This window comes from Micromonospora sp. NPDC049282 (genome assembly GCF_043197045.1).
GTDB lineage: Bacteria > Actinomycetota > Actinomycetes > Mycobacteriales > Micromonosporaceae > Micromonospora.
In genome coordinates, this window is sequence record NZ_JBICSL010000030.1 from 1 (window position 1) to 43,419 (window position 43,419).

The following is a 43,419-nucleotide window of genomic DNA, read 5'->3' on the forward strand; positions in this document are numbered from 1 at the left end:
GACGCCCTCATCGCCCTGGCCATGCTCAACCTCGGCGGTCACCGCCCCCAACTCCCCAACCGATGACCCACACATCCATCACAAGACCCATATTTATGACCGAGAGGTATACCGCTGGAAAGTGATGTCTGGTGTCCGAGCGCTACGGAGGGTGATGGCATGGGGTGGGAGGCGCTCATCGACAGGCGGCTAGGCTGGTTCACCGTGCTCGTACTGGTGGTGGACTCCTCGACGCCCGCGGTGACCGCGGCGCTGGTCGAGGTCTCGGCGGACGGCGTCGCGCTCCGCGCGTCCCGGTGCACGGTCGACGCCCGGGCTCACGGCGAGCTGCTCGCGCCGCAGGTCGACGCCGTGCTCGCCGACATCGGCGCGCGCCCCGCCGACCTGGCCGCGATCGTCGCCGGGCTCGGCCCCGGCCCGTTCACCGGGCTGCGGGTCGGCCTGGTCACCGCCGCGACCATGGGCCAGGTGCTCAACGTCCCCACGTACGGCGTCTGCTCGCTGGACGGCCTCGCCCAGCCGGCGGCCCCGGGCCGGCGGCCGGACGCGGACGCGGGCGGGCCGGCGGACCCGGGCCGGGCGGCGGGCGCCGGCGGGACGGTGCTGGTGGCGAGCGATGCGCGGCGCCGCGAGGTCTACTGGGCCGTCTACGACGGCGCCGGCCGGCGCCTCGCCGGGCCGGACGTGGCCGCCCCGGCGGTCGCCGCCGAGCGCGCCCGGGACCTGGCGGTCACCGTCGCGGTCGGCGACGGCGCACATCGGTACGCGGACGTGCTCGGGCTGCCGGTGCGGGACGAGCCGCGGTATCCGGACCCGCTGGCGCTGGCCGGTCTCGCCGCGGCGCGGATCCGCGCGGGCGGTCCGGGCGAGCCGCTCACCCCGCTCTACCTGCGCCGCCCGGACGCGGTGGCGGCCACCAGCCACAAGCCGGTCCTGCGATGAGGCTGGGTCGGTTCCGCTGGTGGCACGTCGACGAGGTGCTGCCCATCGAGGCGGACCTGTTCGGCGCCGAGCGGTGGTCCCCGGGGATGTTCTGGAACGAGCTCGCCAACGGGCACTTCTATCTGGTCGCCACCGACGACGACGGCAGCGTGGCCGGCTACGCCGGGCTGGCCGTGTCCCCGCCCGACGAGGCGTGGGTGCAGAACATCGCGGTCCGCCGGGACGCCCAGCGCCGGGGGGTCGGCCGCCTGCTGCTGGAGGCGCTGCTCGCCGAGGCGGCCCGGCGCGGTGTCCGCAGCACGCTGCTGGAGGTCGCCGCGGACAACGCGCCGGCGCAGCGCCTCTACGCCACCTACGGCTTCGAGCCGATCGGCGTGCGGCGCGGCTACTACCAACCGAGCAACACCGACGCGCTGGTCATGCAGCGCAACGAGGACTGACGGGCATGGCTGACGAACCACTGATCCTCGGCATCGAGACCTCCTGCGACGAGACCGGGGTGGGCATCGTGCGCGGGCACACGCTGCTCGCCGACGCGCTGGCCTCCAGCGTCGAGGAACACGCCCGGTTCGGCGGCGTGGTGCCCGAGGTGGCCAGCCGGGCCCACCTGGAGGCGATCGTGCCGACCATGGAGCGGGCGCTGCGGGAAGCCGGCGTCACCATCGCGGACGTCGACGCCATCGCGGTGACCTCCGGGCCCGGCCTGGCCGGCGCGCTGCTCGTCGGCGTCGCCGCCGCCAAGGGGTACGCGGTGGCCGCGGAGAAGCCGGTGTACGGGGTGAACCACCTGGCCGCACACGTGGCCGTGGACACGCTGGAACACGGGCCGCTGCCCGAGCCGGCGATCGCGCTGCTGGTCTCCGGCGGCCACTCCTCGCTGCTGCGCGTCGACGACCTGGCCCGGGGCGTCGTCCCGCTCGGCGCCACCATCGACGACGCGGCCGGGGAGGCGTTCGACAAGGTGGCCCGGCTGCTCGGGCTGCCGTTCCCCGGCGGGCCGTACATCGATCGGGAGGCCCGGGCCGGGGACCCGGCCTCGATCGCGTTCCCGCGCGGGCTGACCGCCGCGAAGGACCTGGCCGCGCACCGGTACGACTTCTCCTTCTCCGGCCTGAAGACGGCGGTGGCCCGCTGGGTGGAGGCGCGGCAGCGGGCCGGCGAGCCGGTGCCGGTGGCCGACGTGGCGGCGTCCTTCCAGGAGGCGGTCTGCGACGTGCTGGTCGGCAAGGCGCTGGACGCCTGCCGCGGCAGCGGGATCGACACGCTGGTGATCGGCGGCGGGGTGGCGGCCAACTCGCGACTGCGGGCGATGGCCGAGCAGCGGGCCGAGAAGCACGGCGTCCGGGTGCGTACGCCCCGGCCGAAGCTCTGCACGGACAACGGCGCGATGGTGGCGGCGCTCGGCTCGCATCTGGTCGCTGCGGGCGTCGCCCCGAGCCGACTGGACCTGCCGGCCGACTCCGCGATGCCGCTGACCGTGGTCAGCGTCTGACCGGGGAGGAGACCGACATGATCGTCCGGATGTGGGAGGCGAAGGCCGAGCCGTACGGCTTCGCCGACCTGATCACCTGGGTCTGCGAGACCGCGCTGCCCGAGTTCGAGCACGACCCGATGCACGTGGCCAGCGAGGTGTTCTCCTCCACCGACCACCGGCTGGTGGTCATCTCCAAGTGGCGGAACAACCCGCGGGACCTCCCCGAGCCACCCATGCGCCTGGTCGCCCGGCCGCCGCACAGCTGGGACTTCACCGAGGTCGACCGCTAGGGCCGTCGCCCCGGGACGGGCCGGCACGGGGGCCGGAATTGGTTGGCGTCCGCTCGGCTCCGCCACCTAGCGTCGGTGGGTCATGCGCTTCTCACCGGCCGGCGATCCCGGCACCCCCGACGCGCGGTCCGCCACCCGTTACCTGGTGTGGCTCGCCGGGCGACATCCCGTGTACTTCGGCGGCGGCCTCACCCTCGGCGTGATCTGGATGCTGGCCCAGGCGCTGGTGCCGGCCGCGATCGGGCGGGCGGTGGAGGCCGGGCTGGCCCGGCGCGACCCGGACGCGCTGCTGCTCTGGGCCCTGGTCCTGCTCGGGCTGGGCCTGGTCCAGGCCGGCGCCGGCATCCTGCGGCACCGCTGCGCGGTGCACAACTGGCTGGGCGCCGCGTACCGCACGGTGCAGGTCACCGTGGACGCCACCAACCGGCTCGGCGCCGCGCTGCCGCGTCGGGTCGCCGCCGGCGAGGTGGTGAGCATCGGCACGTCCGACATCGAGCACATCGGCAGCGCGGTCGACATCACCGCCCGGGGCGCCGGGGCCGTGGTCGGCATCGTCGCGGTCGCGGTGATCCTGCTCGACGCCTCCCTGCCGCTCGGCCTCGTGGTGGTGCTCGGGGTGCCGCTGCTGATGGCGCTGGTGGGGCTGTTGATCCGGCCGCTGCACCGGCAGCAGGCGGCCTACCGGGAGTCGACCGGCCGGCTCACCGCCCGGGCCGCGGACATCGTCTCCGGCCTGCGGGTGCTGCGCGGGGTGGGCGGGGAGCCGGTGCTGGCCGCCCGCTACCGGGAACGGTCGCAGGCGTTGCGCGCGGACGGCCTGCGGGTGGCCCGGGTGGAGTCGCTGCTCCAGGCCGCGCAGATCCTGCTGCCGGGCGTCTTCGTGGTGCTGGTGACCTGGCTCGGCGCCCGGTTCGCGTTGCGCGGCGAGATCACCGCCGGTCAGCTGGTTTCCTTCTACGGCTACACCGCGTTCCTGGTCAGCCCGCTGCGCAACCTCACCGAGGCGGCCGACAAGCTGACCCGGGGGCACGTCGCGGCCCGTCGGGTGGTCCGGCTGCTCCGGCTCGCGCCGGAGTTCACCGACCCGGCCCGCCCGGTGCCGGTGCCCGACGGGCCGGGGGAGCTGGTGGACGTGCGCTCCGGGCTGGTGCTGCGGCCGGGCCGGCTCACCGCGCTGGCCGCCACCGCGCCGCAGGACGCCGCCGAGATCGCCGACCGGCTCGGCCGGTACGTCGACGGGGACGTGACGCTGCACGGCGTACCGCTGCGGGACGTGGCGCTGGCGACGGTGCGGGAGCGGATCCTGGTGGCCGACAACGACGCGCAGCTGTTCAGCGGCGTGCTCCGCACGGAGCTGGACCCGCACGACCGGGCCGACCGGGCCGCGGTCGAGGCGGCGCTGGCCGCGGCGAGCGCGACGGACGTCGTCGAGGCACTGCCCGGCGGCCTGGACGGCGCGGTCGCCGAACGCGGCCGGGAGTTCTCCGGCGGGCAGCGGCAGCGGCTGCGGCTGGCCCGCGCCCTGGTCGCCGACCCGGAGACGCTGATCCTGGTCGAGCCGACCAGCGCCGTGGACGCGCACACCGAGGCGCACGTCGCCGACCGGCTGGGCGCGGCCCGACGCGGTCGCACCACGCTGGTCTGCACCACCAGCCCGCTGATGCTCGGCCGGGCCGAGCACGTGGTCTTCGTGGAGGACGGCAAGGTCGTCGCCGAGGGCCGGCACGAGGAACTGCTCGCCACCGAGCCCCGGTACGCGGCCACGGTGAGCCGGGAGGAGGACCGATGAGCAACGCGCTACCCGTCGCCGACGGCGCGCGGGTACGCCGGTACGTGCGGGAGCTGATCCGGCGGCACCCGCGCGGCCTGGCCGCCGTGCTCGGCCTGCACGCGTTGGCCGCGGCGGCCGGGCTGGTCACCCCGCGCCTCCTCGGCGACCTGGTCGAGGGCATCTCCCAACGCGTCGGCGCGACGACCGTGGACCGGGTGGTCGCGGCGATCGCCGCGTTCGTGGTGGTGCAGTCGGTGCTGGTCCGCTTCGCGCACCTGGCCTCGGCCCGGCTCGGCGAGCGGATCCTGGCCGAGCTGCGCGAGGAGTTCGTCGACCGGGTGCTCGCGCTGCCGCTGTCCACGGTGGAGCGGGCCGGCACCGGTGACCTGCTCACCCGCACCTCCCGGGACGTCTCCGCGCTGTCGAGGACGGTCCGCTTCGCCGGGCCGGAGACGCTGATCGCGGCCCTCACCGTGCTGCTGATCCTCGGCGCGCTGGCGCTGACCGGGCCGCTGCTGGCGCTGCCCAGCCTGCTCGCGGTGCCGGTGCTCTGGGCCGGCACCCGGTGGTACCTGCGCCGCGCGCCACAGGGCTACCTGCGGGAGAACGCCGCCTACTCGGACATCACCGACGGGATCAGCGAGACGGTCGACGGGGCGCGGACCACCGAGGCGCTGCGCCAGGCGGCCCGCCGCCGGGCCCGGGGCGACACCGACATCGAGCGGTCGTACGCGGCCGAGCGCTACACGCTCCACCTGCGGACCGTGTTCTGGCCGGTGGCCGAGTTCGGCTACCTGGTGCCGATGGTGGCCACCCTGCTGATCGGCGGCTGGTTCCACCTGAAGGGCTGGGCCAGCCTCGGCCAGGTCACCGCCGCCACGCTCTACGCCCAGCAGCTCACCGACCCGATCGAGCGGCTGCTCGGCTGGCTGGACGAGTTCCAGGTCGGCGGCGCCTCGCTGGCCCGGCTGCTCGGCGTGGCCGTGGCGAAGGACGAGCGGCCCCCGGCGCCCACCGGCGCGGGCCGGCGCGACGCCGACAGTCGACTGGCCGCGCACGACGTCCGGTACGCGTACCGGACGGGACACGACGTGCTGCACGGCGTGACGCTGGTGCCCCGGCCCGGGGAACGGCTGGCCATGGTCGGTCCGTCCGGTGCCGGCAAGTCCACGCTGGGCCGGCTGCTGGCCGGCGTGCACACCCCGACCGCCGGCGCGGTGACCGTGGACGGCCGGCCGCTCGACGGGCTGCCCCTGGACGAGCTGCGGACCCACGTCGCGCTGGTCAGCCAGGAGCACCACGTGTTCATCGGCACGCTCGCCGACAACGTGGCGATGGTCCGGCCGGCCGCCGGGCCGGCGGAGGTGCGCGCCGCGTTGGCCGCGGTCGACGCGTCGGACTGGGCGCAGGCGTTGCCGGATGGCCTGGACACAGTGGTCGGCGCGGGCGGGCACCCGCTGACCCCGGCGCAGGCGCAGCAGCTCGCGCTGGCCCGGCTGGTGCTGGCCGACCCGCACACGCTGGTGCTGGACGAGGCCACCTCGCTGATCGACCCGCGGGCCGCCCGGGCCCTGGAGCGCTCGCTGGCCGCGGTGCTGCACGGCCGGACCGTCATCGCCATCGCGCACCGGCTCTTCTCCGCGCACGACGCGGACCGGGTGGCGGTGGTGTCCGACGGCCGGATCGTGGAGCTGGGCTCGCACGACGAGCTGGTGGCGGCCGGCGGCTCGTACGCCGCGCTCTGGCGCTCCTGGCACGGCTGAGATGTAAGGAGGGGGCCCCGGTTAACGCCTGGCGTTGTACCGGGGCCCCCTGTTAACAACAGCTCAGCTCAGGAGCGGCGCATCAACCGCCAGGTCGCGTACCCGCCGGTGCCCAGCGCGAGCAGGAACACCGCCCACACCACGCCGGTGCCGACCTGGAGCCCGCTGGTGTTGCCCACGTTGGCCTGTGCGGCGGCGACCAGCGAGTCGCTCTGCGCGGCCGGCAGCGCGGCCGGCGGCAGCTGCTGCCAGCGGACCAGCCCGGTGCTCTCCAGCATGGTCATGTGGTCGTTGACGAACTTGTTCGCGTCCTCGGCGAGCTTGCGCACGATCGGGTCCCGGGTGCTGGCCCGTACCGCTCCGATCACCGGGAAGATCTTGCCGTGGGCGACCCGGAGCCGGGTCACGAAGATCTGGTCGAACCGGGCGCCGGTGGCGTTCTGCATCTCGGTCAGCCACCCCTTCTGCTCGGTCGTCGGATCCGTCGGCAGGACCGCGCCCAGCTTGTTGGCCGCCTCGACCACCAACTGGTCCAGCACGCCGTGCTGGCGGGCGATCTCCGCCCCGATCTCCCGTACCCGGGGGGACTGGCCCTTCTCGGCGGCCATCGTCCCGGCCGGCATCTCCCACAGCCCGGCCAGCCGTACGCCGTTGAGCAGCGTCATGTCGGCGGCGTTCATCTGCACGCCCGGGTTGGGTGCGGCCTGAGCCGCGCCGGGAAGAACGCCGATCCCCGCGCCGATCGCGACGAGCAGCAGGGTCACCCGGTGCGCCAGCCGGCGACGTGCGGATTCCAGCGATGCCATGGTTGGGTTGCCTCCTCGATCCGGACCGCTACGCGGGGTCATGGACGGCCGTGCCCACCGGCCGCCCGTCCGCACACTGGTACGGATCACCGGGCCGATCAGTTCAGCGGGTCGGCCAGGAGACGTTCGAAGGCCAGCTCGGCGGCGCCCACAAGCGCAGCGTCGTCGCCGAGTTCCGGGGTACGCAGCCGCACATGCTCCAGGCAGGCGGGCAGGCCGTTGCGGTTGAGCCGACTGCGCACCTGGGCGGCGGCGGCCAGGTAGAGGTCGCGCATGGTGCCGCCGAAGATGACCATCTCCGGGTTGAAGATGTTGACCAGATTGGCCACGCCGAAGCCGAGCCAGTCACCGGCCTGCCGTACCGCGCTCTGCGCGCGGGCGTCCCCACGGTCGGCGGCGTCGAAGACGGCGAGCAGCGCGTCCCGGCCGCGCTCCTCGGCGCGGCCGGCGGCGCGCAGCAGCCCGTGCTCGCCGATCTCGGTCTCCCAGCAGCCGCGCCGGCCGCAGTCGCAGCGCGCACCGTCGCGGACCACCACCATGTGGCCGACCTCGCCGCCGTAACCGCCGTGCCCGGTCAGCCGCCGCCCGCCGGCGATGATGCCGGCGCCCACGCCGACGTCGCCGTACAGGTAGATGACGTTGTCGCAGCCGTTGGCCGCGCCGCGGGCGTGCTCGGCGAAGGCGGCCACGTCGGCCACGTTGCCCACCGTGATCGGTACGTCGATGCCCAGCTCGGCGGCGAGCGCCGCGCCGATCGGCTCGTCCACCCAACCGGTGGTCGGGCTGAGCCGCACCAGCCCGTCGTCGCGGCGGACCATGCCGCACACCGCCACCCCCGCGCCCACGCACAGCGAGTCCGGCGGCACCGCGTGGTGCATCTCCTTGACCGCGCCGGCCAGCAGCGGGGCGGCCTCCCCGGCGACCAGGTTGCGCGGCCGGTCCAGCTCGCGGCGGTCGAGCACCTCGCCGCCGAGCCCGACCCTCGCGGCCCGCAGCCGGTCCACCTCCACGCTGTACGCGTACGCGTACACCCGTCCCGACTCGGGCCGGACGACAAGTGACGGTCGTCCGGCCCGGCCGGTCTCCTTCGGCGTCCCCTCGCTGACCAGACCGGCGCCGGCCAGGTCGGCGGTCAGCGCGCCGATGGTGCTGCGGTTGAGCCCGAGCGCGGTGGTCAGCTCCGCGCGCGTGGTGGCGCCGTGCACGTGCACGTAGCGGAGCAATGCGCCCAGGTTCTGCCGGCGGATCTCGTCCTGACTGGGTCCCGCGCGCATTGCCACTGCCATGGTGTGTCCGTGCCCGGGTCAGCGCACGCCGGTGGCGGCGGCGCGCCGTCGCGACAGCGCGTCGATGGTGGCGGCGGCGAGCAGCACCACGCCGGTGACCACGTACTTGACGCCCGAGCTGTATCCCATCAGTCCCATACCGTTGTCGATCACCGCGATCACCGCGCCACCGAGCACGGCGTCGAGGACCCGGCCCTTGCCGCCGAAGAGGCTGGTGCCGCCGATCACCGCCGCGCCGACGGCGTAGAGCAGCACGTTGCTGCCACCGGTGTTGGGGTCGACCGAGTTGGCCCGGCTGGCCGCCACGATGCCGCCGATGGCGGCCATCCCGGAGCAGATGACGAAGACGGAGATGCGGATCTTGTCCACGTTGATGCCGGCCCGGCGGGCCGCCTCGGCGTTGCCGCCGACCGCGTAGATGTGCCGGCCGTAGCTGGTGCGCTGGAGCACGAACGTCCAGACGACCAGCAGCAGCGCGATGATCGGCACCACGATCGGCACGCCCTTGAGTGAGACCACCAGGACGTTGCGGCTGCGCTCCAGGTTGAGCACGTAGACCGCGACACCGAGGATCACGGCGAGCCCGCCGATCCGCGCGGCGACCACCGCGATCGGGTCGGTGAGCAGGCCACGCGCGGACCGGTTGCGGTGCCGCAGCAGCTGCACGGCCGCGTATCCGGCGACGGCGAGCGCGGCCAGCGCCCAGCCCAGCACGGGGGAGATGTTGCGGTTGGCGATCGCGACCAGCACGTCGTCGCGGACAGCGATGTTGGCGCCCTCGTCCATGAGCGTCAGCACGACGCCCTGGAAGGCGAGGAAGCCGGCGAGCGTCACCACGAAGGAGGGGATACCGACCTTCGCGACCAGCATGCCGAGCACGACGCCGATGACCACGCCGGTGACGACGGCGGCGAGTGTCGCCACGTACCAGGGGTAGCCGAGCACGGTCACCACGTTGGCCAGGATCGCGGCGCAGACGCCGCTGGCGAAGCCGGCGGAGAGGTCGATCTCGCCGAGCAGCAGGACGAAGACCAGGCCCATCGCGATCAGCGTGACCGCCGCGCCCTGGGTGAAGAGGTTCGCCAGGTTGCCGGCGGTGAAGAACGACGGGCGGGCGATCGAGAAGCCCACCGCGAGCACGAGCAGCATGATCACGGCGGGCAGGGCGCCGATGTCGCCACCGCGTACCCGCCGCCAGTAGTTGCTCACGTGGCTGCCCACGGTCGGCGTCGGCGTGACGCTGGCCGGGCCTTCCTTCTTCACGGCGGTGGCGGTCATCGGACGGCTCCTGGGGTGGTGTCGGCGGGCGCGGCGCCGGTGCCGTTGCTGCCCGGCTCGCTGGTGAGGCCGAGGTCGCCGGAGCGACCGGCGGTGATCAGCTCGACCACCTGCGAGTGGGTGATGTCGGTGGTCTTCACCTGGGCGACCATCTGGCCGAGGTAGAGCGCGGCGATCCGGTCGGAGACGGCGAAGACGTCGTTCATGTTGTGCGAGATGAGCACCACGGCCAGGCCCTTGTCCGCCAGCCGACGGACCAGTTCCAGCACCTGGGCGGTCTGCGCGACGCCGAGCGCGGCGGTCGGCTCGTCCAGGATGACCAGCCGGCTGTTCCAGAGCACCGCCTTGGCGATGGCCACCGTCTGCCGTTGCCCGCCGGAGAGGCTGGAGACGTGCTGGCGCAGCGACTTGACGGTGCGGACGCTGAGGCCGGCAAGCGTCTCGGCGGCCATCTGCTCCATGGTCGGCTCGTCGAGCACGAGGCCGCTGCGCTTCTCCCGGCCGAGGAACATGTTCTGCACGATGTCGAGGTTGTCGCAGAGCGCCAGGTCCTGGTAGACGACCTCGATCCCGAGCGCGGCGGCGTCCCGGGGGCTGTTGATGCTCACCGGCCGGCCGTCGAAGAGGAACTCGCCGGCCTCGGTGGGGTAGATGCCGCTGATGCACTTGACCAGGGTCGACTTGCCGGCGCCGTTGTCGCCGACAAGCGCGGTCACCTCGCCGGGGTGCGCGGCGAAGGCGACGTCACGCAGCACCTGGACGGGACCGAAGCTCTTGTCGATCCCGCGTAGCTCCAGCAGGGGGTTTGCGGACACGGGGGTCTCCTTTGGGCGGAGGAAGGTCTCGGATCCCGTCCGGCGTGGGCGCCGCCCGGCACGGACTGGTCCCGTGCCGGGCGGCGCCGCCTGAGGCGGGGTGGGTCAGCTCACGCCGGCGTCGGTGCAGAGCTTCGCGAACGCACCGGTGCAGAGTTCTTCCTTGGTGACGTAGCCGTCGGCCACGACGTCCTTGACGCTGTCCTTGTAGATGGCCTTCGGCTCCAGCAGCACGGCCGGCACGTCCCGGTTGCCCTCCGGGTCCTTGACGGTCTGGCCGGTGTCCTTCTTCTCGCCCTTGGCGAGCGCGATGGCCAGCTCGGAGGCGGCGTCCGCCTCCTTCTTGACCGCCTTGTAGACGGTCATGCACTGGTCACCGGCGAGGATGTTCTGCAGGCCCTCCTTGGTGGCGTCCTGACCGGTCACCGGGACCTTGCCGTTGAGCTTGTTCTTCTTCAGCACCGAGATGGCCGCGTTGCCGAGGCCGTCGTTGGCGGCGAGCACGCCGTCGATCTTGCCGTTGGCCTTGGTCAGCTGCTGCTCGAAGATGGTGGCGGCCTGCGCGTTGTCCCACGCCGGCACCGGGTCGTCGGCGACCTTGGTGTATTCCTTCGAGTCGAACTTCGGCTTGAGCACCGAGTCGTACCCGTTCTTGAACAGGGTGGCGTTGTTGTCGGTCGGCGAGCCGTTCAGGTACGCGATCGACGGGTTCTTGGCGCCCTTGTCGGTCAGGCACTTGCTCAGGCCCTCGCCCTGGAGCTTGCCGACGGCCTCGTTGTCGAAGCTGACGTAGTACTGGGCGGAGCCGCCCAGGGTCAGCCGGTCGTAGTCGATGGTGGCGACGCCCTGCGACTTGGCCTTGTCGAGCACGGCCTTGCCGGTGCCGGAGTCCAGGTTGACGATCATCAGCACGTTCACGCCGTTGGTGATCATCTGGTCGGCGATGGTCTGGAACGCGGTCTTGTCGTTCTGCGCGTTCTGGATGTCGGACTCGACGCCGGCCTTGTCGAACGCCTCCTTGAGGTACTTGCGGTCCGCGCCCTCCCAGCGGGCGGAGGACTTGCTGTCCGGCAGGATCACGCCGATCTTCGGCTTCTTGTCGTTCGAACCGCCGGCCTTGTCGGAGGAATCGCCGTTGTCACCGCAGGCGGCCATGCTGCCGGTCGCGAGGAGACCGACGGCCGCGAAGGTGAGGAAGCCCTTGCGCATGTGCACGGGTCCTTTCGGGGGGTGGGGGAGTTGCTTTCGGTGTTTTGTTGTGTCCGGCAACGTATTCCGCGTTTCCCGCCCTCCGCAAGAGTGCCGAGGTCAGAAGTTTGTTGGCGGCGGTAACAATTCAGCAACGCGGTTGTCACCCGGCCGACACCGGCTGCGGAAACGCTCCCAGCGGCCGGAGTCAGCCGGCCGCGATCGGGGCGGTCACGGCCCCGGTCAGGGCTACCAGGTCGGCCGGCGCGAGCTGTACCTGGAGGCCCCGGCGACCGGCCGAGACGTACACCGTGGGGTGGGTCGGCGCGGACGCGTCGACCACGGTCGGCAGCGCCTTGCGCTGCCCGAGCGGGCTGATCCCGCCCCGCACGTATCCGGTCGCCCGCTCCGCCACCGCCCGGTCGGCCAGCGCGGCCCGCTTGCCGCCGACCGCCGCGGCCAGCGCCTTCAGGTCCAACTCCCCGGTCACCGGCACCACCGCCACGGTCAGCAGGCCATCGACCTCGGTGACCAGCGACTTGAACACCCGCTCCGGTGGCACCCCGAGGGCGTCGGCGACCAACGCGCCGTAGTTCGGCGCGTCCGGCGAGACGTCGTACGGGTGGATGGTGTGCGCGATCTTCCGCCTGGTCAGCAACGCGGTCGCCGGAGTGCCCTGTCCCGCCATGACCGTCAAGCTAACCCGGGCGCCGCCGTGCGGCGAGCCGGAACGGGCCGCGCGGCGCCCGACCGGCGACCGGCGGTCACCCGGCGGCCGGCACCGGGCGGCAGATCAGCACGGTGGGCGCGCCGGCCACCCGGGTCAGCACCAGGCTGGCCCCCTCGTCGCCGGTCAGCCGCAGGTCGCGGCGCAGTTTCTCCGGCTCCAGCGCCGACCCCCGCTTGAGGATCTCCACCCGGCCGACCCGGCGCTCCCGCAGCAGGGCGCGCAGCCGCTTCAGCGAGAACGGCAGCACGTCGGTGATCTCCAGGCAGCGGGCGAACGGGGTGGGACGCGCCGCGTCCGCGTAGAGGTAGGCGATCGACGGGTCGGCGAGCGTGGCGTCGAGGTCGGCGGCCAGCTCCGCGACCAGGTGCGCGCGCACCACGGCCGGGTCCGGGTCGTACAGGAACCGCCGGATCGCGCCCACCTCCGCCTCGTCCGCGCCGGTGCCGGTGAGGTGACAAGAAGGGGCCCCGCCTCTACCGGAGGCGTTAACCGGGGGCCCTTCCTTGCTCCGCAGCAGGGTGGCGCGGCGGGGAACGCCGGCCAGGTCGCCGCACCAGAGCGTGGCCTCCACCAGGTCGCCGTCGACGCTCACCCACTCCGCCTCGGCGCCGGCCGGGATCAGCGCGTGGTCCAGGCCGGGCGCCACCTTGACCACGGTGCGCGGCACCCGCGCCGCCAGCCCGGTGACGAAATCCCACGGCGGGGAGTAGGCGTTCGGGTCGAAGATGCGCCGGCCGGTGCCGGCCCGCCGCCGCGCCGGGTCGCAGAACGCGCCGTCGACCCGGCGCACGTCGAACGCGGTGGCGTCGCCGCACTCGATCGTGACCAGCTCGGCCAGCCCGGCCGCCTCGGCGTTCGCGGCGGCCATCGCGGCGGTCACCGGGTCGGCCTCCACCCCGTACACCCGGATGCCGGCGCGGGCCGCGGCGAGCGCGTCGGCGCCCAGCCCGCAGCCGAGGTCGGCGAGTCTGGTCACGCCCGCGGCGCGCAACCGGGCGGCCCGCCGGTCGGCGACCACCCGGCGGGTGGCCTGCTCCAGCCCGGCGCGGGTGAGGAACATCCCGGCCGCCGCCGCGCCGAACTTGCCGGCCGCGCGCCGGCGCAGCTCCGCCTGGGTCAGCGCCGCCGCGGCGAGCCCGCCCGGGATCCCGGCCGAGCGCAGCGCGGCCGCCGCCGCCAGCGGGTCGCCGCCGGCCACCCGCGCCGCCGCGGCGAGCGCGGCCGACCCCTCGGGGGTACGCAGCGCGTCGAGCTGGTCGAGATCCACCCGACCATTCTCCCGACCCGTCCCGAGGGCGACACGGTGGGCGGGGGCTGGCACTCTCCTTGACGGAGTGCTAGCCGAGGAATAACCTGCGATTAGCACTCTCACCCTGAGGGTGCCAACCTTCGGACCCTGGTGTCCGGGGGTTGAACGCCAGGCGGACCGGCACCCGCGACGACGGCCCCGCCCGGTGGCATGTGGCAGATTGACGCTGGTCGGCACGCCGACCGGTAACGACACCAAGTACCCCAGGAGGGTATGCCCGTGACTACCGCGACCAAGGTTGCGATCAAGCCGCTCGAGGACCGCATCGTGGTGCAGGCGAACGAGGCCGAGACCACCACCGCCTCGGGCATCGTGATCCCCGACACCGCCAAGGAGAAGCCGCAGGAGGGCACCGTCCTCGCTGTCGGCCCGGGCCGGATCGACGACAAGGGCAACCGCGTGCCGATCGACGTGAAGGTCGGCGACACCGTTCTCTACTCGAAGTACGGCGGCACCGAGGTCAAGTACGCCGGCGAGGAGTACCTGGTGCTCTCCGCCCGCGACGTCCTCGCGGTCATCGAGAAGTAAGCAACCGATCAGTGTCGTTGCCCCGGTCCGGCTCGCCGGGCCGGGGCAACGTCGCTTCGAAGGGATACTGATGGCAAAGATCCTGAGCTTCTCGGATGACGCCCGGCACCTGCTCGAGCACGGTGTCAACGCCCTCGCGGACGCGGTCAAGGTCACCCTCGGCCCCCGCGGGCGCAACGTCGTCCTGGACAAGAAGTTCGGTGTGCCCACGATCACCAACGACGGCGTGACCATCGCCAAGGAGATCGAGCTCACCAACCCGTACGAGAACCTCGGCGCGCAGCTGGTCAAGGAGGTGGCGACCAAGACCAACGACATCGCCGGCGACGGGACCACCACCGCGACCGTGCTGGCCCAGGCCATGGTCCGCGAGGGCCTGCGCAACGTGGCCGCGGGCACCAACCCGATCGGCCTGAAGCGGGGCATCGACGCGGCGGCCGCCAAGGTCTCCGAGGCGCTGCTCGGCAAGGCCGTCGAGGTCGCCAGCAAGGAGTCGATCGCGCACGTGGCGACCGTCTCCGCGCAGGACGCCGCGATCGGCGAGCTGATCGCCGAGGCGATGGAGCGGGTCGGCCGCGACGGTGTGATCACCGTCGAGGAGGGCTCCGCGCTCACCACCGAGCTGGAGGTGACCGAGGGTCTCCAGTTCGACAAGGGCTTCATCTCGCCGAACTTCGTCACCGACGTGGAGGGGCAGGAGTCGGTCCTGGAGGACCCGTACATCCTGATCACCACGCAGAAGATCTCGGCGATCGAGGAGCTGCTGCCGTTGCTGGAGAAGGTCCTCCAGAACAACAAGCCGCTGCTCATCATCGCCGAGGACGTCGAGGGCCAGGCCCTGTCCACGCTCGTGGTCAACGCCATCCGCAAGACCGTCAAGGTCTGCGCGGTGAAGGCCCCCGGTTTCGGCGACCGCCGCAAGGCGATGCTGCAGGACATGGCGGTCCTGACCGGCGCCGAGCTGGTCGCCCCGGAGCTGGGCTACAAGCTCGACCAGGTCGGCCTGGAGGTGCTCGGCACCGCCCGTCGCGTCGTGGTCGACAAGGAGAACACCACGGTCGTCGACGGTGGCGGCCAGTCCACCGAGGTCGCCGACCGGGTCGCCCAGATCCGCAAGGAGATCGAGGCCTCGGACTCCGAGTGGGACCGGGAGAAGCTGTCCGAGCGGCTGGCGAAGCTCTCCGGTGGCATCGCGGTGATCAAGGTCGGCGCGGCCACCGAGGTCGAGATGAAGGAGCGCAAGCACCGCATCGAGGACGCCATCGCCGCGACCAAGGCCGCGGTCGAGGAGGGCACGGTCCCGGGCGGCGGCGCCGCGCTGGCCCAGATCCTCCCGGTGCTCGACGACGACCTGGGCTTCACCGGCGAGGAGAAGGTCGGTGTCTCGATCGTGCGCAAGGCGCTGGTCGAGCCGCTGCGCTGGATCGCCCAGAACGCCGGCCACGACGGTTACGTGGTGGTGCAGAAGGTCGTCGGCAAGGAGTGGGGCACCGGCCTCGACGCCGCCACCGGCGAGTACGTCGACCTGGCCAAGGCCGGCATCCTCGACCCGGTGAAGGTGACCCGCAACGCGGTCTCCAACGCCGCCTCGATCGCCGGCCTGCTGCTCACCACCGAGAGCCTCGTGGTGGAGAAGCCGGCCGAGCCGGAGCCGGCCGCCGCCGGCGGGCACGGCCACTCGCACGGCCACGGCCACCAGCACGGCCCGGGCTTCTGACCCGAGGAGTACGGCCCGACGTCAGGGCACATCGCCGAGTCGGCGGTGTGCCCTGACGCGTATCCGCTTACGGAACGCTGACAAGATTGGCGGCCGGCCCGACCGGTCGACCACACTTGGCCGGGTGAGCACGATCTCCCGCCGCCACGCGGCACTGTCCGGTGTCGTCGCCGCCGTGGTGGCGCTCGGCGTCGCCGAACCGGTGGCCGTCCTGACCGGCCCCCGGTCCGCCCCGCTGATCGCCGTCGGCGGCCTCGTGGTCGACCTGGTGCCCGAGCCGCTCAAGCAGTTCGCCATCGACGTCTTCGGCAGGTACGACAAGATCGCCCTGCTGGTCGGCACGGCGCTGCTGCTGGCCGGTTTCGCGGCGCTGCTCGGCCTGGCCGCGGCCCGACGGCTGGCGCTCGGCCTGGCCGGCATCGCCGCGTTCGCCGCGCTCGGCGTGACCGCCGCGCTGACCCGGGCCGGCGCGGACGGGTTCGACGCGCTGCCCTCGCTGGTCGGCGCCGGCCTCGGCGGGCTGACGCTCTGGGCGTTCGTGGCCGGCCCGCTGCGCGCGGACCGCGACCCGGCCACCCCGTTCTCGGGCGGCACCGCCGGACCGGCCGCCGCGACGGAATCCCGGCCCGGGCCCACGCCGCCCCCGGCGGTCGCCGCGCTGGCGGGCGAGGAGGAGAACCCGGGTGGTTGGGAGCCGCCGGAGGGCGGTGACCAGGAGTCGCGGCGCCGGTTCCTGCGCGGCGCCGGCCTGCTGACCGGCGCGGCGGCGGTGGCCGGCCTCGGCGGGCACTGGCTGGCCGGGCGGCGCGGTGTCTCGGCGGCCCGGGAGGCGGTGACGTTGCCCGCCCCGGCGGCGTCCGCCCCGCCGGTGCCGGCCGGCGCGGACCTGTCCCTGCCCCGGCTCGCCCCCTACGTCACCCCGAACCGGGAGTTCTACCGGATCGACACCGCGCTTGTGGTGCCACAGGTGGACCCGGTCACCTGGACGCTGCGCATCCACGGCCGGGTCCGCAACCCGATCGAGCTGAGCTTCGACGACCTGCTGGCCCGGCCGTTGGTGGAGCGCTACGTGACGCTGGCCTGCGTCTCCAACGAGGTGGGCGGTGACCTGATCGGCAACGCCCGCTGGCTCGGCGTGCCGATCAAGGAACTGCTGGACGAGGCCGGCCCGGAGGAGGGCGCGGACCAGGTGGTCGGGCGCGCGGCCGACGGCTGGACCTGCGGCACCCCCACGTCGGTGCTGCGCGACGGGCGGGACGCGCTGCTCGCGGTGGGGATGAACGGCGAGCCGCTGCCGGTGGAGCACGGCTTCCCGGTGCGGATGGTGGTGCCCGGCCTCTACGGCTACGTCTCGGCGTGCAAGTGGCTGACCGAGCTGGAGCTGACCAGTTTCGCCGACTTCGACGCGTACTGGGTGCCGCGCGGCTGGTCCGCCCAGGGCCCGGTCAAGACGCAGTCCCGGATCGACACGCCTCGTGCCCGCAGCCGCCCGGCGGCCGGCCCGCTGACGGTCGCCGGTGTGGCGTGGGCGCAGCACCGCGGCGTCCGCCGCGTCGAGGTACGCGTCGACGACGGCCCCTGGCGGGAGGCGACGCTCGCCCCGGCCGTGTCGTCGGACACCTGGGTCCAGTGGTCCTGGCGCTGGGACGCCACCCCCGGCGAGCACACCCTCCAGGTACGCGCCACCGACGCGACAGGTGAGACGCAGCCGGAGCGGCGCAGCCCGGTGGCCCCGGACGGCGCGACCGGCTGGCACACCGTCAAGGTCACCGTGGCCTGACCCGCGCTGACCCGCCTGCCCGCCTGACGCCGGGGGCGGAAAGTGAGCTGGTCGAGCAGCTGGGCAAGCCTTCCGCGACTGCCTTCGATGACCGTGCCGGGAAGCGTGAATACACGACGCCGCGCCCCGGGGTTCGGGGCGCGGCGTCGGGAGGTGCGAAGGGTCAGGCGACCTTGCGCTGGTCCGGGACGGCGGTCTTGTGCGACCGGCCGAGGCGGGCCTCGAGCCGGGCGACGTCCACCCGGGACTGCCGGCGGTCGGCCGCGTCCTCCCAGCCGAGGGCGAGCAGCCGCAGCCGCTCGGACTCGCTGAACCCGCCCCAGACGCCGTACGGCTCGCGGACGGCGAGGGCGTGGGCGGCGCACTCGGCGCGCACCGGGCAGGCTCCGCAAACCGTCTTCGCGCCGGTCTCGCGGCGCAGCCGGGACGAGCCGCGCTCGCCGTCCGGGTGGAAGAACTGGGCGCTGTCGCGGCCCCGGCAAGCGCCGAGCCGCTGCCAGTCCCAGAGGTCGACGATGGGTCCAGGCAGCCTACGTACGTTCGACATCAGCACCCCTCCTCCCGCGCGGCACCGCGGAGAATGTTCGTGGCCAGCTACCGGGCGGCGGTCCGCGCGGGATGCCGGTTCCGGATGGACAACTCGGTACCCGAGCTGTCCCCGGCTCACACATCTGTGATCGAAAACCTTGGACAGCGAGCGGCATATGCCCCATCTGTCGGAAAAGTTCGGATGATTGCTCGGAACCCCCTCCCGAGCACACCCGCACGTGGTCTGCTCTGAGTCGGAGAGGAGACCACAGTGCGTAGCGTTCTTGTATGCGTACGGACACCATTGGCGGCCCAGCATCTGACCTCCGCGGCGGCGCGGCTCGGGCTGTCCGGCGTCGTCCGGACGGCCGTCTCCGATCCCGAGGTGATGCTGCGGCTCGCCGAGCGCCCGGTCGACGTGGTCCTTGCCGACACCGCCCTGACCCGACCGGACAGCGCCGGCTTCGTGCGGCGGGTGCTCGCCCGCGCGCCGCAGGCCGCGGTGCTGCTGCTCGGCGTCGAGGAGTCGGAGTCGGCGGCGGCCACCATCAGCGCCGGGGCCCGCGGTCTGATCCAGAACGCCGACCACGATCTGACCAGCGCGGTGGCGAAGGCGCTGCTGCTGCTCTCCGCCCCCGGGCGGGCCAACCGGCACCGGGTGGCCGACACCGCCCGGGACGCGGCGGCGGTCGGCGGGCCGACCCGGGCGACCGCGCCGGGGCGTACCCCGGGTGGGCCCGGCTGGCCGGCCGCGCCGGTGGATGCCGCGGGCCTGCCCACGGTGGTGCCGGTGCAGCGGGGCGAGGACGCCAACGACCCGGCGGCGGAGGGGGCGGAGACACCCCAACCGGGCCCCGGCCAGCGACCGGCGCGGACGCCGCGCAGCGCGATCGGCCTCACCGAGCGTGAGCTTCAGGTGCTGCTCGGCATGGCGGAGGGCAAGAGCAACGCGGAGATCGGGCGGGAGTTGTTCGTCTCCGAGGACACCGTCAAGACGCACGCCCGGCGGCTGTTCCGCAAGCTCGGCGCGCGCGACCGGGCGCACGCGGTGGCGGCCGGTTTCCGGGCCGGCCTGGTCGCCTGAGCGGCGGCCGGATCATTCCTGCGCGGCGTCGTCCGTGCCCTCGGTGAGCGTGTCGTGCACGCCGTCCGCGTAGCCGCGGGCGTAGTCCCAGCTCACGTAGTGGTCGGGATCGGGATCGTAGGCCGGCTCGTGCACCCGGGGACGCCCCGAGTTCAGCAGGTGGCGCAGGTTGCCCCGGAGCAGGTCCCAGTCGAAGTAGTGCGGCTCGCGGCAGTCCTCGCACTCGATGACCAGGCCGCGCACCCCGATCGGCTGGAGCAGGGCCTGGTAGATCTCGAGATCGGCGAGATCCTCCAGGACGTCCTGCCGCTCGACCTCGGTCAGCGGGTCGAGTGTCTCCTCCTCGCCGGAATCGTGCAGGCCGGCAGCCGGATCGGCCGGGTCGCCGTTGAACGGGTCGATGGGCTCGTCGTGCACCCTCTCACCGTAGACCCCGAGCCGCCGGAAAGCCCGCCCCCGGCCGCGCTGTGGCCCGGCCTACCCTGGGCCCGCCGCTGCCCGGGGCCGACCGGGTCAGTGGGTACGATGAGGCGACGCGCCGTCACCCCGGTGCGCGCCGGTGCCCGCGCGCGCCACCTCGCTGCAGCCCGTTCGACCAGCTCAGGGGAGCAATCGTGGAGAATTCGCCCAGCACCGAGACCTCGACCGGCTCCGACGGCGGCGAGCTGGGCGGCCATCTGCCCGAGCTGCCGGCCGGTTCCGCCCGGGTGGTGCCGCTCGGGCTGACCTTCGACGACGTGCTCCTGCAGCCGGGCGAGTCGGACGTCGTGCCCAGCCGGGTCAACACCCGCACCCGGCTCACCCGCAACATCGAGCTGACCGTGCCGCTGCTCTCCAGCGCGATGGACACCGTCACCGAGGGCCGGATGGCGATCGCCATGGCCCGCCAGGGCGGCATCGGCGTGCTGCACCGCAACCTCTCCGTGGAGGACCAGGCGCTCCAGGTCGACCTGGTGAAGCGCTCCGAGTCCGGCATGATCACCAACCCGGTGACCGCCAGCCCGGACGACACGCTCCGCGACGTCGACGCGCTCTGCGGCCGCTACCGCATCTCAGGCGTCCCGCTGGTCGACGGCCAGGGGCAGCTGGTCGGCATCGTCACCAACCGCGACATGCGCTTCGTCTCCGACCCGGCCACGCCGGTGCGCGACATCATGACCCGGACCCCGCTGATCACCGCGCCGGTCGGGGTGAGCAAGGACGACGCGCTCGCCCTGCTGCGCCGGCACAAGGTCGAGAAGCTGCCGATCGTCGACGAGTCCGGCAAGCTGCGCGGCCTGATCACGGTCAAGGACTTCACCAAGAGCGAGCAGTACCCGGACGCCACCAAGGACGAGGCGGGCCGGCTCCGGGTCGCCGCCGCGATCGGCGTGGGCGAGGACTCGTACAAGCGGGCGCGCACGCTCGTCGACGCCGGCGTCGACGTGCTGATCGTGGACACCGCGCACGGCCACCAGCGGGCCGTGCTGGAGATGGTCGCCCGGCTCAAGCGGGACGTGACCATCGACATCGTGGGCGGCAACATCGCCACGTACGCGGGCGCGAGGGCGCTGGTCGAGGCCGGCGCCGACGGCGTCAAGGTGGGCGTCGGCCCCGGTGCCATCTGCACCACCCGGATCGTGGCCGGGGTGGGCGTGCCGCAGATCACCGCGATCATGGAGGCGGCCCGGGCCGCCCGCCCGGCCGGCGTGCCGGTGATCGGTGACGGCGGCATCCAATACTCCGGCGACATCGCCAAGGCGCTGGTGGCCGGCGCCGACACGGTGATGCTCGGCAGCCTGCTGGCCGGTTGCGAGGAGAGCCCGGGCGAGCTGATCTTCATCAACGGCAAGCAGTACAAGGCGTACCGGGGGATGGGCTCGCTCGGCGCGATGCAGTCCCGCGGCCAGGTCAAGTCCTACTCCAAGGACCGCTACTTCCAGCAGGACGTGACCAACGACGAGAAGCTGGTCCCCGAGGGTGTCGAGGGCCAGGTGCCCTACCGGGGCCCGCTCGCCCAGGTCGCGCACCAGCTCATCGGCGGCCTGCGACTCGCCATGGGCTACGCGGGCGCGGAGAGCATCGCCGAGCTGCACGAGCGTGGGCAGCTCATCCGGATCACCGCGGCCGGGCTCAAGGAGAGCCACCCGCACGACATCCAGATGACCGTCGAGGCGCCCAACTACCACACCCGCTGACCTCTCCCTCCACCCCCGAACACACCTGGAGTCCCCATGCGTGACGTGGTCGAGATCGGGCTGGGCAAGACCGCGCAGCGCGGTTACCACCTGGACGACATCGCCATCGTGCCGAGCCGCCGCACCCGGGACGTCGAAGACGTCTCCACCGCGTGGCAGCTCGACGCGTACCCGTTCGGCATCCCCTGCGTCGCGCACCCCTCGGACGCGACCATGAGCCCCGCCTCCGCGGTGCGCCTCGGCGAGCTGGGCGGCCTCGGCGTGCTCAACGTCGAGGGCCTCTGGACCCGGTACGAGAACCCGGCCAAGATCCTGGAGGAGCTGGCCGGCCTCGGCGAGGACGCCCGGGCCACCAAGCGCCTCCAGGAGGTCTACGCCGAGCCGATCCGCCCCGAACTGATCGCCGAGCGGGTCCGCGAGCTGCGGGCCGGCGGCGGCACGGTGGCCGTCCGGGTCTCGCCGCAGCACACCCTGGCGCTGGCCCCGGTGATCCTCGACGCCGGCGTGGACATCCTGGTCATCCAGGGCACGCTCGTCTCCGCGGAGCACGTCTCCACCACCGACGAGCCGCTGAACCTCAAGGAGTTCATCGCCGACCTCGACCTGCCGGTCATCGTCGGCGGCTGCACCGACTACAAGACCGCGCTGCACCTGATGCGCACCGGCGCGGCCGGCGTGATCGTGGGCATCGGCGGCGACGACTGGTCGACCACCGAGTCGGTGCTCGGCATCCGGGTGCCGATGGCCACCGCCATCGCCGACGCCGCCGCGGCCCGCCGCGACTACCTCGACGAGACCGGTGGCCGGTACGTGCACCTGATCGCCGACGGCGACATGCAGACCTCCGGCGACATCGCCAAGGCGCTCGGCTGCGGCGCGGACGCCGTGATGCTCGGCGAGCCGCTCTCGCTCTGCGAGGAGGCGCCGGCCGGTGGCGCCTGGTGGCACTCGGCGGCCAGCCACCCGTCGCTGCCCCGGGGCGCGTTCGAGGTGGCCGGCGAGCCGATCGGCTCGATGGAGCGGCTGCTGTTCGGCCCCGCCGACGAGCCGGACGGCCAGCTCAACCTGTTCGGCGGCCTGCGCCGGGCGATGGCGAAGTGCGGCTACCGCGACCTCAAGGAGTTCCAGAAGGTCGGCCTGGTCCTGGACCGACCCTGACGCGCCGCCGCTTCGCGGCGACTCCGCCGACCCTGGGTGACCGGTCGCCTAGGGTCGGGGGATGGCGCACAGGCGGGTGTGGACGGCGGGCGTGCTGGCGCTGGCGCTCGCCGTCGGCGGGTGCACGGGCGGCGACGACAGCGGGTTCCGGCCCGGGGCCGCGGACGCCGGTGACCCGTACGTGCCGGGGGCCGGCAACGGCGGCTACGACGTCGGGCACTACGCGCTGGACGTCCGCTACGAGCCGGCGGACGACCGGCTCACCGGCACGGCCACGCTGACCGTCACCGCCACCCAGGCGCTGTCGCGGTTCCAGCTCGACCTGGCCGGCCTCACCGTCGACCGGGTCCGGGTCGACGGCGAGCCGGCGAAGCACCGCCACGACGACGCCGAGCTGGTCGTCACCCCGGCGCACGGGCTGCCGGCCGGGAAACGGTTCACCGTCGAGGTGGCGTACGGCGGGGTACCCCGGCCGCTGCCCGTCGCCGAGCTGGGTGACGGCGGGTTCCACCACACGCCGGACGGGGCGATCGCGCTCGGCCAGCCCGAGTCGGCAAGCACCTGGTACCCGGTCAACGACCACCCGTCGGACAAGGCCACCTACGACGTCGCGGTCACCGTGCCGGACGGGCTGGCCGCGCTCGCCAACGGTGTCCCGACGGGGCGGACGAGCGCGGGTGGACGGACCACCTGGCGCTGGTCGGAGCGCTCGCCGATGGCCAGCTACCTGACCACGCTGGTGATCGGCGACTACCGGGTCACCACCGGCACGCACGCCGGCAAGCCGCTGGTCACCGCCGTCGCCGCGGCGTTGCCCGGGGACGGGCCGGCCGCCGCGTCGGTGGCCCGCACCGGCGAGGTCGCCGACTTCCTGGCCGCGCGCTTCGGGCCGTACCCGTTCGACGCGTACGGCGGCGTGGCGGTCGCCGACGACCGGATCCGGTACGCGCTGGAGACCCAGACCCGCCCGGTCTACGGGCCGGGTTTCTTCGCCGGCGGCCGGCCGAACACCGAGGTGGTCGCGCACGAGCTGGCCCACCAGTGGTTCGGCGACAGCGTGTCGGTGGCCCGGTGGAGCGACATCTGGCTCAACGAGGGCTTCGCCACGTACGCCGAATGGCTCTGGGCCGAGCACGACGGCGGGCGGACCGTGGCGCGAACCGTCGCCGACCGCTACGCCGCCACCGACTGGTCGAGGCCGACGGTCGACCCGGGCCGGCCCGGGATGTTCGGCGACGCGGTCTACCAGCGGGGCGCGCTCGCGGTGCACGCGCTGCGCCGCGCGCTCGGCGACGAGACGTTCTTCCGCGTCCTGCGCGGGTGGCTGGCGCAGCGCCGCGGCGGCAACGCCACCACCGCGGACTTCATCGGGTACGCGGAGCGGGCCGCCGGCCGGCCGCTGCGCGCGCTGCTGGACGCCTGGCTGATCGGCGCGACGCCGCCGGGCCTGCCGTGACGCGGACGTGATCGACGCTCGGTAGGCTGCCGCGGGCGGAATGGCCCGTGGGCAGGGCCGCCGTTCGGGGCCCCGGGAGGGATCGAGGCGATGGCGCGGCGCGGCGGACGACGACGGCTCGGGCTGCTGGCCTGCGGGACGCTGCTGCTGGCCGGCTGCGGCGCGGCCGAGCCGGACCGGAGCGCGGCGGCGCCCACCGAGCCCGGCCCGACCACCACCCGCAGCTTCGCGCCCGGCGCGCCCGGCGCCGGCGACCCCTACTTCCCGAGCTACGGCAACGGCGGCTACGACGTCGCGAACTACACGATCAAGGTGCGCTACGACCCGGACACCGACAAGCTCACCGGCGTCACCACGGTGCGGGCCACCGCGACCGCCGACCTGTCCGCGTTCAACCTGGACCTGGCCGGGTTGACGGTCCGCTCGGTCACCGTGGACGGCGCCGCCGCCCGGCACGCCCGCACCGACGACGAGCTGGTCGTCACGCCCGCCACCGGCCTCACCTCCGGCAACGGCTTCGTCACCGAGGTCCGGTACGACGGCAGGCCGGCGGCCCTGCGCAACGAGGCGCTCGGCGAGGGCGGCTGGCTGCACACCACCGACGGGGCGATCGCGCTCGGCCAGCCGGAGTCGGCGAGCACCTGGTTCCCGGTCAACGACCACCCGTCGGACAAGGCCACCTACGACGTCGAGATCACCGTGCCGAAGGGGCTCACGGCGGTCGGCAACGGCGTGCCGAAGGGCCGGACGACGGCCGGCGGCTGGACCACCTGGCGCTGGTCGGAGTCCTCGCCGATGGCCAGCTACCTGACCATGGTGGCGATCGGGAAGTTCCGCGTCACCACCGCCGAGCACAAGGGGCGCCAGGTCTGGAGCGCGGTCACCACCCAGCTCCCCGAGGGCGCGCCGGACCGCTCGATCGCCCGCACCGTCGAGGTCGCCGACTACCTGGAGAGCATCTTCGGGCCGTACCCGTTCGACGCGTACGGCGGCGTGGTGGTCGCCGACGACCGGATCCGGTACGCGCTGGAGACGCAGAGCCGGCCGGTCTACGGCGCCAGCTTCTTCCGGCGCGGCGACAACACCGACGTGGTGGCGCACGAGCTGGCCCACCAGTGGTACGGCGACAGCGTCTCGATCCAACGCTGGCAGGACATCTGGCTCAACGAGGGGCTGGCCACGTACGCGGAGTGGCTCTGGGCCGAGCACAGCGGGTCCTCGACCGTGCAGCGCACGTTCGAGCAGAAGTACGCGGCCGCGTCCGGCCTGGTGTGGCGGACCCCGCCGGGCAAGCCGGGGGTGGAGAACCTGTTCGGCCGGTCCGTCTACGACCGGGGCGGGATGGCCGTGCACGCGTTGCGGGTGGCGGTGGGCGACACCGCGTTCTTCACCATCCTGAGGACCTGGGCGGCCGAGCGGAAGAACGGAAACGCCACCACCGCGGACTTCGTGGCGCTGGCGGAGCGGGTGTCCGGGAAGAAGCTGGACAAGCTCTTCGACGCCTGGCTGTTCGGCACCGAACGGCCCGCCGCACCGAAGGCGAAGTAAGGAGGGGCCCCGGTTAACGCATTCTGCACAACAGGGCCCCCCCTACCACCTCAGGTCTTCACGCGCAGGGACGGGTGCGCGGTCAGGAACGCGTCCGCCCGGCCGCCGCGCAGCGCGGTGAGGAAGTCGCGGCCCGGCTTCTGGAGCTGCTCGCCGCGGTAGGCCCCGCCGCTGCCCACCCCGGTGCCGGGGAGCCCGACCAGGGTGATGCGGTCCGCCGGCATCCCGCCCAGGGCGTACGCGAAGTCGACCAGCTTCCGCGCGCCGCCGACGTACACCAGGGTCTTGCCGAGCGCGGCGACGACCTGCTCGACCCGCTGCGGGTCGCGGGCCGTGCCCTGGTCGAGGAGCTTGCCGGCGAGCGCCCGGATCAGCTGTTGCTGGTGCCGCTGCCGGGTGTAGTCGCCGCCGGCGGTGTAGCGCTGCCGGGCGTAGTCGAGCGCCTGCCAGCCGACCAGGTGCCGGTCGCCCTTCTGGTAGACCATCTGCGGCCCGGTGTAGCCGCCGCCGCCCAGCGGCCGCATCTTCCCGTCCGGGCGGCGGTGCCGGGAGGCGACCTTCTGGTCGACGTAGAGGTCGACGCCGCCGAGCGTGTCCACCAGCTTGTCGAAGCCGCCGAAGGTGATCACCGCGCCGGCGTCGATGCGCAGCCCGGTGTAGCGGGAGACCGTGGCGCGCAGCAACTCGTACCCCTGGGCGGTGCTGGGGTGGGCCTTGTCGCCCGGCACCCGGCTGCCGTAGCTCATCGCGTGGGTCAGCTTGGTCTTCCCGCCCGGGTAGCGGGCCTTCGGGTAGGCGGGGATGTCGACCACCAGGTCGCGGGGGAGTGAGAACAGGTACGCGCGGTCCAGCCCGGCGGGCACGTGCAGCACCAGCACGGCGTCGGCGTGCGGCTCCCACCCGGGGATGCTGACCCGGGTGTCGACGCCGACGAGCATCAGGTTGAGCGGGCCGGTCAGGTCGGCGCCGGGCGGCGGGGTCGGGCTGGCGCTGGTCGGGGCCGGCGTGGGTGACCCGGGTGGCGAGGTGGCCGGCGCGGCGGCCCGGGTCGGCGAGTGGTGCCCGACCAGTCGGGTGGTCACCACCGTGCCGCCGGCGACCAGCAGTGCCGCCACCAGGGCGGCCAGGCCGAGCAGGCGTCGTCTCGTCACGCGTTCTTCCTCTCCCCGTGGGATTCGACGCGTCCGGAGGCGCCGAAGGTTGCACCGGCGGTCGGAGCGTTCTGCATGATCTGCGAAAAACCCGTGCTGGCGCCATAGCTACCCGTCGGTAATGATGCGTTCATGCGCTACGACGTGGTCGTCATCGGTTCGGGCTTCGGCGGCAGCGTCACCGCGCTCCGGCTGGCCGAGAAGGGCTACTCGGTCGGCGTTTTGGAGGCCGGCCGGCGTTTCGCCGACGACGAGTTCCCGCGTACGTCCTGGCAGGCGCGGCGCTTCCTCTGGGCGCCGAGGCTCGGCTGCTTCGGGCTGCAACGGATCACCCTGCTCCGCTCCGCCGACCGCAAGGCCGGCGGCGGCGTGCTGGTGCTCTCCGGCGCCGGGGTGGGCGGCGGGTCGCTGGTCTACGCGAACACGCTCTACGAGCCGCTGGACGCGTTCTACGCCGATCCGCAGTGGCGGGACATCACCGACTGGCGCGACGAGCTGGCCCGCCACTACGACCAGGCGCAGCGGATGCTCGGCGTCACCACGTACCCGATCGACACCGGCGCGGACCGGGCGATGCGGGCGGTGGCCGAGCGGATGGGGGTGGCGCACACCTTCCACCCGACCCCGGTCGGCGTGCACATCGGACGGCCGGGGCAGCGGGTGGCGGACCCGTACTTCGGCGGCGTCGGGCCCGACCGCACCGGGTGCAGCCACTGCGGCTCGTGCATGACCGGCTGCCGGCACGGCGCGAAGAACACGCTTGTCAAGAACTACCTCTGGCTGGCCGAGCGGCTCGGCGCCCAGGTGCACCCGCTGACCACGGTGACCGCGGTACGCCCCGATCCGGCCGGCGGCTACGCGGTGCACACCGAGCGCACCGGGGCCTGGCTGCGCAAGCGCCGCGCGGTGATCCACGCCGACCAGGTGGTCTTCGCGGCCGGCGCGCTGGGCACCCAGCGGCTGCTGCACAGGATGAAGGCGACCGGCGCGCTGCCGGCGCTCTCGCCCCGGCTGGGCGAGCTGACCCGGACCAACTCGGAGGCGATCCTCGGCGCCTCGGTGGGCCCCGGGGCGGCCCGGCGACGCGGCCTCGACTTCTCCGAGGGGGTGGCGATCACCAGCTCGTTCCACCCCGACCCGCAGACCCACATCGAGCCGGTCCGCTACGGCAAGGGCTCCAACGCGATGGGTCTGCTCCAGTCGCTGCTGGTCGACGGCGGGCCGCACCGGGTCCGGCGCTGGCTGGGCAGCATCGTCCGGCAGCCGGGGCTGGCCGCGCGGATGCTGTCCGTCCGCGGCTGGTCCGAGCGCACCGTCATCGCGCTGGTCATGCAATCGGTCGACAACTCGCTGACCACCCGCTGGCGGGGTGGCCGGCTGGTCTCCGGCCCCGGCCACGGCGCCGCGAACCCGACCTGGATCCCGGCCGGCAACGAGGCCGTCCGGCTGCTCGCCGAGGAGATCGACGGCACCCCGGGCGGCGCGGTGACCGAGCCGTTCAACATCCCGATGACCGCGCACATCCTCGGCGGGGCGGTGATCGGCGCCACCCCGGCCGACGGCGTCGTGGACCCCTGGCACCGGGTGTACGGCCACCCGGGGCTGCACGTGGTGGACGGCGCGGCGGTCTCGGCGAACCTGGGCGTCAACCCGTCGCTGACGATCACCGCGCAGGCCGAGCGGGCCATGTCGTTCTGGCCCAACAAGGGCGAGGCCGACCCCCGCCCGGAACCCGGCGCCGCGTACACCCGCCTGGCCCCGGTCCCCCCGCGCAACCCCGCCGTCCCCGCCCACGCCCCCGCCGCGCTGCGGTGAAAGGCGGGGCCCTCGCTCAACGCCTCCGGTAGAGGCGGGGGCCCTTCCTGGCACCTTGGGAGCGACGCGCCGCCGGGGCGCGTCCGCGCGGCTCGTGACTGTCGGTAGGCTTTGCGCACATGAGCACGCCTCGCCCCGTCCTCGTGGTGGACTTCGGAGCCCAGTACGCCCAGCTCATCGCGCGCCGCGTCCGCGAGGCGAAGGTCTACTCGGAGATCGTCCCGCACTCCATGCCGGTGTCCGAGATGCTGGCGAAGAACCCGGCCGCGATCATCCTGTCCGGCGGTCCCGCCAGTGTCTACGCGCCGGACGCGCCGCAGATCGACGCCGGTGTGTTCGACGCCGACGTGCCGGTCTTCGGCATCTGCTACGGCTTCCAGGCCATGGCCCAGGCGCTCGGCGGCACGGTGTCGCGCACCGGCAACCGCGAATACGGCGGCACTCCGCTGCGCCCGCGCCTGACCGAGCCCGGCGTGCTGCTGCGTGACCTGCCGGCCGACCTGCCGGTCTGGATGAGCCACGGCGACTGCGTGACCGAGGCGCCGGCCGGCTTCACGGTCACCGCCGAGTCGGCGGGCGCCCCGGTCGCCGCGTTCGAGGACCTGGCCGGCCGGCGTGCCGGCGTGCAGTTCCACCCCGAGGTGGGGCACACCGCGCACGGGCAGGAGATGCTGACCCGCTTCCTGTACGACATCGCCGGCGTCGCGCCGACGTGGACGCCCGAGAACATCATCGACGAGCAGGTCGCCCGGATCCGGGAGCAGGTCGGCGACAAGGAGGTCATCTGCGGCCTGTCCGGCGGCGTCGACTCGGCGGTCGCGGCGGCGCTGGTGCACCGGGCGGTGGGCGACCAGCTCACCTGTGTCTTCGTCGACCACGGGTTGCTGCGCGCCGGCGAGGCCGAGCAGGTGGAGAAGGACTACGTGGCGGCGACCGGCATCAAGCTCAAGGTGGTCGACGCCCGGGAGCGGTTCCTCGGCGCGCTGGCCGGGGTGACCGATCCGGAACAGAAGCGCAAGATCATCGGCCGCGAGTTCATCCGGGTCTTCGAGGCCGCCGCCCGGGAGATCGCCGCGCACGGCGACGTGGAGTTCCTGGTGCAGGGCACGCTCTACCCGGACGTGGTGGAGTCCGGCGGCGGCACCGGCGCCGCAAACATCAAGAGCCACCACAACGTCGGCGGCCTGCCCGAGGACCTGAAGTTCTCCCTGGTCGAGCCGCTGCGCACGCTGTTCAAGGACGAGGTCCGCACGATCGGCCTGGAGTTGGGGCTGCCCGAGGCGATGGTGTGGCGACACCCCTTCCCCGGCCCGGGCCTGGCCATTCGGATCATCGGTGCGGTCGACGAGGAGCGCCTCGCCCTGCTCCGCAAGGCCGACCTGATCGCCCGGCAGGAGCTCACCGCGGCCGGCCTGGACCGGGGGGTGTGGCAGTTCCCGGTGGTGCTGCTGGCCGACGTCCGTAGCGTCGGCGTGCAGGGCGACGGGCGCACCTACGGGCACCCCGTGGTGTTGCGCCCGGTCTCCAGCGAGGACGCGATGACCGCCGACTGGTCCCGGCTGCCCTACGAGGTGGTGGCCCGGATCTCGACCCGGATCACCAACGAGGTCGCCGAGGTCAACCGCGTGGTCCTGGACGTGACCAGCAAGCCGCCGGGCACCATCGAGTGGGAGTGACGCCGGTCACGCGGCGGGCGGCGGCCCGGCCTGCGTCCCCGGGCCGGGCGGCGGGACCGGCGGCCAGCCCGGCGCGGTGCCCGGCGGGTGCGGCCACGCGGGCGCGCCGGCCGGCTCCTCCGGCATCAGGAACCACATGATCGGGTACGCGAGCGCGGCCAGCCCGCCGGTGAGCACGGTGGCGGTCGCGAAGACCACCCGGACCAGCGTGGGGTCGAGGGCGAAGTAGCGGCCGAGCCCGCTGGCCACGCCGGCGATCATGCGGTCGCTGACCGGGCGGCGGAGCTGCTTGTACGGTGCCTGGGAGGGGTTCGTCGAGGTCATGTGTCCACGGTCCCGCGCCGTCCGGCGGACGACCTCGGTGACCGCCCGGACACCTACCCTGATCCATCCCTGAGGCGCCAGCGAAGAGTCAGGAATCCGACTCTTTTCGATGGAGGTAACCCGGCCCGGGGAGAATTTGCTCCCGTGACCACCTCGCTGGAGCCGCTGCGCAGGATCGCGGCATACGCAGTTTGTGCTGATTCAAACGGCCGAGTGTTGCTGGTCCGCGCATCGGAGCGCTCCGGCACCCCCGGCACCTGGTCCCTCCCCGGAGGGGCGGTCGACCACGGTGAGGACCCCAAGCACACCGTCGTCCGGGAGACCGCGGCCGAGACCGGTCTCTCGGTCGCCGTCGCCGGCCTGCAGGACGTGCTCGCCGACATGCGGGCGCTGCCCGAGCGGCGCATCACCATCCACACCGACCGCCTGCTCTACACCGTGTCGGTGCGCGGCGGGACGCTCACCGAGCGGATCGACCGCCCCACCGACCTGGCCCGCTGGTTCACCCTCGACGAGGCTCGGGAGCTGCCGTTGCGGTCGTTCACCGCGCGTGCCCTGGGCCTGCCCACCTCCACCGACGACGTGGTGCCGGAGGAGGTCCCCGAGTTCCCGTCGTTCTACGCGGTCCCCGGTCCGGACGGGCTGCACCGGGCGCAGCGCTTCGCCGCGTACGCGGTGGTGACCGACCCGGAGGAGCGCGTGCTGCTGACCCGCGTCTCCGACGGCTACCCGGGCGCCGGTTGCTGGCACCTGCCCGGCGGCGGCACGGACTACGGCGAGCAGCCCGCCGCGGCGCTGATCCGGGAGCTGGTCGAGGAGACCGGGCAGACCGGCCGCCTGGTCGAGCTGCTCGGGGTGGCCAGCCACCGCGACGCCGCCTCGCTCGGCCCGGAGGGCTACCCGATCGACTGGCACGGTGTCCGTGCCTTCTACCGGGTGGTGGTCGACCAGCCCGCGCCGCCCACCGTGGCGGACATCGGCGGTTCCACCTGTGAGGCCCGGTGGTTCCGCCGGGAGGAACTGGACGCCCTTCCCACCGACCGCCTCACCGAGGTGACCGCCGAAGCCGTCCAGGCCGCCCATCTCCTCTGATCGGCCCCCCGGCCCTGGTGATCATGAGGTCGACGGGACGAGATGTCCGCCCCGTGCCGTTAACCTCATGATCGACGCAGGAACGGGCGGGGAGGACGCGGGGTGGAGCAGCGGCGGCGGGTGGGGGCGTACGGGATTCTCCGGGACGGGCGCGGGCGGGTGCTGCTGGCGCGCGGTGGCCCCGGATGTCCGTACCCGGGGGTGTGGCAGCTGCCGGGCGGTGGGGTCCAGCACGCCGAGCACCCGTCCGACGCGGTGGTGCGCGAGTTCGCCGAGGAGACCGGGCTGACGGTGGCCGCCGCCAGGCTCTCCGACGCGGTCGCCGACGTGGCCGTCTTCCCGACCGACGGCGTGGCGATGCACACGGACCGGCTGATCTTCGAGGTCCGGGCCCGAGGCGGGCGGCTGCGGCCCGAACGGGCCGGCGGCAGCGACGAGGTGGGCTGGTTCAGCGCCGAGGAGGCCGCGCTCCGACCGCTGATGCCGTTCACCGCGGAGCTGCTCGGCCTCCCGGTGTCGCCGCTGCCGGCCGACCTGCCCCGGGCCCTGCCCGCCGCCCCGACCGGCCCGGCAGCCGACCGCCGGCAGCGCTTCGCCGCGTACGGTCTGGTCACCGACCCGGACGACCGGGTGCTGCTCACCATGATCGCCGACGGTTACCCGGGCGCCGGGCGGTGGCACCTGCCCGGCGGCGGCACCGACCACGGCGAGCAGCCGGCCGCCGGGCTGCTCCGCGAGCTGGTCGAGGAGGCCGGTCAGCTGGGCCGGGTGGTCGGCCTGCTGGCCGTGGACAACCTGCACACGCCGGCCGCGCTCGGGCCGGAGGGCCGCCCGCTGGACTGGCACGGCATCCGGGTGGTCTACCGGGTTCGGGTGGACACGCCGACCGCGGCGGTGGTGACCGAGCAGGCCGGTGGTTCTACGGCCCGGGCCGCCTGGTTCACCCGGGAGCAGGTGGCGGGTCTGTCGACGACCGAGGTGGCGGCCCGGGCCATCCGGCGGCGGGTGACCTGAACCGCTCGCCGAGCCGCCCTGGGCCACCTCCGGTACAGTCGGGAGTCGGGACAGGCCGATAAAATTGGGCGTTGCGGCCCGAGATGGGAATGATTGAGCGGTTCGCGCGGTTAAGAGAGTTGCAAGTACCGCCGGCAGCTATACCCAAGCCCTTGTCCCCTGTGCAATGGTGTACTCCCCAAATGGGCTGCCGGGCCCGAAAGGTCCGGCACGAGACAGCCGGACACCCGCCCCGACGTGGGCGGCCAGTCGATCCGGTGATGGAGGAAACGTGCCGAGAGCCCCATGGCGCCGGCGTCGTACGACTGACAGTCCGCGCCCCGCAGGGCGTCGCTGGGCGGGCCGGTTGCGCCGCAGCAGCACGTTCGCCCGCCAGGTGCTACTGGTCCGGGTGGGCCGCCGGGACGGCCGGGCCGGGTCCGGGACCGATCTGGTCACCCCCGACCACCGCTACGCCGACCGCCAGCGCATCCGCTACAGCCGGCTCGACGCCGACGTCGAAGCGGTACGCCCGATCAGCCCGGCGCTCCCCCCGACCGCGCCGGTCGACGAGTCCCCGGCGATGTCGATCCCGCTCCTGCCGGGTGAGCGCACCGCCGCCCGGCGCGCCAAGTTCGCGCTGGTCAACGCGTGCACCCTGAGCAGCGTCATGCTCGGCATGCTGGCCATCTTCCTGGCCATGCAGGGCGAGGTGCAGCTCGCCGCGGTCTGCCTGATCGCGTGCGTCGCGTTCGACGGCCTCGACGGCGCCCTGGCCCGCAAGCTCGGCGTGGCCAGTCCGTTCGGCGCGCAGATGGACTCGCTGGCGGACATGTGCTCGTTCGGCCTCGCCGCGCCGGTGGTGGTCTACGCCTCGCTGGCCGGTTCGGTGCCGCCGGCGGCCGCCGCGGTCGCCTGCGCCCTGGTCGCGGCGTGTGCGGCCGTCCGGCTCGCCCGGTTCAACGTCTCGCCGAAGGACGGCCGCTTCTTCTGCGGCGTGCCGACCACCATGGCGGCGATGGTGCTCGCCCTGACCGTGGCGATCGGCGTGCCGGTCCCCGGCCTGGTCATGGTCGCCGGCGTGGCGCTGCTCGCCTTCGCCATGGTGTCGAGCTTCCCCTACGCCAAGCTCGCCCGGCTGCTGAAGCTGCCGCCGTGGCTCTGGTTCGTCCCGGTGGTCGGCGCGCTCGTCGACATCCGGCTCACCTTCGCCCTCGTGGTGGTGGGCTACCTGGTCAGTGGCCCGCTGCTCTGGCTGCACCAGCGTCGCGCCGCCTGAGGCGACGACACGTACGCACGAGAAGGGGCGCCGCGCGCGAGCGGCGCCCCTTCTCGGATGTCGTGGGGGCGGTCAGCGCCAGCGGGCGATGACCGTGGACCCGCCGACCACCTTGTCGCCCGGGCCGACAAGCGGATCCGCGGTGTCGGCCGGCAGGTAGACGTCGGTACGCGAACCGAACCGGATCAGACCGAACCGCTCGCCCTTCGCCAGCAGCGAGCCGACCGGCGCGCGCTGCACGATCCGGCGGGCGATCAGCCCGGTGCGCTGTGCCACGACCACGGTGCCACGGTCGGTGTCCAGCACCGTGTACGCCGCCACGTTGTGCTCGGCGTCCGGCTTCATGGCGTTGACGAAGCCGCCGTCGGCGACGAAGTAGTCGACCACCTTGCCGGCTACCGGCGCACGGTTGACGTGCACGTCCAGCACCGACAGGAAGACCGCGATCCGCAGCCACTCGCCGTCGCCGAAGCGTTCGTCCTGCAGCCGCTGGACGGACAGCACCTGGCCGTCCGCCGAGGCGACCACGGCCGACGGGTCCTCCGGGACGTCCCGCTCCGGGTCCCGGAAGAACGCGGCCACCGGGCCGGCGGCCAGCGCCGGCAGCAGCCACAGCTTGGACTTCGGCCGGGTGGCCCGGGCCAGGGCGGCCAGGCCGAGCGTGATGCCGGCGGCGGCCACCCCGTTGGAGTCGATGTGCATCCGCCGGGTCACCGGCACGCTCGACGGCCGGTACGCCGGCGAGAGCGAGGCGGCCAGCGCGGCCGGCGCCGGGGTGAAGCGCAGGTGGTGCACGCGTACCGGCGGGGAGTTGCGCAGCACCACGTCGGTGCGGACGCCGTGCAGCACGCCCTGCCGGTCCAGCTCGGCGCCGGCGCCCTCGGTGCGGAACAACGGCGCGGCGACGCTCAGCACCGCACCCTCGGCGAGGTACTTGGACAGCCCGTCCACCGCGGCGCGGGCCTCCTCGGCGGTGCCGGTGAACGGCTCGGCGACGAGCACCACCGCGGCGGCGTCCGCCTCGGCGAGCGTGTCGATCACGCGCACCCGGTCGGCGACCCAGCGCCCCTGTGCGGTCACGTGCTCGCGCAGCGCCGCCGCGGCTCCCTCCGCCGGCACGACGATCAGCCGGTCGCCCGGGAGCAGCGCCTCGATCGCGGCGGCCAGCACCGCGGACTCCGGGGTCGCGCCGACCAGCAGGCCGGCCTTCGAGTCGTTACGCCGGGCGAACTCGGCGACGAGCGTACGGGCGGCGCGCTCGCCGAGGCGGACCGCGCCGGACGGACCGGTGACGCGCACGGCGGGGGACTGGGTCATCTCGGATGAGCTCCTGACGAGGTAGAGACGGACGGGGACCGCTCCGGCGTCGCGACCGGCCGGCGGGACCGGGAGCGCCGGGCGCGGTCGGGGGCACGGACCGGACGGCGGCGGCGAGGTCTCCCGCGACCAGCATAGGCCGCGCCGCCGGACCGCCGCACCGGCGCGGTCAGACCGGCGGTTCCCCGGAGGTACGCCGCCCGGCCGGCGGTTCGCCGGTCTCCGGGTCGATCGGCGGCAGCTCCCGGGTGACCGGGCCGGACCGGTCCTCGGGTTCCAGGATGGACAGCTCCTCGGTCGGCGACCGGCGCGGCTCCCCGTCGGCGGACGGGTCCTCCTGCGCCGGGACCGGCACGTCGCCCACGGCGTCGGCGGGCGGGTCCTGCCGCGCCGGGACCGGCACGTCGCCCACGGCGTCGGTGGGCCACTCGTCGGCCCCGGTGGGGACCGCATCGACGCCGGTCGGGGTGCCGTCGCGCCAGGGCGCTGCCACGGTCGCCTCCGGCTGGTCCGGCTCGACCGGCTGGTCCGGGCCGCGCACCGAGCGCAGCGCGCCGACCAGGCCGAGCAGCCCGATCACGACCAGCCCGCCGGCCAGGAACCAGCCGACCGGAGGCACGGCCAGCCCGAGGATCCGGGCCAGCAGCCACCAGAGCGCGAGCCCCAGGAAGACGAGACCGAAGGCGAACGACACGATGTCCGTCCGGTGTGCCTTCACCGGGTCACCTCCAGGTTTCCAGCGTTCAGATGGACATAGAGGCGCAGGGTGCCGCCGCCGGGGCCGTCCGCGCCGGCGTCGGTGCTCTCCCAGTGGCGACCGTTGAGCCCGCCGGTGCGCCGGCCGAAGACGGACGCCTCGCCGGCGTTGACGTCGGCCACCGTGGTCACGTCCACGTTCGGCGGTACGACCACGGTCGCGTTGCCGAGGTTCACAACGACGGTCACCTGGATGTCCTGCTTGTCGAAGTCGATCCTGCGCAGGTCGAGCACCGCGTCACCGAGGTTGTTCTCGTACCGGTCGGCCAGGTCGCGGCGGTCGGGCGGGGCCCAGGTGACGTTGCCGTCGATGCCCCGGACCCGGTCGTAGGACTCGGCGACGGTGGCGACGCCGAGCGCCGCCGCGGTCACCAGACCGAGAGCGATCAGCCAACGCGCCCGGCCGAACCAGGTGCCCACGAGCAGCCCGAGGCCGATGGTGGCCAGCGTCGCGGCGAAGTAGCCGGCCGCGCCGACCGGGAACACGTCCAGCAGGTCGAGCATCGCCACCAGGCCCAACGCCAGGAAGATCAGCGAGAAGGTGATCGGACCGAGCGGGGAGCGTTCCTTCGGCCGCTTCGGCGGCCGGGGCGGCCGGGCGGGCGCCGGGGCCGGGGGCGACCCGGCGTACGGGCCGTGCGGGGCGAACGGCGGACGGTAGCCGCCCGGCGGCAGCGGGGCACCGACCGGCACCGTCGGCGGCACGGCAGCCGGCTCGCCGACCGGGGCGCCGGTGGTCGGCGCGGTTGGCCAGGCGGAACCCGAGGTGGGCCACGCACCGGTGTCACCGGCCGGCGCGGCCACCCCGGGCATCGCGACGGTCGTCGGCTCGGACCGGACCGGCCGGGTGCCGGCCGCGGCGGGCCACCCGGCGGCGGGCAGCGGCGTGGCCGGGTAGCCGGGCTCGGACAGCGCGGGGGGCGGGGGCGGGTAGCCGGGCTCGGACAGCGCCGGCGGGTAGCCGGGCTCGGGACGGACGGGTGACGTGAGGTCGCCCGACTCGGCCCGGAGGCCGGGCGGCGCGCCGCTTCCGGGCGCTGCGGCGGGCCACGCCGGCGGCGTGACCTCGACCGGTTCGCCGGGGTGGGGGGAGGCGGCGGCTCCGGGCGGTGTCGCGTACCCGGCGGGCCCGCCGGACCAGGGCCTCCCGGTCGGGGCGGTCGGCCCGGCCCAGCGTGAGGTGGGCGCCGCGCCGGGCCGGGACGCGAAGCCACGCTGCTCACGGTTGAGCATCAGCGCGCCGCCGATCAGGATCACCGCGCCCAGCAGGATGGCCCGGAAACCGTCGGTGACGACGTACGCGAAGCCGACCGCGACCACGATGCCGAGCACGATGACGGTGATCGGCGACATGCTGGAGCGGCCCCGGCCGAGCATCGACTCCACCGGCGAGGCGGTGTCCCCCTCGCCCGGGATGATCAGCCACGCGGCGACGTAGACGAGCAGCCCGATGCCGCCGAAGAAGCCGAGCACGGCCAGGAGGACGCGCCAGAGCACCGGGTCGGTGTTCGTGGCCCGGCCGATGGCCGCGCACACCCCGGCCAGGTAGCGGCCCTCCCGGGGGCGGACCAGCCCGTAGCGGGTGGTGAAGCCGGCGGCGCCGGGCGGTGGGACGTACCCACCGGGTGGCGGACCCGCGAACGGCGCCCCGCCGGGCGGCGGGGGCGGAGCGTCGGCGGCGGATGCCGACCCCGGCGGGGTCGGCGGCGGGTCGCCCTGTGCTGCCGCCCAGGGGCGGGGCGGACGGGCAGCGTCCTCGGTCATGCCTCCGATACTGCTGCCCCGGCCGGCCGGACGGCCTCAGGAACCGACCCTGACCCCACCCTGAGATCGGGCGTCGGCGAATGTCCGGGGCGTCCCCGTGGTCCGGGGCGTTCCCGCCGTGTGACGATCGGAGCGTCGGCCGCCGCCGGCACCTCCGCGCCGACCCGGGAGCCTCCGATCAGCAGCACCGTCACGCCGCATCCCCCGCGTCTCTACCGGGCCACCGAGCACCGGTTGGGCGCCGGGGTGGCCGCCGGCATCGCCGAGCACCTGGGCATCCCGGTGCTCCGGGTACGGGTGGCGTTCATGGTGCTGCTCGGGCTGAGCGGTCTCGGCCTGTTGCTCTACGCCGCCTTCTGGGCGGTGGTCCCGCCCCGGCCCGGCGACACCGCCGCCCCGCCCCGCCGCGACCTCGCCCAGCTGTTGCCGTTCGTGGCGATCGGGCTGGGCGTGCTGCTGCTCCAGGTGGTCGCGTTCGACTCGGTCGGCGCGGCCGGCACCGCCGGGTGGCTGGTCGCGATCATCGCGGTCGGCGCCGGCGTCATCTGGCACCAGTCCGGGCCGGAGCGGCGCCGGCAGTGGGGCGACTCCGCGGTGCCCTGGCTGGGCGCGGTGGTGGAGGAGAGCGACCGCCGGGCGTTCGTGCTCCGCTTCATCGGCGGCGGGGTGCTCGTCGCGGTCGGCATCATCGGCGTGGCCGCGGTCTACTCACCGGCGCAGAACTTCGACGCGGTGCTCAACGGCATCATCTTCGCGCTGGTGGGCCTGGCCGGCGTGGGCGTGGTGACCGGCCCGGTGCTCTGGCGCACCTGGAACCAGCTCCGCTCGGAGCGGGAGGGGCGGATCCGCGAGCAGGAGCGGGCCGAGCTGGCCGCCATGGTGCACGACCAGGTGCTGCACACGCTCGCCCTGATCCAGCGCAACGCCAGCGACGTCAAGACGGTGCAGCGGCTGGCCCGGGGCCAGGAGCGCTCGCTGCGCAACTGGCTCTACAAGCCGACCGCCTCACCGACCGAACGCTTCGCGGCCGCCCTCGAACAGGCCGCCGCCGAGGTGGAGGACACGTTCGCGATCACCGTCGAGGCGGTGGTGGTCGGCGACCGGGAGACCGACGAGCGGGTCGGCGCGCTGGTCGCCGCCGCCCGTGAGGCGCTTGTCAACGCGGCCCGGCACGCCGGGGTGCAGACCGTGTCGCTCTACGCCGAGGTGGAGCCGGAGCAGGTAAGCGTCTTCGTCCGGGACCGGGGCAAGGGCTTCGATCCGGATACGGTGGAGGATCACCGGCACGGCGTCCGGGGCTCGATCATCGGGCGGATGAAGCGGCACGGCGGCCGGGCGGAGATCCGGTCCGAGCCGGGAGAGGGGACCGAGGTCCGGCTGATCCTGCCGATCAGCGGCTCCGGTTCCACGGCGGAAAGGGACAGATGACCATGTCCGAGCAGGAACCGGTCGAGGGTGCGGCGCCGCGAGGGCCGCTGCGGGTGTTCCTCGTCGACGACCACGCCATGTTCCGGGCCGGCGTGCGCGCCGAGCTGGGCACCCGGGTCGAGGTCGTGGGCGAGGCCAGCTCGGTGGCCGAGGCGGTGACCCGGATCGCGGCCACCCAGCCGGACGTGGTGCTGCTCGACGTGCACATGCCGGACGGTGGCGGCCGTGCCGTGCTGGAGGCGATGCGGCGGACCCACCCACAGGTGAAGTTCCTGGCGTTGAGCGTTTCCGACGCGGCCGAGGACGTGATCGGCCTGATCCGGGCGGGCGCCCGGGGTTACGTCACCAAGACCATCTCGCCGGAGGAGCTGACCGACGCGATCCGCCGGGTGGCCGACGGGGATGCCGTGTTCAGCCCGCGGCTGGCCGGGTTCGTGCTGGACGCGTTCGCGTCCCGGCCGGACGCGCCGGTCGCCGACCCCGAGCTGGACCAGCTCACCAACCGGGAGCGCGAGGTGCTCCGGCTGCTCGCGCGGGGGTACGCGTACAAGGAGATCGCCAAGGAGCTGTTCATCTCGATCAAGACGGTCGAGACGCACGTCTCCAACGTGCTGCGCAAGCTCCAGATGTCGAACCGGTACGAGCTGTCCCGCTGGGCCGCCGACCGCCGGCTGGTCTGAGCCCGCGACCCCGAGGTCCTCGCCCCCATCGTCCACCCGGGCGGCGACGGTGTCCGCACAGCCGACGGTGCCATCGGCCGGACGGGTAGAACTACGTGTGTCCGAGGCCCGCCCGGGAGGCGTCCTCGCCCGCCCGGGCACGCTCCCGACGCCGGAAGTGTCGGGTGGTGTCGATCGGTGTGGGCCTGTCTTACCTGTTCAGAGCCGTGCGATCCGCGCTGTTTGTGATCTTTTCTCAAGTATCGGCAACGTGGCAAGCAACTAACGTCTTGATAACGGCACCTTCACGGAAAGGGCCGGTGGGTGTCACAGTGGCAGCACCTCACCCCCCGGTGTGAGGCATCTCGTCGGGCCCGCCGACCACGTGACGCCGTTACCCGCGCCGCCCCGTGGTCGTCGACCCTGCGCGATGTCCTCGTCGAAGGGTGTGGCGCCCGGCGGATCGGTACCCCTGGGGTGTCCCGATTTCCTCTGCGGTAAACCGGCATCCTGCGGTTCGGGACGTCGGCGGTGTCACCCCCCACACGTGCGTGAAACCCACGACGGAACCAGGTTAAGAAAGAGGAGGCCCCTCGGAATGAGAGTCTCGAAGCGGGCGAGCGGCGCGCTCGCGGTGGGCGCGGCATTCGCGCTCATCGCATCCGGCTGCTCCAGCGGGAACAACGACGGTGGCGACGCCGGCGCCAGCTCGGACGGCGCGATCGTCATCGACGGAACCCAGCCGGAGAACCCCCTGGTTCCGGCGAACACCACCGAGACCGGTGGCGGCAAGATCATCGACTGGCTGTGGAGCGGCCTGGTCGAGTACCCCAACAACGGTGGGGCACCGCAGAACCTGCTCGCCGAGTCGATCGACACGAGCGACTCGAAGGTCTTCAAGATCAAGATCAAGCAGAACACCAAGTTCCACGACGGCACCACCGTCAAGGCCGAGAGCTTCGTCAAGGCCTGGAACTGGGCGGCGTACGGGCCGAACGGCGCGCAGAACGCCTCCTTCTTCTCCGACATCCAGGGCTTCGGCGACGTCTACACCGAGGACCCGGACGGCCCGGACGGCCCGAAGAAGGCCCCGGAGCCGAAGGCCAAGGAGATGTCCGGCCTCAAGGTCGTCGACGACTGGAACTTCGAGGTCACGCTCGCCGCGCCGACCGCCGTGTTCCCGACCAAGCTCGGCTACAGCGCCTTCATGCCGCTGCCGGACGCGTTCTTCTCCTCCACCCCGGCGGACTTCGGCAAGAAGCCGATCGGCAACGGCCCGGTCAAGCTGACCGCCTGGCAGGACGACGTCGAGATCAAGCTGACCCGCTTCGACGACTACAGCCTGCGCGACAAGATGAAGATCAAGGACGTCACCGTCAAGATCTACCAGGACGACGTGGCGGCTTACAACGACCTGCTCGCCAACAACCTGGACTTCCAGCAGCAGGTTCCGGTCTCGTCGCTGGCCGGTGACAAGTGGAAGACCGACCTGGGCGAGCGGGCGATCTCCACGACGATCCCGTCGACCGGCATCATCGCCTTCCCGATCTACGACAAGCGCTTCACCGACCCGAAGCTGCGCAAGGCGATCTCGCTGTCCATCGACCGGCAGGCCATCACCGACAAGATCTTCTTCGGTAACCGCAAGCCGGCCGACAGCTGGGCCAACCCGCTGACCCCGGGCGCCGCGCCGGGCAACTGCACCGCCTGCAAGTTCGACGTGGCGCAGGCCAAGCAGCTCCTCCAGGAGGCCGGTGGCTTCCAGGGCAAGCTGACCCTGTCGTACAACGCGGACGCCAGCCACAAGGAGTGGATGGAGGCCGTCGCCCAGCAGATCAAGACCAACCTGGGCATCGACGCGGTCGCCGTCGGCGTGCCGACCTTCGCGGTCTTCCGTGCCAACATCAACAACTACAAGATGTCCGGCATGTACCGCGCCGGTTGGCAGCAGGACTACCCGGACGTGGAGAACTGGATCAACCCGCTCTACGTGACCGGCGGTTCCTCGAACGACGGCAAGTACAGCAACCCGCAGGTGGACGCCCTCGCCAAGGAGGCCTCCGCGGCCCCCAGCATCGAGGAGGCCCACAAGAAGTTCGGCGAGGCCGTCAAGCTGATCGACGAGGACGTCCCGACGATCCCGATCTACTTCAGCGGCGAGCAGTCCGGCCACTCGGAGAAGATCAAGAAGCTGGAGCTGACCAACGTCGGCGAACTCGACATCACCTCGGTCGAGCTCTGATCCGAACGGTCTGACCCCGGGTCGGGCTCGCCTAACCGGTGAGCCCGACCCGGGGCCGTTCCGCGAGGGGGTGTACAACAAACCCCTCGCACGTTGTCGTCACCGCGTCGGGCGCCCGGCGCTCCCTGTCTGGAGGACCACCCCATGGGCCGTTATCTCTTGAGACGGCTGCTGCAACTCGTGCCGGTGTTCATCGGCACGACGTTCCTGATCTACTGGCTCGTCTGGTCGGTGCCCGGTGACCCCTTCGCCGGCAAGTGCGGCGACCGCGGCTGCCCGCCGAACTACCGGGCCATGATGACCGAGAAATATCATCTCGACGACTCGATCTGGGTGCAGTACGCCAGCTACATGAAGAACCTTTTCCAGGGTGACTTCGGTATCACGTTCGGCGGCCGCGAGATCAGCGACATCATCGCCACGTCGTACCCGAACACCCTGAAGCTGGCGGTGGTCGCCCTCGCCATTGAGGCCGTGATCGGTCTCGGCGCGGGCGTCCTGACCGGTCTTCGACGCAACGGCTTCCTGGACAACCTGGTCCTGGTCTCCACCCTCTTCCTGATCGCCCTGCCGGTCTTCGTCATCGGCTTCGTGCTCCAGTGGGTGCTCGGTGTCAAGTGGGGCATCATCAACCCGACCGTCTCCAACGAGATGCGGTTCAGCGAGCTGATCGTGCCCGGCTTCGTGCTCGGCAGCGCCTCGATGGCCTACATCGCCCGGGTTGCGCGCACGAGCATCGCCGAGAACCGGCGGGCCGACTACGTGCGCACCGCGATCGCCAAGGGCCTCCCGATGCGCCGGGTGGTCGGCGTGCACCTGCTGCGCAACTCGCTCATCCCGGTGGTCACGCTGCTCGGCACCGACCTGGGCGCGTTGATGGGCGGCGCGATCATCACCGAGGGCATCTTCGGCATCAACGGCATCGGCCGGCAGGTGCTCCGCTCGATCGTCACCAAGGAGAGCGCTACCGTTGTCGGCATCGTGGTGGTGCTGGTGGTCGTCTACCTCGTGATGAACCTGCTGGTGGACCTGCTCTACGCCGCCCTCGACCCGAGGATCCGCTATGAGTGACCGCCGCAGCGAACGAATCGTCCCAGCAGTCTGCGCGGGCAACCACGCCCGCGCCGAGCGCAGCGAGGTGCGGGCATGAGTGACCCGAGTATGGCGTCGATCGTGACGACGCCGCCTGCGACCATGCCGACCGAGGCCGGGTCCGGCGCGCCCACCGACGCCGGCGTGCCGGAGAGCGCCAAGCAGCAGAAGCCCCGCGGCCTGCTCAGTGACGCCTGGCTCGA

The 43,419-nt window shown here is 73.3% G+C and carries 35 protein-coding genes and 2 pseudogenes; 23 read left to right on the top strand and 14 right to left on the bottom strand.

The window, feature by feature from the left end; all coding sequences use genetic code 11:
- The first annotated feature begins 204 nt into the window (after nt 1–204).
- From tsaB to ACGFI2_RS29700, 6 genes and pseudogenes are all read left to right on the top strand, one after another.
- Nucleotides 205–942 (top strand): tRNA (adenosine(37)-N6)-threonylcarbamoyltransferase complex dimerization subunit type 1 TsaB, encoded by a 738-nt coding sequence (gene tsaB / locus ACGFI2_RS29675; protein ID WP_393523335.1) that lies wholly within the window; start codon nt 205–207, stop codon nt 940–942.
- On the top strand, nt 939–1,382 hold the full coding sequence (gene rimI, locus ACGFI2_RS29680) for a ribosomal protein S18-alanine N-acetyltransferase (RefSeq protein WP_393523251.1): 444 nt from the start codon (nt 939–941) through the stop codon (nt 1,380–1,382). Before tsaB ends, rimI begins: the two co-directional genes overlap by 4 nt.
- A gap of 5 nt (nt 1,383–1,387) precedes the next feature.
- A pseudogene (tsaD, locus tag ACGFI2_RS29685) lies at nt 1,388–2,451 on the top strand (tRNA (adenosine(37)-N6)-threonylcarbamoyltransferase complex transferase subunit TsaD); the annotation flags it as partial.
- Nucleotides 2,452–2,706 carry a hypothetical protein gene (locus ACGFI2_RS29690; protein WP_181570278.1) on the top strand — a complete coding sequence of 85 codons (255 nt, stop codon included), beginning with the start codon at nt 2,452–2,454 and terminating at the stop codon, nt 2,704–2,706.
- Between the two features lie 82 nt (nt 2,707–2,788).
- Nucleotides 2,789–4,495 (top strand): ABC transporter transmembrane domain-containing protein, encoded by a 1,707-nt coding sequence (locus tag ACGFI2_RS29695; RefSeq protein ID WP_393523254.1) that lies wholly within the window; start codon nt 2,789–2,791, stop codon nt 4,493–4,495.
- Complete coding sequence (locus tag ACGFI2_RS29700; RefSeq protein ID WP_393523257.1) at nt 4,492–6,240, top strand: ABC transporter ATP-binding protein; 1,749 nt, start codon at nt 4,492–4,494, stop codon at nt 6,238–6,240. Before ACGFI2_RS29695 ends, ACGFI2_RS29700 begins: the two co-directional genes overlap by 4 nt.
- Before the next feature lie 68 nt (nt 6,241–6,308).
- Here ACGFI2_RS29700 and ACGFI2_RS29705 read toward each other — a convergent pair whose 3' ends face one another.
- The 7 genes from ACGFI2_RS29705 to ACGFI2_RS29735 all read right to left on the bottom strand — a co-directional run bounded on the left by ACGFI2_RS29705 (nt 6,309) and on the right by ACGFI2_RS29735 (nt 13,610).
- Nucleotides 6,309–7,046: a DUF4142 domain-containing protein gene (locus ACGFI2_RS29705; protein WP_393523260.1), complete on the bottom strand. Its 738-nt coding sequence runs from the start codon at nt 7,044–7,046 to the stop codon at nt 6,309–6,311.
- A gap of 98 nt (nt 7,047–7,144) precedes the next feature.
- Nucleotides 7,145–8,320: an ROK family protein gene (locus tag ACGFI2_RS29710; RefSeq protein WP_393523263.1), complete on the bottom strand. Its 1,176-nt coding sequence runs from the start codon at nt 8,318–8,320 to the stop codon at nt 7,145–7,147.
- Nucleotides 8,321–8,350: 30 nt separating this feature from the next.
- On the bottom strand, nt 8,351–9,610 hold the full coding sequence (locus ACGFI2_RS29715; RefSeq protein ID WP_393523265.1) for a sugar ABC transporter permease: 1,260 nt from the start codon (nt 9,608–9,610) through the stop codon (nt 8,351–8,353).
- The gene (locus ACGFI2_RS29720; protein ID WP_393523268.1) at nt 9,607–10,425 is read right to left on the bottom strand and encodes an ATP-binding cassette domain-containing protein; all 819 of its coding nucleotides are present in this window, start codon (nt 10,423–10,425) and stop codon (nt 9,607–9,609) included. The genes ACGFI2_RS29715 and ACGFI2_RS29720 overlap by 4 nt, the downstream gene beginning before the upstream one ends.
- Nucleotides 10,426–10,530: 105 nt before the next feature.
- Nucleotides 10,531–11,634 (bottom strand): sugar ABC transporter substrate-binding protein, encoded by a 1,104-nt coding sequence (locus tag ACGFI2_RS29725; RefSeq protein ID WP_393523271.1) that lies wholly within the window; start codon nt 11,632–11,634, stop codon nt 10,531–10,533.
- A 187-nt stretch (nt 11,635–11,821) separates the two neighbouring features.
- Nucleotides 11,822–12,301 (bottom strand): Cys-tRNA(Pro) deacylase, encoded by a 480-nt coding sequence (gene ybaK / locus ACGFI2_RS29730; protein WP_393523273.1) that lies wholly within the window; start codon nt 12,299–12,301, stop codon nt 11,822–11,824.
- Between the two features lie 76 nt (nt 12,302–12,377).
- On the bottom strand, nt 12,378–13,610 hold the full coding sequence (locus tag ACGFI2_RS29735) for a methyltransferase domain-containing protein (protein ID WP_393523276.1): 1,233 nt from the start codon (nt 13,608–13,610) through the stop codon (nt 12,378–12,380).
- A gap of 255 nt (nt 13,611–13,865) precedes the next feature.
- On the opposite strand from ACGFI2_RS29735, the gene groES reads away from it, so the two are divergent.
- From groES to ACGFI2_RS29750, 3 genes are all read left to right on the top strand, one after another.
- Nucleotides 13,866–14,180 carry a co-chaperone GroES gene (groES, locus tag ACGFI2_RS29740; RefSeq protein WP_018222648.1) on the top strand — a complete coding sequence of 105 codons (315 nt, stop codon included), beginning with the start codon at nt 13,866–13,868 and terminating at the stop codon, nt 14,178–14,180.
- Nucleotides 14,181–14,250: 70 nt separating this feature from the next.
- Entirely contained in the window at nt 14,251–15,897 is a 1,647-nt protein-coding gene (gene groL / locus ACGFI2_RS29745) for a chaperonin GroEL (protein ID WP_393523279.1), read from the top strand.
- A 124-nt stretch (nt 15,898–16,021) separates the two neighbouring features.
- Nucleotides 16,022–17,677: a molybdopterin-dependent oxidoreductase gene (locus ACGFI2_RS29750; protein WP_393523282.1), complete on the top strand. Its 1,656-nt coding sequence runs from the start codon at nt 16,022–16,024 to the stop codon at nt 17,675–17,677.
- 163 nt (nt 17,678–17,840) lie between these two features.
- Here ACGFI2_RS29750 and ACGFI2_RS29755 read toward each other — a convergent pair whose 3' ends face one another.
- Nucleotides 17,841–18,224 carry a WhiB family transcriptional regulator gene (locus ACGFI2_RS29755; protein ID WP_393523285.1) on the bottom strand — a complete coding sequence of 128 codons (384 nt, stop codon included), beginning with the start codon at nt 18,222–18,224 and terminating at the stop codon, nt 17,841–17,843.
- Nucleotides 18,225–18,476: 252 nt separating this feature from the next.
- Here ACGFI2_RS29755 and ACGFI2_RS29760 point away from each other — a divergent pair, with 252 nt between their 5' ends.
- Nucleotides 18,477–19,289 (top strand): LuxR C-terminal-related transcriptional regulator, encoded by an 813-nt coding sequence (locus tag ACGFI2_RS29760; RefSeq protein WP_393523288.1) that lies wholly within the window; start codon nt 18,477–18,479, stop codon nt 19,287–19,289.
- A gap of 12 nt (nt 19,290–19,301) precedes the next feature.
- Here ACGFI2_RS29760 and ACGFI2_RS29765 read toward each other — a convergent pair whose 3' ends face one another.
- Nucleotides 19,302–19,706, bottom strand: a complete 405-nt coding sequence (locus tag ACGFI2_RS29765; protein ID WP_181570264.1) for a DUF5319 domain-containing protein — start codon at nt 19,704–19,706, stop codon at nt 19,302–19,304.
- A gap of 197 nt (nt 19,707–19,903) precedes the next feature.
- Here ACGFI2_RS29765 and guaB point away from each other — a divergent pair, with 197 nt between their 5' ends.
- From guaB to ACGFI2_RS29785, 4 genes are all read left to right on the top strand, one after another.
- Nucleotides 19,904–21,466 (top strand): IMP dehydrogenase, encoded by a 1,563-nt coding sequence (guaB, locus tag ACGFI2_RS29770; RefSeq protein ID WP_393523292.1) that lies wholly within the window; start codon nt 19,904–19,906, stop codon nt 21,464–21,466.
- 36 nt (nt 21,467–21,502) lie between these two features.
- Nucleotides 21,503–22,624: a GuaB3 family IMP dehydrogenase-related protein gene (locus tag ACGFI2_RS29775; RefSeq protein ID WP_393523295.1), complete on the top strand. Its 1,122-nt coding sequence runs from the start codon at nt 21,503–21,505 to the stop codon at nt 22,622–22,624.
- Between the two features lie 61 nt (nt 22,625–22,685).
- Nucleotides 22,686–24,080, top strand: coding sequence for a M1 family metallopeptidase (locus ACGFI2_RS29780; protein ID WP_393523297.1), 1,395 nt, complete (start codon nt 22,686–22,688; stop codon nt 24,078–24,080).
- Nucleotides 24,081–24,170: 90 nt separating this feature from the next.
- Nucleotides 24,171–25,628 (top strand): M1 family metallopeptidase, encoded by a 1,458-nt coding sequence (locus tag ACGFI2_RS29785; protein WP_393523300.1) that lies wholly within the window; start codon nt 24,171–24,173, stop codon nt 25,626–25,628.
- 50 nt (nt 25,629–25,678) lie between these two features.
- Here the strand turns inward: ACGFI2_RS29785 and ACGFI2_RS29790 are convergent, their stop codons facing one another.
- On the bottom strand, nt 25,679–26,779 hold the full coding sequence (locus ACGFI2_RS29790; RefSeq protein ID WP_393523303.1) for an LCP family protein: 1,101 nt from the start codon (nt 26,777–26,779) through the stop codon (nt 25,679–25,681).
- Between the two features lie 132 nt (nt 26,780–26,911).
- Between ACGFI2_RS29790 and ACGFI2_RS29795 the strand changes: the two genes are divergently transcribed.
- Both ACGFI2_RS29795 and guaA read left to right on the top strand, forming a co-directional pair.
- Nucleotides 26,912–28,594, top strand: coding sequence for an FAD-dependent oxidoreductase (locus ACGFI2_RS29795; RefSeq protein ID WP_393523306.1), 1,683 nt, complete (start codon nt 26,912–26,914; stop codon nt 28,592–28,594).
- Between the two features lie 119 nt (nt 28,595–28,713).
- Complete coding sequence (guaA, locus tag ACGFI2_RS29800; RefSeq protein WP_393523308.1) at nt 28,714–30,270, top strand: glutamine-hydrolyzing GMP synthase; 1,557 nt, start codon at nt 28,714–28,716, stop codon at nt 30,268–30,270.
- A 6-nt stretch (nt 30,271–30,276) separates the two neighbouring features.
- On the opposite strand, the gene ACGFI2_RS29805 is transcribed toward guaA, so the two are convergent.
- Nucleotides 30,277–30,594: a PspC domain-containing protein gene (locus tag ACGFI2_RS29805; RefSeq protein WP_393523311.1), complete on the bottom strand. Its 318-nt coding sequence runs from the start codon at nt 30,592–30,594 to the stop codon at nt 30,277–30,279.
- Nucleotides 30,595–30,738: 144 nt separating this feature from the next.
- Between ACGFI2_RS29805 and ACGFI2_RS29810 the strand changes: the two genes are divergently transcribed.
- The 3 genes from ACGFI2_RS29810 to ACGFI2_RS29820 all read left to right on the top strand — a co-directional run bounded on the left by ACGFI2_RS29810 (nt 30,739) and on the right by ACGFI2_RS29820 (nt 33,958).
- Entirely contained in the window at nt 30,739–31,686 is a 948-nt protein-coding gene (locus tag ACGFI2_RS29810) for an NUDIX hydrolase (RefSeq protein WP_393523313.1), read from the top strand.
- Between the two features lie 102 nt (nt 31,687–31,788).
- Nucleotides 31,789–32,700 carry an NUDIX hydrolase gene (locus ACGFI2_RS29815; protein ID WP_393523316.1) on the top strand — a complete coding sequence of 304 codons (912 nt, stop codon included), beginning with the start codon at nt 31,789–31,791 and terminating at the stop codon, nt 32,698–32,700.
- Nucleotides 32,701–33,046: 346 nt separating this feature from the next.
- Nucleotides 33,047–33,958, top strand: a complete 912-nt coding sequence (locus tag ACGFI2_RS29820; protein WP_393523319.1) for a CDP-alcohol phosphatidyltransferase family protein — start codon at nt 33,047–33,049, stop codon at nt 33,956–33,958.
- Nucleotides 33,959–34,030: 72 nt separating this feature from the next.
- Here ACGFI2_RS29820 and ACGFI2_RS29825 read toward each other — a convergent pair whose 3' ends face one another.
- The 3 genes and pseudogenes from ACGFI2_RS29825 to ACGFI2_RS29835 all read right to left on the bottom strand — a co-directional run bounded on the left by ACGFI2_RS29825 (nt 34,031) and on the right by ACGFI2_RS29835 (nt 37,795).
- On the bottom strand, nt 34,031–35,275 hold the full coding sequence (locus ACGFI2_RS29825) for a phosphatidylserine decarboxylase (protein WP_393523321.1): 1,245 nt from the start codon (nt 35,273–35,275) through the stop codon (nt 34,031–34,033).
- Nucleotides 35,276–35,762: 487 nt separating this feature from the next.
- A pseudogene (locus ACGFI2_RS29830) lies at nt 35,763–35,993 on the bottom strand (hypothetical protein); the annotation flags it as partial.
- The gene (locus ACGFI2_RS29835; RefSeq protein WP_393523324.1) at nt 35,990–37,795 is read right to left on the bottom strand and encodes a PspC domain-containing protein; all 1,806 of its coding nucleotides are present in this window, start codon (nt 37,793–37,795) and stop codon (nt 35,990–35,992) included. The gene ACGFI2_RS29835 and the pseudogene ACGFI2_RS29830, both read right to left, overlap by 4 nt.
- A 177-nt stretch (nt 37,796–37,972) precedes the next feature.
- Here ACGFI2_RS29835 and ACGFI2_RS29840 point away from each other — a divergent pair, with 177 nt between their 5' ends.
- The 4 genes from ACGFI2_RS29840 (at nt 37,973) to ACGFI2_RS29855 (ending at nt 43,195) form a co-directional block, all read left to right on the top strand.
- Nucleotides 37,973–39,223, top strand: coding sequence for a PspC domain-containing protein (locus ACGFI2_RS29840; protein WP_393523338.1), 1,251 nt, complete (start codon nt 37,973–37,975; stop codon nt 39,221–39,223).
- Nucleotides 39,224–39,225: 2 nt separating this feature from the next.
- The gene (locus ACGFI2_RS29845) at nt 39,226–39,903 is read left to right on the top strand and encodes a response regulator (RefSeq protein ID WP_393523327.1); all 678 of its coding nucleotides are present in this window, start codon (nt 39,226–39,228) and stop codon (nt 39,901–39,903) included.
- Between the two features lie 577 nt (nt 39,904–40,480).
- On the top strand, nt 40,481–42,124 hold the full coding sequence (locus tag ACGFI2_RS29850; protein WP_393523329.1) for an ABC transporter substrate-binding protein: 1,644 nt from the start codon (nt 40,481–40,483) through the stop codon (nt 42,122–42,124).
- Between the two features lie 144 nt (nt 42,125–42,268).
- Nucleotides 42,269–43,195: an ABC transporter permease gene (locus ACGFI2_RS29855; protein ID WP_393523332.1), complete on the top strand. Its 927-nt coding sequence runs from the start codon at nt 42,269–42,271 to the stop codon at nt 43,193–43,195.
- Nucleotides 43,196–43,419: the final 224 nt, after the last annotated feature.

Bases quoted from the DNA above. Each gene is read 5' to 3' on its own strand.
- rimI (WP_393523251.1), top strand. From the start codon at position 939: ATGAGGCTGGGTCGGTTCCGCTGGTGGCACGTCGACGAGGTGCTGCCC.
- ACGFI2_RS29690 (WP_181570278.1), top strand. From the start codon at position 2,452: ATGATCGTCCGGATGTGGGAGGCGAAGGCCGAGCCGTACGGCTTCGCC.
- ACGFI2_RS29695 (WP_393523254.1), top strand. From the start codon at position 2,789: ATGCGCTTCTCACCGGCCGGCGATCCCGGCACCCCCGACGCGCGGTCC.
- ACGFI2_RS29700 (WP_393523257.1), top strand. From the start codon at position 4,492: ATGAGCAACGCGCTACCCGTCGCCGACGGCGCGCGGGTACGCCGGTAC.
- ACGFI2_RS29705 (WP_393523260.1), bottom strand. From the start codon at position 7,046: ATGGCATCGCTGGAATCCGCACGTCGCCGGCTGGCGCACCGGGTGACC.
- ACGFI2_RS29710 (WP_393523263.1), bottom strand. From the start codon at position 8,320: ATGCGCGCGGGACCCAGTCAGGACGAGATCCGCCGGCAGAACCTGGGC.
- ACGFI2_RS29715 (WP_393523265.1), bottom strand. From the start codon at position 9,610: ATGACCGCCACCGCCGTGAAGAAGGAAGGCCCGGCCAGCGTCACGCCG.
- ACGFI2_RS29725 (WP_393523271.1), bottom strand. From the start codon at position 11,634: ATGCGCAAGGGCTTCCTCACCTTCGCGGCCGTCGGTCTCCTCGCGACC.
- ybaK (WP_393523273.1), bottom strand. From the start codon at position 12,301: ATGGCGGGACAGGGCACTCCGGCGACCGCGTTGCTGACCAGGCGGAAG.
- groES (WP_018222648.1), top strand. From the start codon at position 13,866: ATGCCCGTGACTACCGCGACCAAGGTTGCGATCAAGCCGCTCGAGGAC.
- groL (WP_393523279.1), top strand. From the start codon at position 14,251: ATGGCAAAGATCCTGAGCTTCTCGGATGACGCCCGGCACCTGCTCGAG.
- ACGFI2_RS29755 (WP_393523285.1), bottom strand. From the start codon at position 18,224: ATGTCGAACGTACGTAGGCTGCCTGGACCCATCGTCGACCTCTGGGAC.
- ACGFI2_RS29775 (WP_393523295.1), top strand. From the start codon at position 21,503: ATGCGTGACGTGGTCGAGATCGGGCTGGGCAAGACCGCGCAGCGCGGT.
- ACGFI2_RS29780 (WP_393523297.1), top strand. From the start codon at position 22,686: ATGGCGCACAGGCGGGTGTGGACGGCGGGCGTGCTGGCGCTGGCGCTC.
- ACGFI2_RS29785 (WP_393523300.1), top strand. From the start codon at position 24,171: ATGGCGCGGCGCGGCGGACGACGACGGCTCGGGCTGCTGGCCTGCGGG.
- ACGFI2_RS29795 (WP_393523306.1), top strand. From the start codon at position 26,912: ATGCGCTACGACGTGGTCGTCATCGGTTCGGGCTTCGGCGGCAGCGTC.
- guaA (WP_393523308.1), top strand. From the start codon at position 28,714: ATGAGCACGCCTCGCCCCGTCCTCGTGGTGGACTTCGGAGCCCAGTAC.
- ACGFI2_RS29805 (WP_393523311.1), bottom strand. From the start codon at position 30,594: ATGACCTCGACGAACCCCTCCCAGGCACCGTACAAGCAGCTCCGCCGC.
- ACGFI2_RS29825 (WP_393523321.1), bottom strand. From the start codon at position 35,275: ATGACCCAGTCCCCCGCCGTGCGCGTCACCGGTCCGTCCGGCGCGGTC.
- ACGFI2_RS29835 (WP_393523324.1), bottom strand. From the start codon at position 37,795: ATGACCGAGGACGCTGCCCGTCCGCCCCGCCCCTGGGCGGCAGCACAG.
- ACGFI2_RS29845 (WP_393523327.1), top strand. From the start codon at position 39,226: ATGTCCGAGCAGGAACCGGTCGAGGGTGCGGCGCCGCGAGGGCCGCTG.
- ACGFI2_RS29850 (WP_393523329.1), top strand. From the start codon at position 40,481: ATGAGAGTCTCGAAGCGGGCGAGCGGCGCGCTCGCGGTGGGCGCGGCA.
- ACGFI2_RS29855 (WP_393523332.1), top strand. From the start codon at position 42,269: ATGGGCCGTTATCTCTTGAGACGGCTGCTGCAACTCGTGCCGGTGTTC.